We start from the raw sequence: 57,671 nt of genomic DNA on the forward strand, positions 1-57,671 counted from the left end.
TCAGAAGTGAAACGCCGTAGCGCCGATGGTAGTGTGGGGTCTCCCCATGCGAGAGTAGGGAACTGCCAGGCATCAAATAAAAGCGAAAGGCTCAGTCGAAAGACTGGGCCTTTTGTTTTATCTGTTGTCTGTCGGTGAGCGCTCTCCTGAGGAGGACAAATCCGCCGGGAGCGGATTTGAACGTTGCGCAGCAACGGCCCGGAGGGTGGCGGGCAGGACGCCCGCCATAAACTGCCAGGCATTAATTAAAGTGAAGAAGCCCATCCTGCCGGATGGGCTTTTTTGCGTCTGTGCGGGATGAAAACCGCCGGATGCGGCGTGCCGCCTTATCCGGCCTGCAGGGGCTGGGCTGAACGTATTTTGCAGGCCTGATAAGCGCAGCGCATCAGGCAACGCGGCGGTACATTGCCGGATTCGACGTAACAGCCTTAATCGACCAACAAAAGCACAATGTCTCGATCTACTACACGGATCTCTCCCTCGAACATATCTAAATCCTTTCTCTGCTAATTAAAATCGTGATCTTTACCGCACAATAAGATATAACAATTATATAACATTCTATTCACTAAAAAACACACAACCATCATTGATAAATTCACGCGATCGTTGGCAGGGGTACAATTCTAATGGCTGATAGTAGTGTAACTGAGAACGGGGCGCTGTCAGACGGCGATACCCGTCGTCGTATATGGGCGATTGTCGGAGCATCATCAGGGAATCTGGTCGAATGGTTTGATTTCTATATCTACTCTTTCTGCTCTCTTTATTTTGCTCATATCTTTTTTCCCTCCGGAAATACCACCACGCAACTCTTACAAACCGCCGGCGTTTTTGCCGCTGGCTTCTTGATGCGACCAATTGGAGGCTGGCTGTTTGGCCGTATCGCAGATAAGCACGGGCGTAAAAAGTCCATGTTGCTGTCCGTTTGCATGATGTGCATGGGATCGTTGGTGATCGCTTGTCTACCGGGATATGAAACTATCGGTACCTGGGCGCCTGCGCTATTACTGCTGGCCAGGCTATTCCAGGGGTTATCTGTCGGTGGTGAATACGGAACCAGCGCGACCTATATGAGTGAAGTCGCCGTTGAAGGTAAGAAAGGTTTTTATGCTTCATTCCAGTACGTAACGTTAATCGGCGGACAGTTACTGGCATTGCTGGTTGTGGTCATATTACAGCACACGTTAGAAGACTCAGCGCTCAGAGAATGGGGTTGGCGTATTCCATTTGCGTTGGGCGCCGTGCTGGCTATTGTTGCGCTATGGCTGCGTCGCCAACTGGATGAAACCTCGAAACAGGACGTTCGTGCTCTGAAAGAAGCGGGCTCTCTGAAAGGTCTGTGGCGTAATCGCAAAGCTTTTGTCATGGTGCTTGGTTTTACCGCCGCGGGTTCGTTGTGTTTTTACACGTTCACAACCTATATGCAGAAGTACCTGGTTAACACAGCCGGTATGCATGCCAACGTAGCCAGCGGGATTATGACGGCGGCACTGTGTGTGTTCATGCTGATACAACCGCTGTTCGGCGCCTTGTCTGATAAAATTGGCCGACGTACTTCAATGCTGTGTTTTGGCGCGTTGGCCGCGATTTTCACTGTTCCCATTCTGACAGCATTGCAAAGCGTAACATCCCCGTATATGGCGTTTGCTCTGGTGATGTGTGCTCTGTTAATCGTCAGTTTCTATACGTCAATTAGCGGTATTCTGAAGGCCGAAATGTTCCCGGCGCAGGTGCGCGCTCTGGGGGTTGGATTATCTTATGCGGTGGCCAATGCGTTGTTTGGCGGTTCAGCCGAATATGTCGCGTTGTCCCTGAAGTCTGTCGGTATGGAGACGACATTCTTCTGGTACGTCACTGCGCTGGCAGTCGTTGCGTTTTTAGTATCGCTAATGCTGCATGGGAAGGGGAAAGGTCTGCGCCTCTAGTAATGTGCCAGTTGCCAGACCGCATAGCCGGTAGATGCGCCTGCAACATCCCAGGCGAAGTCCTTCCAGCTCCAGCCGCTCCCAGCGGGACGGCTGTCCCATAGCTCTTTTGACGCACCCAGGCTGACTGAGAACATCAGGCCGATAGCCGCACTGCGATCGCGGCTGTTGCCCTGATGTTGGGCATATTCATTGCCGGCTGCGGCAAGCATGGCGGAGGCGATGAAGTGTTGAGCTTTGTCTTGCCCGCTCCACTGGTCGTTAGCCATATGGCTGCAGCCCGAAATGGCAAGGATACTGATAAGAATGAACAGGCGCACCGTTGCCTCCATATGAAAAACCCCGTCACTGGACGGGGTCTTGATTACAGAATACGGCTAATTAATCTGTCGATACGAATACGGCGCAGTCGACGGATGAGTTTACGCACTTTGACTGGATAGTCAGCAATGCTTTGCAGGTCGCGATAGTGCTTAACGACGGTAGTATGCGTACGGATAAGCTCCAGCTCTTTATCGCGCTGAGGGGTGAGCTCTTGCTTAGGATCGTGGATAAGGATGGCGTTTTCCAGATCCAGACGCCAGGCGCGAGGGTTAAGGTTGTTGCCGGTGAGCAGCATCCATTTATCATCAACCCACATACCTTTCAGATGATAGGTATTGTCATCATCTTTCCATAAGCGCACGACCAACTGGTCGGTATTCACGTAATACTGCAATCTGCTCAGAAAACGGCGCAGATTTATTTCATACAGATAAGGCAGCGCACCGATGATCTTGAATGGCTCATCTTCCGGGATGAAAAAGTCGTTGGCGGTTTTATCACCGACAATGATTTCAACCTTTTTCCCTTCACGCAGCAGTTGAATGATATTGCGCACCAGTATGGCTGGAAGGTTGAAATAAGGGGTACAGATTGTAAGCTTGTGCTCCGCGCAGGGCATAAGATGGAAAATGGTCTTATTTAAAAGACTGGATTTCCCAAGACCCACCAGAGGCGTAACCGAAAGCTGTTCGTTATCAGCATCACCCTGAAAATGGAATGACGCATCGCGCAGTTCCTGACGGTACAGGCGGATGTCGTTTTTAATTTCTGGGCTTTTAGGGCGGTTGATATCATCAAGACGGTTAACGCCGCGACCGTTCATCAGGTTTTGCGTCACCCAATCGAACATGATATCGGCCATTTGCGCGTTGCGAATCAACTGATAACGGTCATAGCGATATTTATCATGCTGATGTAGGTAAACATCGTTCAGACTGGCCCCGCTGTACAGGACGCTGTCATCAATGATAAAGCCTTTGAAATGCAGGACGCCAAGCGCTTCACGGGTGTTAATCGGAACGCCATAGACAGGAATATCGATACCAGGGTTTTCTTGCGCCATTCGGCAATACCAGTCAGCATTGGTATTGGATGCCGCAGCCCCAATACGACCGCGCTGGGCTCGGTGCCAGTCGACAAGCACCCGGACATCCAGTTCAGGACGCTGCCGTTTTGCCGCATAGAGAGCGTCAAGTATGCCTTTACCACCGTCATCCTGTTCCAGGTACAGCGCAATAATGCAGATCCGTCGCGTCGCGCTGGCTATTTTTTCCAGCAGAGTCTCCCTGAAATTAGCGGGAGCATAAAAGAAATCTACATCATCAACTGACTGAGAAATCTTGGGTAGTTGGGCAAGGTGTTGTTGATGTTTATTACGCTTAAATTTTGACAACATCACAGTGCATTTCTTCTCTGTTCATTGAAGGGTCCTCTGTGCTATGCAGACGACATAAGCGGGCAATGATACCACCAGTACCCATTAATGTGGTCAACATTTCCAGTACCTTACTCACGATTCCTCACATTGGGCCAGATTAAGCGTTAGCCCAACAATTCCCTCTTCGAGCTGGACGTCAACAACAAACCCGAGTTTTCGGGCCAGGGCGACCATCCCACGATTGTTCGGCATCGTAATACCATTCAAACGTATAAGTCCGTGATCTCGAGTATAGGCAATTAATTTTTCCATCAATCGGCGACCCAGTCCAAGCCCTTTGAGATCGGAACGAACCAGTACGGCAAACTCAGCGTCTACGTTATCAGGATCCGAGATCGCTCGCGTTACGCCGAGGATCTCTTCGTGATTATCTTTACAACGCACCGCAACAAAGGCCATTTCCCGATCGTAGTCGATCTGCGTCATATTGGCTAAATCTTCGTGGGTAAATTCGTTGATCTCACTGAAATAGCGATAATAAAGATCTTCTTTTGTCACCTGAGAAATGAACTGCTGAAGATGAGGTTCATCCTCCGGCAAAATGGGGCGGAACAGACAGCGCTCGCCGTTCTTCAACTCCACCCACTCTTCAAGCTGATGAGGGTAGGGGCGTACAGCCAGTCTGCTTTCGTTATCGCCCGTGAAAGGAGCAATATCCAGCGTAACGTCCAGCGCGGTAAATTCTCCGGCGGAGGCCAGCAGCGGATGAATATCCAGACGCTGAATTTCCGGACAGTCGACGATCAGGTTGGAGACCTGCACCAGAAGCTGGCTCAACCCGGCGATATCCAAAGGGCGCAGTGCACTGCGCGCGCGGATCTTTTTATTTTTGATCCCCTGGATCACCAGATAACGCGCCAGATTCATGTTCAATGGCGGCAATGCCACCACGGCTTGATCTTCCGGTCGCCACTCAACACCACCTTCACCCAGCATAATCAACGGGCCAAATACCGGGTCGTGTTCAACGACGACGCGAAGTTCCTGAGCACCAGCGCGATTCGCCATACTTTGTACTAATAAACCGTGAATGCGTGCCTGCGGCCAGGCCATTTTTACCCGATCGAAAATTGCATTGGCAGCCTGCTGCACTTCTGTTGCTGTACGCAGGTAGAGCATTACCCCTTGAACTTCCGACTTATGCGGGATATCAGGAGAACGCAGCTTGAGCGCCACCGGGTAGCCGATTTGCTCCGCGATGTGTACCGCTTCCGCGCTGTCGCTGGCGATCCACGTTGGCAGCGTGTGTAAGCCATAAGCCTGTAAAATCGGCTGCACTTCGTGGGTATCAAGCGATGTGGCTCCTTCAGCAATCGCCCGCTGTAACAGATTATGCGCTTCGGCGGTGTTGGAGGTCAGGCTGTCAGGCAGCGCAGGCGTTTCTCGTAGCTGCTTCTGGTTTCGCCGATACTCCACCATATGCATAAATGCGGTGATGGTACCTTCCGGCGTGCGGTAGGTGGGCAGTCCGGCTTCACTAAACAGTCTGCGGGCTTCCTGAGAGGAAAACTCTCCGCACCAGTTGGTCAGTAACGAGACGAATTTTCCTCGGGGGTGATGCTTTACCGCTTCAATCAATGCCTGTGCGCTTTCGGTTCCGGGAGCGGCTGCGCTGGGGGAATGAATCACCATCAACGCGTCGAAATCCTGGCTGGCAAGCAAAATATCCAGCGTCTTAACGTAGTGTTCGCTGCTGGCGTCATCACGCAGATCCAGCGGGTTGGCGATATCAACATGTTCAGGCAAGGCATCGCGTAATTTCTGGCAGGTGTCTTCACTCAACGTCGCCAACTTGCCATTTTTTGACCACAGTTCATCTAATGCCAGTGCGGCAGGCGCGGCCCCATTGCTGATGATCATCAGCCTGTCGCCACGCAGCGGGCGCATGTGGCTCAGGGTTTCGACCGCCGAGAACAGCTCGTGGGTGTCTTGTACGCGTAGTAAACCGGCGCGCTGAATAGCGGCGTCCCACGCGGGGTCCATCCCGGCGCTGGTATGCAGTAAACGCTGCGCCGCTGGACTACGACCGCTCTTAATCACCAGAATAGGTTTATTGCGCGAGGCGCTGCGGGCGGCGGAAACAAAGCGTCGGGCATCACTTAAATGCTCGAGATACAGCAATATCGCGCTGGTTTTGCTGTCGCGCGCCAGGTAATCCAGCAACTCATCAACGTCAATATCCAGGCTATCACCCAGCGCGATAAAGTAAGAAAAGCCCATTTCTCTCTGCTGTGCCCAGTCGAGAATGGTGTTGGATACGGCGGCGGATTGAGAGATAAAAGCCAGCTTGCCGCGCTTAATCGGAACGGGGGAAAAGCTGGCGTTAAGTCCTTGCCAGGGCGCGAGAAGTCCCAGGCTGTTGGGGCCCAGCAAACGTATGTTGTAGCGTGATGCGCAGGCCAGTAGCTCTGCGTGCTGCGCCGCGGGAGCTGAGAGAATAATGCAGGTTTTACAGCCTTTCTCGCCAAGCGCTTCGAGTAACGCCAGGTTACGGCTGGCATTGGTGCACAACACGGCGAGATCCGGGCTAAAAGGCAGGCTGTTGATATTGGGCCACGCCAGTACGCCCAACACCGCTTTCCATGCGGGCGTCACCGGTAAAACAGGTCCATTGAAACCGCCGGCAAGCAGGTTACGCATCATCAGGTAACCCGCGCGATTAGGCTTCATTGACGCCCCAATCACCGCAATGGATTTCGGTCGCAGTAGTGCTTCCAGGCCACGCTGACTCATATCGGCTTCCTTAATGACACCAGTGACCGAATGATTTTAAACGTTTTCTGATGAATCTGCTGTGACGCTTCCCTGATGTTGAGTTTTTCCTGCCAGGTAGCGGGTTTTAAAGCGAGTGAAATGATCGCTTAACCCTTCAGCGGCTTGCGTATCTCCCGCCAGATCCAACAAGGCGATGGCCACTTCGGCAGTGCAATATTGCCCTTCAGCGTGAACGCCACGCAGGTGGTAAGCAGAAAGGCGTGATAAATCAACGGAGATCACTGGCAGGTTATCGAGGTACGGGCTTTTGCGGAACATTTTACGCGCCTCAGGCCAGGTGCCGTCGAGCATGATAAACAATGGGGGCTTACCGGCTGGTGGCGTGAAAATCACTTCACGCTCTTCACCCGCATAGGAGGCCGGGAATACAACCATCGGCTGGTAATCCGGATTTTTCACCAGTTCCAGCAGCGCCTGCGGCGGCTCGGTGCGTGACCACTGAAAAGCCGTGGTATCGGGCAGAATATCAGCAATCAAACGCCCCGTGTTGCTGGGCTTCATCGGCTCGGTATCAAACATCACCAGACAAAAGCGACTTTTTGCCTCAGAGGGCATTAGCGTTGCGCACAAGCAGAGCTTCAGCGGCAGCAGGCAGCGCTGACAGCGGCGAATGCGATTACCTCGGGCAAGGAAAGGGCGCGTGGCGCGCGCAAGGCGCTCAGCGCGTAACAGAAGAACAGCGTTATCGGTCATGGGGAAACACGTTGAAAAACGCTATTGTCGCAGAGGCGAAAACGGGGCACAAGATGCGCCCCGTAGAGATTATAATGATTCGTTAAGCCAGCTATCAAACGGGGCTTTTGGTACAGCGCCGTTAAGCATGTCGACGATTTCACCTTTTCTGAAGATCATGATGGTCGGAATGCTGCGGATACCGAAACGGGCGCTGAGTTCACGCTCGGCTTCCGTATTCACTTTAACAAAACGCACTTTACCGCTACGCTCTTCCGCGACATCTTCAAAAATCGGGGCGAAGTTACGACATGGACCACACCAGGGGGCCCAAAAATCAACCACCACCGGGAGATCGTCTTTTAACAGTTTATCCAGTGTTTCACCGGTCGCATTGATCACCTCCCCATCAAACAGGTCGTGACCACAGCGTCCGCATTTAGCCGCTTCCTGGACACGATCGTCGGGGATACGGTTGATAGCCTGGCAGCTGGTACAAACGGTATTCATAACTAACCTCTGGATGAGTGGAGTGGACTTCACGGCAGTAACGCCAGTATGTTTCTATTATGTTACATATTATCGGGGAGTCTGTTCTAAACAACAATGCGTTTTATTCAATGAGTACAATAGTCCTTAGCTTTTAAATGAAATAATGGCTAACGACGTGCACATCGGGTAATCTGCGCGCTTCGCGCAGAGCAGGTGGAGAAAAACATGAGCGACGAACTGAAGAACAAAAACGGCAAGGTCAAAGTGATGTACGTCCGCAGTGACGATGACTCGGATAAACGCACCCAAAATCCACGTACTGGCAAAGGCGGTGGTCGCCCCGGTACTTCCCGAGCCGAAGGCGGTCGTCGCCCTGCCCGTGATGACCGAAAGGGTCCGAACAGCGAACGCGGTCGTGAACGTGGTCGTGACCGCGATGTAGAACGTGACCGCAGACGTGAAGATTCACCGTGGCGTACCGTGTCCCGCGCACCGAATGATGACGCAGCGGATAAAGCCGATCACGGCGGTATTAGCGGTAAGAGCTTTATCGATCCTGAAGTATTACGCCGTCAGCGCGCGGAAGAAACCCGCGTTTACGGTGAGAATGCCTGCCAGGCTCTGTTCCAGAGTCGCCCGGACGCCATCGTTCGCGCCTGGTTTGTTCAGAGCGTAACCCCGCGCTTTAAAGAAGCATTACGCTGGATGGCGGCAAACCGCAAAGCCTATCACGTGGTTGACGAAGCCGAGCTGGCGAAAGCCTCTGGCACCGAACACCATGGCGGCGTCTGTTTCCTGATCAAAAAACGTAACGGTACTACCGTTAAGCAATGGGTCGGTCAGGCAGGGGCGCAGGATTGCGTGCTGGCACTGGAAGATATCGCTAACCCCCATAACCTGGGCGGCATGATGCGTAGCTGCGCGCACTTCGGTGTGAAAGGCGTAGTGGTTCAGGATGCGGCGCTGCTGGAATCAGGTGCGGCCATCCGTACAGCTGAAGGCGGAGCTGAGCACGTTCAGCCGATTACCGGCGACAGCATTGTTGATGTGCTGGACGACTTCCGCCAGGCGGGTTACACGGTTGTGATGACCTCAAGCGGGAAAGGCAAACCGCTGTTTACTACCACCCTGCCGGAAAAAATGGTGCTGGTATTAGGGCGTGAGCGTGAAGCTCTGCCAGAAGCAGCATGCTCAGCCGACGATTTGTGCATAGCGATTGACGGCACTGGCAAGGTAGAAACGCTCAACGTTTCTGTGGCAACAGGCGTGCTGCTCGCGGAGTGGTGGCGTCAGAACAAAGCCTGATAATAAAAATGCCAGCGAATCGCTGGCATTTTTTTACTCGCTTTCTACGGGTAATATCGGCATCCAGTCAATTGGCTTTTCACCTCGTTGTTCCAGCCATTCATTCGCCAGTACAAAGTGATTGCAGCCAAAGAAACCGCGATGCGCAGAGAGCGGTGATGGGTGGGGCGCTTTCAACACATGGTGACGCTGCGTATCAATAATCGCGCCTTTCTTCTGTGCGTGAGAACCCCAGAGCAGGAAAACCACGCCTTCCCGATGTTGGTTAATCAGACTGATGACTTTATCGGTAAATGTTTCCCACCCAAGGCTGGCGTGAGAATGTGCCTGACCGGCGCGGACGGTGAGTACGGTGTTGAGTAACAGTACCCCCTGACGTGCCCAGCTTTCCAGGTATCCGTGTGTTGGGCGCGTGAAGCCTGGAATCGTTGCCTCCAGCTCTTTGTACATGTTCAGCAATGAGGGTGGAGTGGCAATGCCGGGGCGGACAGAGAACGCGAGACCGTGTGCCTGGCCTGGACCGTGGTAAGGATCCTGACCCAGGATGACAACTTTCACGTCACCAAGCTCGGTAAAGCGAAAAGCGTTAAACACATCTTTTTGCGGCGGATAAATTGTCATTCCTGACTGACGCTCGCCGGCAACAGTATGCAGTGTGTTAACAAAATAAGGCTGCTGTTTCTCTTCAGCCAGCACATCGTGCCAGGTTAATTCGGTGGCCATCTCGCTCTCCTGCGAATTTTCAATCCCCCTAGCTTAACTGCTTCTTTCGGCGTCGCAAAATTCTGTACGTTTCTCAATGGTCTACCCCTTAAAGATAGTTGAAAATTTATGTAAAAAGTTTAGCTGCGCATATGGCGTAAGTTGATGTAAAACAATAAAATCCACCTATCACCACTTTTCATGTGTGGTTTTTATTGATTTAAATCAAAGATTCAAGGGTGTGTGAGGGGTATATATACACTCAAGCAACAATGGTTTTACCAATTGGCCGGATGACGGCCAACCGAGATCAAATAATTTTGCCGGGGAGGCATCAAATGATTACAGGTATCCAGATTACTAAAGCTGCAAACGACGACCTGCTGAACTCTTTCTGGCTGCTGGACAGCGAAAAAGGCGAAGCACGCTGCATCGTTGCGAAAGCAGGTTTCAATGCTGATGAAGTCGTTGCAGTCAGCAAACTGGGCGAAATCGAATACCGTGAAGTACCGGTAGACGTACAGCCGGAAGTCCGCGTGGAAGGTGGTCAGCACCTGAACGTGAACGTTCTGCGTCGCGAAACGCTGGAAGATGCAGTTAAGCATCCGGAAAAATATCCGCAGCTGACCATCCGTGTTTCTGGTTATGCAGTGCGTTTCAACTCTCTGACCCCAGAACAGCAGCGCGACGTTATTGCTCGTACCTTTACTGAGAGCCTGTAAGGCTCACGGGGAATAACCCCGTTTAGCAGAGAATCAAAAAGCGGAAGATGCCAGTGCGTCTTCCGCTTTTTTGCATCTGTTAGTAAAAGATCCTCACCGCGCAATACACCAACAACAGCGCCAGAATGATATTCAACTGTCGACCGTAACGGCGAAAAACGCGCTGAAAAAGATGGCCCGCCAGCGCCCAGCAGGCATTCCCGAAGGTGCCTATCAGCGCTAACAGAATACTCACCCCAATCAGCCAGTGGGCGTCCTGAGTGTACGGTAATACAAACGTGGATAACGCGGTAATGCCGTACAAAATGATTTTCACGTTAACAAACTGCAAGCCAAAACTTGCCCAGAAGCTAATCGGCTCTGACTGCAATCTATCGTTCGAGGTCGGGCTGGTAGCGATCTTCAGCGCCAGCCACAGGATATAAGCGGCCCCAGCCCAACTAAGCCAGTGGATGATGGCTGGATCCATGACCGCCAGTGAAAATGAAATCCCGGCGCACATCATCATGACGATTAAAAAGCCCAGACTCATTCCGGCCAGTACGTGTGTACTCTGACGAAAACCGTGTGACGTCGCGGCACTGAGCGCAAGGATGTTGTTTGGTCCGGGGGTTAGCGCGGTAATCAATGTATAGGTCCAGAATGCACTTAAAAGCATGGGGGTCACTTGTTATCTCCTCTGTTTTGATAGACAGTACCCGAGGCAAAACATTAAAAAAAATGAATGTTTTTGCATTCTGAATTCGATATTTTCGATGGGTTGGTGCGGATGGATTTACGTCGGTTTATAACGCTAAAAACGGTGGTGGAAGAGGGCTCATTTCTGCGGGCATCACAAAAACTGTGCTGTACGCAATCAACGGTTACCTTTCATATTCAACAGCTTGAGCAAGAGCTTTCGGTGCAGTTGTTTGAAAAAATTGGTCGCCGGATGTGTCTCACCAGTGAGGGAAAACGGCTGATGCCGCATATCCATGACCTGACGCGCGTGATGGCATCGATTCGACAGTCGGCACATCAGGATGCGCAGCCGAGCGGCGATCTACGTGTCGCAACAGGCGAAACGCTGCTGGCGTATAAAATGCCGCAGGTTTTACAGCGATTTAAACAACGTGCGCCTCATGTGCGGTTGTCTTTACAGTCGCTCAATTGTTATGTCATTCGCGATGCGTTGCTCAGTGATGATGTTGATCTGGGGGTGTTTTATCGGGTGGGTAATGACGATGCCCTGGAGTTGATACCGCTTGGCGATCAGTCACTGGCATTAGTTGCTTCGCCACTGCTTCAGCACGTTGATTTTACTCAGCATAACCAGCACATTCCCTGCAGTTTTATCATTAATGAGCCGCAATGTATTTTCAGACAACGCTTCGAGGGGCTACTGCGTAAACGACAGATTACGCTGGAAAATACCATTGAGTTATGGAGCATTGAAAGCATTAAGCAGTGCGTATCGGCAAATCTTGGGATCAGCTTTTTGCCGCATTTTGCCGTCGAGAAGGAGTTACGTTCAGGGGAGTTGATTGAATTACCGTTCAGTGAACAACCTGAGTTAATTACGGCATTGTGTGGTTATCATGCCGGAAAAGTCGTTAGCCCGGCGATGCGGGTGTTTCTTGAGTGTATTGAAGAGAGTTTTGCATCACGTGAAAAAATGCCGGGCTAAATGGCCCGGCATTCGGTTTACTCTTTGTCGGACTGCTGGGTAGCAGCTCCGCTCGGCTTACGACGTTTGCCGATATTTTTGGCGTCACGGTGACGTTTTTTCACCCGCGGCTTCTCTTTCTCTTTCGCCTTTTTCTCAGCGCGCTTCGCCAGCACTTTCTTGGATGGCTTACCGTTAGATTTCTCACTTGGCGCGCGCGTGGTTGGACGCAGTTCGTCAATGACGCGAGCTTTCAGCGGTTCGTCAATATAGCGGCTCGCTTTGCCGAGCAGCAGGTGGTCGTGCGCTTCAACCAAAGAGATCGCAGTGCCTTTACGGCCAGCACGACCGGTACGGCCAATACGGTGCAGATAGGCATCGCCACTGCGCGGCATGTCGAAGTTAAACACGTGGCTGACGTCCGGAATATCAATCCCGCGAGCGGCGACGTCGGTTGCTACCAGCACGTTCACGCGGCCATCGGTCAGGCGTTTGATCGCTTCGTTACGTTTGTTCTGCACCATCTCGCCTTCGAGATAGCAGTTATTAATGCCAGCCTGGCGCAGCCAGCCTGCCAGTTCGTGCACACGCTCGCGTTTGCGTACGAAAACAATTGAGCGGGTCGCCTCTGGCTGTTTTAACAGGTGAATCAGCATGGCAGTTTTGTGCTCGATGTCATCGGCACGGTAGTAAAACTGATGGATCTTCTTGCGTTCACGGGTGGACGGATCCGCTGAGACTTCGACCGGGTCTTCCAACAGACGCTCGGCAAAATCCTTAATCGCATCGCCTTCCAGCGTGGCGGAAAACAGCATGGTTTGCTTACGCCAGCGTGTTTCACCGGCGATATGCTCGATGTCCTGGGCAAAGCCCATGTCCAGCATACGGTCTGCTTCATCGAGAATTAGCGTTTCAACCGCATGGCAGTCGAAGTTTTCTTCTTTAATGTATTGCAGCAGACGACCCGTGGTGGCGACCACGATGTCCTGGTTTTCGCTAAAGACTTCCATGTGGTTCATGTAAGCCACGCCGCCGGTAATCGTAGCGATATCCAGATGCGTATTCTTCGCCAGCTCACGAGCGTGTTCGGCAACCTGCATCGCCAGTTCGCGCGTTGGTGTCAGGATTAAAATGCGCGGCGGACCAGATTTCTTGCGCGGGAAGTCGAGCAGGTGCTGCAACGCTGGCAGCAAATATGCCGCCGTTTTACCGGTGCCTGTCGGCGCAGAACCGAGTACATCACGGCCATCGAGCGCAGGCGGAATGGCGGCAGCCTGAATGGCGGTCGGGCGAGTGAAACCTTTTTCCTGGAGGGCATCCAGAAGGCTTTCATCGAGTTCAAGTTCGGAAAAAGTCGTTACAGTCATGTTCTACCTCTGAGTGGGGCGCTGATTATAGACGTTACGGCTGCAATCTTCATCTGTTTGTATGGATATACCTTCTCAGGTATTGTTTTTATCCTATGTTATCGTTTTTTTTCCAGGAAGGTTGTTCTTCATGCCCCAGTCTACATCCGTACTGAGACGTAATGGATTTACTTTTAAGCAGTTTTTTGTGGCACACGATCGCTGTGCAATGAAAGTCGGAACAGACGGCATTTTATTGGGAGCCTGGGCCCCCGTTGCGGGCGTAAAAAGGATCCTGGATATTGGTACCGGGAGCGGCCTGTTGGCGCTGATGCTGGCCCAGCGCACTGATGAAAACGTCATCATTGACGCCGTGGAGCTTGATGTCGACGCCGCGCAGCAGGCGCAGGAGAACATCGCGCAATCTCCGTGGATGCATCGCGTGAGTGTTCATACAGAAGATGCGCAACAGTGGATACCGCGTCAGACCGTGCGTTTTGATTTGATAATCAGCAATCCTCCCTATTATGAGCAGGGCGTGGAATGCGCTACACCGCAGCGTGAGCAAGCGCGTTATACCACCTCGCTCGATCACCAGGCGTTGCTTACGCTGGCGGCGGACAGCATTACGGAAGAAGGATTTTTTTGTGTAGTGCTGCCGGAACAGATTGGGAACGCGTTTACCCAGCAGGCATTAAGTATGGGCTGGCATCTGCGATTACGTACGGATGTAGCAGAAACGGAAGCCCGGCTACCGCATCGGGTGTTGCTGGCATTCTCCCCGCAGGCCGGGGAGTGCTTTAGCGACAGGCTGGTGATTCGTGGGCCAGACCAACGTTACTCTGAAGGTTATACGGCGCTGACCCAGGCGTTTTACCTGTTTATGTGATGACTTAGCGGCGAGAGAATAGACGGGCCCGACTCAGGAAGCTGTTCTGGGTAATCCAGCGTGTAGTGCAGGCCCCGACTCTCTTTGCGCATCATTGCGCAGCGGACAATCAGCTCCGCAACTTGCACCAGGTTACGCAGTTCCAGCAAATTGTTCGACACGCGGAAATGGGCGTAATACTCGTCGATTTCCTGTTGCAGCATGGTGATACGGCGCAGAGCGCGCTCCAGGCGCTTGGTCGTACGCACAATACCGACGTAATCCCACATAAACAGCCGCAGCTCATGCCAGTTATGCTGGATAACAACCAACTCATCCGGATTTTCTACCCGGCTTTCATCCCAGCCCGGGAGCGTGCTAACGCCGCGAGCATAAGGCATGCGCCTGTCGATATCTTCAGCCGCGGACCAGCCATAAACCAGACACTCCAGCAATGAGTTCGATGCCATCCGGTTGGCGCCATGCAGGCCGGTGTAACTCACTTCGCCGATCGCATACAGCCCGTCGACATCGGTACGGCCAAAGTCATCCACCATCACACCGCCGCAGGTATAGTGCGCGGCAGGCACGATGGGAACCGGCTCTTTGGTTAAATCAATGCCCAGTCCCAGCAACTTTTCATAAATCATCGGGAAATGCTGACGAACAAATTCTTCCGGCTTATGGCTGATATCGAGGAACATGCAATCTGCACCAAGGCGCTTCATTTCATGATCAATGGCGCGGGCGACAATATCGCGGGGAGCCAGTTCGCCACGTTCGTCAAAATCGGGCATAAAGCGTGAACCGTCCGGGCGCTTCAGGTGCGCGCCTTCGCCGCGCAGCGCTTCGGTCAGCAGAAAATTGCGTGCCTGCGGATGATACAGCGCAGTCGGGTGAAACTGGTTAAACTCCAGGTTGGCGACGCGGCATCCTGCGCGCCAGGCCATTGCAATCCCGTCACCCGAGGAAATATCCGGATTGGTAGTGTATTGATACACCTTTGATGCGCCGCCGGTGGCCAACACTACCGACTTCGCATGGCAGGTTTCGACGGCTTCTTTATTACGATTCCAGATCCATGCGCCGACAACCCGACGCGTTCCCGGCAGACCGATTTTATCGGAGACAATCAGGTCGACGGCGTTGCTACGCTCAAGAACCCGGATATTGGGGTGATTTTGTGCCTGGCTGACGAGGGTGGTTTCGACTTCTTTGCCGGTAGCATCCGCCGCGTGCAGGATGCGTCGATGGCTGTGACCGCCTTCACGGGTCAGGTGATAGCTCTCTTCGCCGTTAGGCTGAACCTGTGTATCGAATAAGACGCCCTGATCGATAAGCCATTGAACGCAGGTGCGGGCATTGCTGGCGACAAATTCAACCGCATGGCGATCGCACAGACCGGCCCCGGCAATCAGCGTATCTTCAACGTGGGAGTCGATACTGTCGGTTTCATCGAAAACCGCGGCAATACCCCCCTGGGCATAAAATGTCGAGCCTTCGCTGACAGGCCCTTTGCTCAGGACAATAACCTGATGTTTTTCAGCCAGGCGCAGCGCCAGTGAGAGTCCGGCAGCCCCGCTGCCAATGATCAGCACGTCACAGGATAATTCAGGAGTCGTATTCATGATGTTTGTTTAATTTACTAAACAGTGTTTGGTCACCATAGCACCACATTGCGCGATACTGCACGTTTTATTTTTAAATGTGTTGCAATGACTAAACATGAAAGAAAAGCATGACGAGGACGAAATAGGCAAAAATATTTTGTGAAGCAGGCCGTTAGCATCAGATTATGTGATGAAATAAAGTGCCCGTTGGGTTACTCTGCAAGCGGTGAAATGGGCATTTCTGTACAGATAGTGCGTTGATCGGGTTATGTAGACTTATAATGAGAGATAAGACCTGTCTACAACATGACAAACAAAAAACAATGCGTAACGGAACTTTACGAAACTTGAGCACTCTAAGCATTTGCTTGCTCATAGTGAAGCTGATGGAGTGGCGTTTCGAAAGCGCGTGGAAATTTGGTTTGGGGAGACTTTACCTCGGATGAGCGAGCAGTTAACGGACCAGGTCCTGGTAGAACGGGTCCAGAAGGGAGATCAGAAAGCCTTTAACCTACTGGTAGTGCGCTATCAGCATAAGGTGGCGAGTCTGGTTTCTCGCTATGTACCGTCGGGTGATGTACCCGATGTAGTACAAGAAGCATTTATCAAAGCCTATCGTGCGCTGGACTCGTTCCGGGGAGATAGTGCTTTTTATACCTGGCTGTATCGTATTGCAGTCAATACAGCGAAGAATTACCTGGTCGCTCAGGGGCGTCGTCCACCTTCCAGTGACATTGATGCGATTGAAGCAGAAAATTACGAAAGTGGCGGTGCGCTGAAAGAAATTTCGAACCCTGAGAACTTAATGTTGTCAGAAGAGCTGAGACAGATAGTTTTCCGAACTATTGAGTCCCTCCCGGAAGATTTACGCATGGCAATAACCTTGCGGGAGCTGGATGGCCTGAGCTATGAAGAGATAGCCGCTATCATGGATTGTCCGGTAGGTACGGTGCGTTCACGTATCTTCCGAGCGAGGGAAGCTATTGATAATAAAGTTCAACCGCTTATCAGGCGTTGACGATAGCGGGATACTGGAAAAGGTATTAGGCATGCAGAAAGAGAAACTTTCCGCTTTAATGGATGGCGAAACGCTGGATACTGAGTTACTCAAAGAGCTAACTCACGACCCGGAAATGCAAAAAACCTGGGAGAGTTATCACCTGATTCGCGATTCCATGCGAGGTGATACCGCCGACGTTCTCCATTTCGATATTTCCGCCCGCGTAATGGCCGCCATCCAGGATGAGCCAGTACGTCAGACGGCGCCATTGATTCCTGAGGCCCAGCCAGCACCGCACCAGTGGCAGAAAATGCCATTCTGGAAGAAAATGCGTCCGTGGGCCGCGCAGCTTACCCAAATGGGTGTGGCCGCGTGCGTATCACTTGCAGTTATCGTTGGCGTCCAGCACTATAATGGGCAATCTGAAACGTCCCAGCAGCCCGAAACGCCGGTGTTTAATACATTACCGATGATGGGTAAAGCCAGTCCGGTTAGCTTGGGTGTACCTTCTGACGCGACGGCCAGCGGCGGTCAACAACAGCAGGTACAGGAGCAGCGTCGTCGTATTAATGCCATGTTGCAGGATTACGAATTGCAACGTCGACTGCACTCTGAACAGCTTCAGTTTGAGCAGGCGCAAACACAGCAAGCCGCTGTTCAGGTGCCAGGAATTCAAACTTTAGGAACGCAATCGCAGTAATGAAGCAACTTTGGTTTGCCATGTCACTTGTGGCTGGTAGCCTGTTCTTCTCTGTAAACGCCTCGGCCAATCCTGCGTCCGGGGCGTTGTTGCAGCAGATGAATCTGGCCAGCCAGTCGCTAACCTATGAGCTGTCATTTGTCAGCATCAATAAGCAGGGTGTTGAATCCCTACGTTATCGTCATGCCCGCCAGGATAACCGTCCACTCGCGCAACTATTACAAATGGATGGACCGCGCCGGGAAGTGGTGCAACGCGGCAACGAAATTAGCTATTTTGAGCCTGGTCTCGAACCGTTCACGCTGAACGGCGATTATATCGTTGATTCTCTGCCATCCCTGATTTACACCGATTTCAAACGCCTTGCTCCCTACTATGATTTTATCTCAGTAGGCCGCACCCGTATTGCCGATCGGCTCTGTGACGTGATCCGCGTTGTGGCGCGTGACGGCACCCGTTACAGCTATATCGTTTGGATGGACACGGAGACCAAACTGCCAATGCGTGTCGATCTCCTCGATCGTGATGGCGAAACGCTGGAACAGTTCCGTGTGATCTCTTTTACCGTGAATAACGGTGTTAGCGACAGCATGCAGACACTAGCAAAAGCGAATTTACCACCGTTGCTGTCGGTTCCTGCGGGCGAGAAAACCAACTTCAACTGGAGTCCGTCGTGGTTGCCACAAGGTTTCAGTGAGGTCTCAAGCAGTCGACGTCCGCTGCCGACGATGGATAACATGCCGATTGAATCACGCCTTTATTCTGATGGCCTGTTTAGTTTCTCCGTGAACGTAAACCGTGCGACGCAGAACAGTGCCGATCAACTGCTGCGTACTGGCCGCAGAACGGTCAGCACCAGCGTGCGTGATAACGCGGAGATTACGATTGTGGGCGAGCTTCCACCGCAAACGGCGAAGCGTATCGCGGACAATATCAAGTTCAGGGCAGCACAATGATTAAAGAGTGGGCGACGGTCGTCTCCTGGCAAAATGGTCTGGCGACGGTCAGCTGCGATGTTAAAGCATCATGTAGCAGCTGTGCTTCCCGGGCCGGATGCGGGAGCCGCGTGCTGAACAAACTGGGGCCACAGACCACACACACCATCGTGGTGCCCTGCGACGAACCCTTGACCCCTGGTCAAAAAGTTGAACTGGGCATTGCCGAAGGTAGCCTGCTGGGATCGGCGATGCTGGTCTACATGTCTCCGTTGGCAGGACTGTTTCTTTTCGCTGCGCTGTTCCAGGTGCTGTTTGGTTCCGATCTTGCCGCATTAAGCGGCGCAGTGCTGGGGGGCGTGGGCGGATTCCTGATTGCTCGTGGATACTCTCGTAAGCTTGCTGAACGCGAAGCCTGGCAGCCGGTCATTCTGAACGTTGCTCTCCCACCCGATCTTATTCGCGTCGAAACCCAGCAGTGATATCTTTGCCTGATGGCGTTGCGCTTATCAGGTCTACAGCGTGCTCAGATGCAAGCGTAGGCCGGATAAGGCGTTTATGACGCCATCCGGCAAAAGTTTCACCGACTTTGCAAGGTTGTTTCCAGTTCCCGCTATCCTTGCTCTATGAACGTTTCCTCGCCTCAGCGTTGTAGTGTAGAATGCGGCGTTTCACTTAAACAGACGTTAAGCTCAGATCAGCGACTTCTCAGAGCCTGCTCCGGCGGGCGTAAGGCACAATAATTACACTATATGAAGAACATACGTAACTTTTCAATCATAGCTCACATCGACCACGGTAAATCGACGCTGTCTGACCGTATTATCCAGATCTGCGGTGGCCTGTCTGACCGTGAAATGGAAGCGCAGGTTCTCGACTCGATGGATCTTGAGCGTGAGCGCGGTATTACTATCAAAGCGCAGAGCGTGACGCTCGATTTCAAAGCATCTGATGGTGAAACCTATCAGCTTAACTTTATCGACACCCCGGGCCACGTTGACTTCTCGTATGAAGTTTCCCGCTCGCTTGCTGCCTGTGAAGGCGCATTGCTGGTGGTTGATGCCGGACAGGGCGTTGAAGCGCAGACCCTGGCTAACTGCTATACCGCCATGGAAATGGATCTGGAAGTAGTACCGGTACTGAACAAAATTGACCTGCCAGCCGCCGATCCTGAACGCGTAGCGGAAGAGATCGAAGATATCGTCGGTATTGATGCGACGGATGCCGTTCGCTGCTCGGCGAAAACCGGCGTTGGCGTCACTGACGTTCTTGAACGTCTGGTACGCGACATTCCGCCGCCGGAAGGCGATCCAGAAGGCCCCTTACAGGCGCTGATTATCGACTCCTGGTTCGATAACTACCTTGGCGTGGTGTCACTGGTGCGTATTAAAAACGGCACCATGCGTAAAGGCGATAAAATTAAAGTGATGAGCACCGGTCAGGTCTATAACGCCGACCGTCTGGGTATCTTCACGCCAAAACAAGTTGACCGTACCGAGCTGAAATGCGGCGAGGTAGGTTGGTTGGTTTGTGCGATTAAAGACATCCTCGGCGCACCGGTTGGTGATACCCTGACGCAGGCGCGTAACCCGGCAGACAAACCGCTGCCAGGCTTTAAAAAAGTGAAGCCGCAGGTTTACGCCGGTCTGTTCCCGGTGAGCTCTGACGACTATGAAAACTTCCGTGACGCGCTTGGCAAGCTGAGCCTGAACGACGCCTCCCTGTTCTACGAGCCGGAAAGCTCTACCGCGCTAGGCTTCGGCTTCCGTTGTGGCTTCCTTGGTCTGCTGCACATGGAGATCATTCAGGAACGTCTGGAGCGTGAATACGATCTGGATCTGATCACCACCGCGCCGACCGTAGTCTACGAAGTTGAAACCACGGCGAAAGAGACTATCTACGTCGATAGTCCGTCCAAGCTGCCGCCGCTGAACAACATCTACGAACTGCGTGAGCCGATCGCTGAGTGTCACATGCTGCTGCCGCAGGCTTACCTTGGCAATGTCATCACCCTGTGTATCGAGAAGCGTGGCGTCCAGACCAATATGGTTTACCACGGTAATCAGGTGGCGCTGACGTATGAGATTCCGATGGCGGAAGTCGTACTCGATTTCTTTGACCGTCTGAAGTCGACCTCTCGCGGCTACGCGTCGCTGGACTATAACTTCAAACGCTTCCAGGCGTCTGACATGGTGCGTGTTGATGTCCTTATCAACAACGAACGTGTCGATGCGCTGGCGCTGATTACCCACCGCGACAACTCCCAGAGCCGTGGCCGTGAACTGGTTGAGAAGATGAAAGATCTGATCCCTCGCCAGCAGTTTGATATCGCGATCCAGGCGGCCATTGGTACGCACATCATCGCGCGTTCAACGGTTAAGCAGCTGCGTAAAAACGTTCTGGCGAAATGCTACGGTGGCGATATCAGCCGTAAGAAAAAGCTGCTGCAAAAACAGAAAGAGGGTAAAAAGCGCATGAAGCAGATCGGTAACGTCGAACTGCCGCAGGAAGCGTTCCTCGCCATTCTGCATGTCGGTAAAGACAGCAAATAATCTTAAGGAGTTGGCATGGCGAACATGTTTGCCCTGATTCTGGTGATTGCCACACTGGTGACGGGCATTTTATGGTGCGTAGATAAATTCATCTTCGCGCCAAAGCGCCGGGAGCGTCAGGCAGCAGCGCAAGCTGCTGCAGGTGATTCACTGGATAAAGCTACGCTGAAAAAAGTGGCACCTAAGCCAGGCTGGCTGGAAACCGGGGCGTCCGTTTTCCCGGTACTGGCGATTGTGCTGGTGGTGCGTTCATTTATCTATGAACCATTCCAGATCCCGTCAGGTTCGATGATGCCGACGCTGCTTATCGGTGACTTTATCCTGGTGGAGAAATTCGCCTACGGGATTAAAGATCCGATTTACCAGAAAACGTTGATCGAAACCGGTCATCCGAAACGCGGTGATATTGTGGTGTTTAAATACCCGGAAGACCCGCGTCTGGACTACATTAAACGTGCTGTCGGTTTACCGGGAGACAAAGTAACGTACGATCCAGTGGCGAAAGAGGTGACTATTCAGCCAGGATGCCGTTCCGGTCAGGCGTGTGAAAACGCGTTGCCGGTAACGTACTCTGATGTTCAGCCAAGTGATTTTGTACAGACCTTTGCTCGTCGTAACGGCGGTGAAGCGACCAGCGGCTTCTTTGAAGTTCCGCTGAACGAAACGAAAGAGAACGGTATTCGCCTTTCTGAGCGTAAAGAAACGCTGGGTGAGGTTACGCACCGCATTCTGACCGTGCCGATTGCGCAGGATCAGGTGGGGATGTATTACCGTCAACCTGGTCAGCCGTTGGCAACCTGGATCGTTCCGCCGGGACACTACTTCATGATGGGTGATAACCGTGATAACAGCGCGGACAGCCGTTACTGGGGATTTGTACCGGAAGCGAATCTGGTTGGTAAAGCGACCGCTATCTGGATGAGTTTCGATAAGCAAGAAGGTGAATGGCCGACCGGTGTGCGTTTAAGCCGTATTGGTGGCATTCACTAATCACCGATAATTGTTCACGTTGTCGTCATTACGGCGGCAGCGTGAATTATTTCTCGGATAAATTCCCGCAGACTAACGACATCCCTTGTCGTTGTGTATAGAATATTCCCCCGAAGTTTTAGGTTGGCACCGACAGGTTGCCACGGCACACGAAACAGCGTTGGTTTGTATACAAAAGCATGCAGGCGAAGCCGGATGGCTCAGCGAAGTGCGTATATCAGGTCTGTTTCGTGTGCTGAATTGTTGACGCATTCATTTATTGGTATCGCATGAACCCCATCGTAATTAATCGGCTTCAACGGAAGCTGGGCTACACTTTTAATCATCAGGAGCTGTTGCAGCAGGCATTAACTCACCGGAGCGCCAGCAGCAAACATAACGAGCGTTTAGAATTTTTAGGCGACTCTATTTTGAGCTTTGTTATCGCTAATGCGCTGTATCACCGTTTCCCGCGTGTGGATGAAGGTGATATGAGCCGCATGCGCGCGACGCTGGTTCGCGGCAATACGCTGGCAGAATTAGCCCGTGAGTTTGACCTCGGTGAATGTTTACGTTTGGGGCCTGGTGAGCTGAAAAGCGGCGGCTTCCGTCGTGAATCAATCCTGGCGGATACCGTTGAAGCTTTGATCGGCGGCGTCTTCCTCGACAGCGATATTCAAACCGTTGAGCAATTGATCCTGAACTGGTATCAAACTCGTCTGGATGAAATTAGCCCAGGCGACAAACAAAAAGATCCGAAAACGCGCCTGCAGGAATATTTGCAGGGTCGCCACCTGCCTCTGCCGTCTTATTTGGTGGTGCAGGTCCGTGGTGAAGCGCACGATCAAGAATTTACTATCCACTGCCAGGTCAGCGGCCTGAGTGAACCGGTGGTTGGCACAGGTTCGAGCCGTCGTAAGGCTGAGCAGGCTGCCGCCGAACAGGCGTTGAAAAAACTGGAGCTGGAATGAGCGAAGAGAAAACCTACTGCGGATTTATTGCTATCGTCGGTCGCCCGAACGTCGGCAAATCCACCCTGTTGAATAATCTGCTTGGGCAGAAGATTTCTATTACCTCACGTAAGGCTCAGACAACACGTCACCGTATTGTTGGCATCCATACCGAAGGCGCGTATCAGGCGATTTATGTTGATACCCCGGGTCTGCATATGGAAGAAAAACGGGCTATTAACCGCCTGATGAACAAAGCGGCGAGCAGCTCGATCGGTGATGTTGAACTGGTTATTTTCGTTGTCGAAGGCACCCGCTGGACGCCGGACGACGAAATGGTGCTCAACAAGCTGCGTGATGGCAAAGCCCCGGTTATTCTGGCCGTCAACAAAGTCGACAACGTTCAGGAAAAAGCCGATCTGCTGCCGCACCTGCAGTTCCTGGCAAGCCAGATGAACTTCCTTGATATCGTACCGATTTCTGCCGAAACCGGCTTGAATGTCGATACCGTTGCGGGCATCGTGCGTAAGCATTTGCCGGAAGCTATTCATCACTTCCCGGAAGATTACATCACCGACCGTTCTCAGCGCTTTATGGCCTCTGAAATCATACGTGAAAAGCTGATGCGTTTTCTGGGGGCTGAACTGCCGTACTCCGTTACCGTGGAGATTGAGCGTTTTATCTCTAACGAACGCGGCGGCTACGACATTAACGGCCTGATCCTCGTCGAACGTGAAGGGCAGAAGAAGATGGTTATTGGCAACAAAGGGGCCAAGATTAAAACCATCGGCATCGAAGCGCGTAAAGACATGCAGGAGATGTTCGAAGCGCCCGTTCACCTCGAACTGTGGGTGAAAGTGAAATCCGGCTGGGCCGATGACGAACGCGCGCTGCGTAGCCTCGGTTACGGCGACGACGTCTAAACACATCTTCTGAAACACGGCGAGTATATGGAAGGATGGCAACGCGCTTTTGTCCTGCATAGTCGCCCCTGGAGCGAAACCAGTCTCGTGCTGGATGTCTTCACGGAAGAGTCGGGCCGCGTGCGCCTGGTGGCTAAAGGCGCACGTTCCAAACGCTCCAATCTTAAAGGCGCACTCCAGCCTTTTACCCCGTTGTTGCTTCGCTTTGGTGGACGTGGCGAGGTCAAAACCTTGCGCAGCGCCGAAGCCGTTTCTCTGGCACTCCCCCTTAGCGGAATCACGCTGTACAGCGGCTTGTATATTAACGAGCTTATCTCGCGCGTACTCGAATACGAAACCCGCTTTTCTGCACTCTTTTTCGATTACCTGAACTGTATTCAGGCGCTGGCTGGCGCCACGGGTTCGCCAGAACCTGCGTTGCGTCGCTTTGAGCTGGCCTTACTTGGTCATCTGGGGTATGGCGTCGATTTTACCCACTGTGCAGGCAGCGGCGAGCCGGTAGACGACACCATGACCTATCGCTACCGGGAAGAAAAAGGGTTTATCGCCAGCGTAGTGATTGATAACGCCACCTTTACCGGACGCCATCTAAAAGCACTCGAATCGCGGGAATTTCCGGATGCTGATACGCTTCGCGCCGCGAAACGCTTTACCCGCATGGCGTTAAAGCCGTATCTTGGTGGTAAGCCCTTAAAGAGCCGCGAATTATTCCGGCAGTTTATGCCGAAGCGAAAATAAAAAACGAGGATTGTCATGGCCGAATTACTGTTAGGCGTCAACATTGACCACATTGCCACTTTACGTAATGCACGCGGTACCGCATATCCGGACCCGGTTCAGGCAGCGTTTATCGTTGAACAGGCGGGCGCAGACGGTATTACCGTACACCTGCGTGAAGACCGTCGCCATATCACCGACCGTGACGTACGTATTCTGCGCCAGACGCTGGATACGCGCATGAATCTGGAAATGGCCGTCACCGAAGAGATGCTGTCGATTGCCGTTGAGACTAAGCCGCATTTTTGCTGCCTGGTGCCGGAAAAACGTCAGGAAGTTACCACTGAAGGTGGGCTGGACGTCGCCGGACAGCGTGACAAGATGCGCGATGCCTGCAAACGTCTGGCGGACGCAGGCATTCTGGTTTCGCTGTTTATCGATGCCGATGAAGAGCAGATTAAGGCCGCTGCGGAAGTTGGCGCACCGTTTATTGAAATTCACACCGGCTGTTACGCCGATGCGAAAACCGACGCAGAACAGGCCAGCGAACTGGCGCGTATCGCCAAAGCGGCGACTTTTGCTGCAAGCCTTGGCCTGAAGGTGAATGCGGGTCACGGTCTGACGTATCACAACGTTAAAGCTATCGCGCGGATCCCGGAAATGCACGAGCTGAATATTGGCCATGCCATTATCGGACGTGCGGTGATGAGCGGCCTGAAAGAGGCCGTAGTCGAAATGAAGCGCCTGATGCTGGAAGCGCGTGGCTAATGGCGATTCTGGGATTAGGTACGGATATCGTGGAGATTGCCCGCATCGAAGCGGTGATCTCCCGTTCCGGCGACCGCCTGGCAAGACGTGTGCTCAGCGACAACGAATGGGCAATCTGGGAAACGCATCAGCAGCCGGTGCGTTTTCTGGCGAAGCGTTTTGCAGTCAAAGAGGCGGCAGCAAAAGCCTTTGGCACGGGTATTCGCAATGGGCTGGCGTTTAATCAGTTTGAAGTCTTTAACGACGAACTCGGTAAGCCGCGTCTGCGATTATGGGGAGAGGCGTTAAAACTGGCGGAAAAACTCGGCGTTGCGCACATGCATGTGACGCTGGCCGATGAGCGTCACTACGCCTGCGCCACGGTGATTATCGAAAGTTAGATTCAGGACGTTGCCGGATGGCGACGCGTAGCGTCTTATCCGGCCTACGGGTTATGCGTTTGTTGCAGGGGCAGGGTAGGAGCTTCATCGCCAGATGGCGACGCGGCTAAAGTTTATCGGCGTGGTGCATCAGCACAAACTTATCCCACAGCTGCTCTTCTGTTTCGACATGCGCCGGATCTTTCAAAATAGTATTGGGGATCGGGCACACCTTCTGGCAGGTTGGCGTGTCGTAATGGCCTACGCATTCCGTACACTTGTCGCTGTTAATCTCGTAAATGCTATCACCCATCGAAATCGCCTCATTCGGGCATTCGGGCTCGCACATATCGCAATTGATACACTTTTTAGTGATTAACAGGGCCATCAGGAAACTCTCAAAACATCACAAATCGGGCGGGCATTATACGCGCATTCTTTGCTCAGACCAGTTTTTTTACCAGGGCCTCACTGTGGCGAATACGTTCCGGGGCATGCTCCAGATCCTGCTGCACCAGCGCCATAAACAGTAAATCAGTGAGCATCATTTGCGCATGGGTGGAGGAAATCGCTGCGCTGCGCGTGGCCTGCTCCTCGGCAATGGTGTACAGACAATGACTTGCCCGTTGCTGCAGGGCGTTCGGTGTGAATCCGGTGATGGCGAGGATTTTCGCGCCGGTGCGCAACGTTTCATCCGCAGCCAGGTTGAGCTCTCGACGCTCTCCGGTATACGAAATGGCCAGCAGTAGATCGTTAGGCGAAAGCGCCTGCACCGTCGCCAGTAGGGCGTGCATATCGCGTTCCACCACCGCGTTAAAACCAATCTTCAGCAGCTTCCAGGCAAAATTCTGTGCCACCAGACCCGATGCGCCAATCCCGGTCACGATAATGCGGCGGGCTGAACGCAGCATCGTGACGCTCTCCATCAGTTTCTCTTCGCTGTTGACGTCCAGCGTCGCATGCATCGCCGCCACGTTCTCTTTAATCAGTTTCTCGCCTACCATTCGCATCGGGTCGTCACCGCGAATCTGATTATGTACCGGAATGGAATGGGGATTGGGATTGCTGGCCAATGCTTCGCTAATCGCCAGTTTGAGTGCCGGGAATCCTTTAAAGCCCATCTTTTGCGCGAATTTCACCACGCTGGACTGGCTGACGCCCGCTTCAAAGGCCAGCTGTTGTGAACTGAGATGACGCGCAGCATCCGGTTGAGCAAGAAGATAATCCGCAAGCTTTTTATCGCTTTGCGCGAGATCCGGATAACGCTGACGAATGCGAATTAAACAGTTCATGCTTTCTCCTGGCGAAAATGTGATGGCGATTACAAAACAAAATATCACTCGCCTTAGTGAATATAATATTCCATTATGACAGATTATTATGAATTAAAAATTCCTAAGGAACAAAAAATGAATCTCGGTGCGTTAGTTTCAGAAACCCGCAATCCTCAGACCATGGATCTGGATGCGCTCTCCACTCTGGAGTTGGTTCATCGTTTTAATCAACAGGATACGCTGGTAGCTGAAGCAGTAAAAGCAACTCTTCCTGAAGTTGCGCGCGCGGTTGATGCGGCAGCTGACGCGCTAAAAGCCGGTGGACGCATTATTTACATGGGAGCAGGTACCAGTGGGCGTCTTGGGGTGCTGGACGCGTCTGAATGCCCGCCAACCTTCGGCGTTCCGCACGGTCTGGTGGTTGGGCTGATTGCCGGGGGACCGGGCGCGTTGCTTAAGGCCGTAGAAGGCGCAGAAGATAACCCGCAGCTAGGTGAAGACGATCTGCGTACGCTCAATCTTACCGCACAGGATCTGGTGGTGGGGCTGGCTGCTTCTGGTCGTACGCCGTATGTCATTGGTGGGTTGAAATATGCGCGTTCGGTGGGCTGTACGACGGCGGCTATTTCATGCAATCCGGATTCCCCTATCGCGCATGAAGCGGACATTGCCATTTCTCCGGTGGTGGGGCCAGAGGCGCTGACCGGGTCAACACGACTGAAATCCGGCACCGCGCAAAAGCTGGTGCTCAATATGATCTCCACCGGCGCGATGGTGAAATTTGGCAAGGTGTACCAGAACCTGATGGTGGATATGCAGGCAACCAACGTCAAACTGGTCGATCGGGCGTGCCGTATGGTGGTTGAAGCCACCGGCATTGCGCGTGCTCAAGCTGAAACGCTGCTGAAGCAGACGGATTATGATGTTAAGCCGGCTATTTTAATGGCGCTCACCGGCCTGGATGCTGCTGCCGCCCGCGAAAAACTTGCCGCTCACCAGGGTTTTTTACGCGCGGCGTTAGAACACTAAGAGGTGTATATGGATAAGACGGCGTTGCTGGCCAGCGACATCCTGCTGGGCGTTGGCGGAGAGAACAATATTCTGCGTCTGGAAAACTGTATGACCCGTGTCAGGGTGGAAGTTCAGGATGACGGGCAGATCGATATTCCCCGCCTCAGGCAACTGCCCGGCGTTAGCGGCTACGTGAAGCAGGGCGCACAGCACCAGATTATTGTCGGTCCCGGTAAAGCAGCCAAAGTGGTGGATGCCATGCGTTCCCTGATTGCCGATGGCGGCGAGCGAGCAGGTGCCAATGATATTGAGCGCACCAAGTCAGAGGCCAAAGCGAAGTACAAAGCGCCGATGAGCGATGCGCTGCGTAAGCTGGCGAACGTCTTTATCCCTCTTATTCCGGCGTTTATCGCCTCCGGTTTGATTACCGGCATTATTAACATCCTTAAGCGCCCGGATATCGTGGGGGATTTTGCGACCCACTATCCAAATATGCTGGGGTTGATGGGCATATTTGGCAGCGCTGTATTTGCCATTATGAATATTCTGGTCGGGGTGAATACCGCCAAAGTTTTCGGTGGCTCCCTGGCAATGGGCGGGGTGATGGCGGGGATCCTCTCCAGCCCTCAGCTGGCGCAAATTACCCTGTTTGGCGAAGCGTTGCAGCCGGGGCGCGGTGGGGTGATCGCGGTATTGCTGGTGGTTGCGCTGATGTGCTGGATCGAACGTAAATTCCGCGCGCTGTTGCCAGAATCACTGGAGCTTATCCTTAACCCGCTGCTGACCACCATTATTACCGGCGTAATCGCGATTGTGGCGCTGCAACCGCTTGGCGGATGGATTTCTGAATCTATCGCTCACGGCGCATCCTGGGCTATCGATCGCGGCGGTTTTCTGGTCGGTGCCGTGCTGGCGGGAACCTTCCTGCCGTTGGTACTCACCGGGCTTCATCAGGGATTGGTGCCCATCCATGTTGAACTGGTTCAGGCGCACGGTTATAACGCGCTCTTTCCGATCCTGGCGATGGCGGGCGTTGGGCAAATAGGTGCTGCGATTGCGGTTTTGATGAAAACTCGCAATGCGCGGCTAAAGAAAGTGATCAAAGGGGCGCTACCGGTCGGACTGCTGGGGATTGGCGAGCCGCTGATTTTTGGCGTAACGCTGCCGTTGGGTAAGCCGTTTATCGGTGCCTGTCTTGGCGGCGCGGTAGGTGGGGCGCTGATTAGCTACTGGAAGGTGGCGACGGTCATCACCTTTGGCATCTCCGGATTACCGCTGGCACTGACGATTGTTGCCGGAAAAGTGATGTTCTATCTGTTAGGCTATCTGGTAGCAGTTATCGCCGGGTTCTTGTTTACCTGGCTATTGGGATTCACTGATCCAGAGGAATAAGGTTTGACCAATCACCAGCGCCGCGTTGTCTTTTTTGATTTGGATGGCACGTTACACCAGCAGGATATGTTCGGTAGTTTTATTCGTTATCTGCTGCGTCGCCAGCCGCTGAACGCGTTGCTTGTGCTGCCTCTGTTACCGGTGATTGCGCTGGCGTTGCTGATAAAAGGACGTGCCGCCCGCTGGCCAATGAGCCTGCTGTTATGGGGATGCACTTTTGGCCGCAGCGAGGCGCGTCTGAAAGCGCATCAGGCCGACTTTGTGCGCTGGTTTCGCAGTAACGTGACGGCGTTTCCGCTCGTGCAGCAGCGGCTGACAACCTACCTGTTAAGCTCTGACGCTGATATCTGGCTTATTACCGGCTCTCCACAGTCACTGGTCGAGCAGGTTTACTTTGATACTCCATGGCTACCGCGAGTCAATCTGATTGCCAGCAAAATGGCGCGGGGATACGGCGGCTGGGTACTGACTCTGCGCTGTCTGGGCCATGAGAAAGTGACACAACTGGAACGCCACATTGGCGCGCCGCTACAGCTTTACAGTGGCTATAGTGACAGTAATCAGGACAATCCGCTGCTCTCTTTTTGCCAGCATCGCTGGCGCGTCACGCCGCGCGGAGAGCTTCAGCAACTCGAATAGCCAACGCACATGCAATTTGAAGTATGACGTGTATAATGCGCCCGCTTTGATTACTGGAGTTACCCCTTTGTCAGATGTTGAATTTAGCCACGAATACTGGATGCGTCATGCTTTAACGCTGGCTAAGCGCGCCTGGGATGAGCGTGAAGTCCCGGTGGGTGCGGTATTGGTACATAACAACCGAGTGATTGGCGAAGGCTGGAACCGCCCGATAGGTCATCATGATCCGACTGCTCATGCTGAGATTATGGCGCTGCGTCAGGGCGGCCTGGTGCTGCAAAACTACCGCCTGTTAGATGCCACGCTGTACGTCACTCTGGAACCGTGCGTGATGTGCGCTGGCGCGATGGTGCACAGCCGTATCGGTCGGGTCGTTTTTGGCGCGCGCGATGCGAAAACCGGGGCTGCCGGGTCATTAATGGATGTGCTGCATCACCCTGGAATGAATCATCGGGTTGAAGTGACCGAAGGGGTACTGCGGGATGAATGCGCCACGCTGCTCAGTGATTTCTTCCGCATGCGCCGGCAGGAAATTAAGGCCCTGAAAAAATCCGCTAATCAGTAACTCTCAGCCTGATGGTGCTGCGCTTATCAGGCTACCAGGACTACTTTCCCTCTTTTTTCTGCGGTGAAAACAGCAGGGAAGGCGAGTGCGACAGGTAGTTTGACGACGTCTGAGACAGAAACGCCGAAAGCGGGAATTCATCTTTACCTATTAGCTCTGCGGGCGTCACCGCCGGGTAATCCTGCGCCAGTTGCTGCGTTTCTAGCGCCTGTTTTTCTTTCTCTTGCAGATATCCCACCAGGCTAATCTGGTATTTACGGATGTTTTCCACATAGGCGTAGGCTTCGTGGCCACGCGCATAACCATAGGTCAACTTATTGTAATACGGCTTTTGGCTAAGCAGTGGTAGTCGCTGTTTTACGTCGGACCAACTGTTCGGATTGCCTTTGGTTTTCACCGTCAGCGCCCGTGCATCCAGCATGTGCGCATAACCCATATTGTAGGCTGCAAGCGCAAACCAGATGCGTTCTCCTTCGGGGACGGTATCCGGTACTTTGCTCATCATGTCCTGCAAATATCGCGCGCCGCCGCTGATGCTTTGTTCGGCATCGGTACGGTCGGTCAGCCCAAGACTCTGAGCGGTATTTTTGGTCAGCATCATCAGCCCGCGTACGCCGGTTGGAGAGGTGGCCTGCGCATCCCAGTGTGACTCCTGATATGAGATAGCGGCCAGCAGTCGCCAGTCTATCTCTTGCGCATATTTCTCAAACAGCGGCTTGAGGTCCGGCAACACGCTGTCTACGGCGCGCAAAAAGGAGCGGGTATCGACATAGTCAAAATCATCGCCATGCCCGAGATATTTCTCTTCCAGCCGTGCCAGAGAACCGTCTTCATTCATGGTGTTGAAGAAATCCAGTAGGGCGGCAGACAGCGTGTTGTCATCGTCCAGCCGACTAAACCAGGTCACCGGTTGTTCGTCAGAGACGTCGAGCGCTACGGCCAGCTCAGGATGAACGCGTTGATATAAGCTGATGGCGACAGAATCGGCTATGGTGTAATCCAGCTTTCCGGCGATTACATCATCAAGCAGTTCGGTGGTGCCCTTTTTGTCATCGACTTTCCAGCTCAGATCGGGAAATTTTTTCTCTTTTAGCTGCTGGAGGTCGTTAACTACCACGTGCCCCGGGGCGATAGTCAGCTGGTTTTCGTTCACCGTGGCAAGCGTGCGCGGACGGTATTGCCCAACCCGGTACACCAGCTGTTGTGAAACCGAATAATAGGTCGGGCCGGGCTGGTAATTTTTAACCCGCTCGCTGTTATAGACCAGGCCTGCGGCTAACAGGTCGGCATTGCCGTTATCCAGGTCGTCAAAAAGCTGGCTGATGTTCTGGCGTACGGTAACTTTTAACTTCACGCCTAAGTAGTTGGCAAATTCCTGGGCCAGTTCATAATCCAGACCGAATTTTTTGCCGTTGAGGGTCGCGTAAGTTAATGGCGAATCAATGGTACTGACGCGCAGCTCTCCCCGCGACTGAATGGCGGCGATACGATTTTCGGCTTTACCGAACCAGGGGATAGATGGCCAAAGGGCCGCTGCCAACAACAGCGTCAATATGCCGATGAACAGATAATTAATCTTTAATTTTTTCAATTAGTTAATTCTCTGAACCGTACGTTGTCTCTGTCTGCTGTGGTGTTGATTAAGAAGTGAAGTCGTCATTAATGAACGGCATTTTGCTTAAACTTGCGTCAGTTGGCAACTTATTCAGAAATCTGACCGCATTTGATGATAAGTGACGGTCGTGATTTTATTTCGACGCAAACGGTTTCGTCGGCGCGGTAGATTCTTTATAATGACGCCCGTTTCCCCCACTTGGGCACACCGAAAGCTTAGAAGACGAGAGACTTATGATGGAAATTCTGCGTGGTTCACCTGCACTGTCTGCATTCCGTATTAACAAACTGCTGGCACGTTTTCAGGCTGCCAACCTCCAGGTCCACAACATTTACGCCGAGTACGTCCATTTTGCCGATCTGAATGCACCGTTAAATGAAGATGAGCACGTGCAGCTTGTACGACTGCTGAAATATGGTCCTGCTCTGCAAAGCCACGCCCCGGAAGGCAAACTGCTGCTGGTTACGCCTCGCCCTGGCACCATCTCCCCGTGGTCTTCTAAAGCGACTGATATTGCCCACAACTGCGGTCTGCACCAGATTAGCCGCCTGGAACGTGGCATTGCCTGGTATGTAGAGGCCTCTACGCTGACCGCTGAGCAATGGCAGATGGTGGCCGACGAACTGCACGACCGCATGATGGAAACGGTTTTCTCTGCGCTGAACGATGCCGAAAAACTGTTTGCCCATCACCAACCGGCGCCGGTCTCCAGCGTTGATCTACTGGGTGAGGGGCGTCAGGCGCTGATCGACGCTAACCTGCGTCTGGGTCTGGCGCTGGCGGAAGACGAAATTGACTATCTGCAGGATGCGTTCACCAAACTGGGACGTAACCCGAACGATATTGAACTATACATGTTTGCGCAGGCCAACTCTGAGCACTGCCGCCACAAGATTTTTAACGCCGACTGGGTTATCGATGGTAAACAGCAGCCGAAGTCGCTGTTCAAGATGATCAAGAATACCTTCGAAACCACGCCGGACCACGTGCTGTCTGCCTATAAAGACAACGCTGCGGTAATGGAAGGCTCTGAAGTGGGCCGCTATTTTGCCGACCACAAAACCGGCCGCTACGATTTCCATCAGGAACCAGCCCACATCCTGATGAAGGTTGAAACTCACAACCACCCGACGGCTATCTCTCCGTGGCCAGGTGCGGCAACCGGCTCCGGCGGCGAAATCCGCGATGAAGGCGCAACCGGTCGCGGTGCAAAACCGAAAGCCGGGCTGGTGGGTTTCTCCGTTTCCAACCTGCGTATTCCTGGCTTTGAACAGCCGTGGGAAGAAGACTTCGGTAAGCCGGACCGTATTGTTACCGCGCTTGATATCATGACCGAAGGTCCGCTGGGCGGCGCAGCGTTTAACAACGAATTTGGTCGTCCGGCGCTGACCGGCTACTTCCGTACCTATGAAGAAAAGGTCAACAGCCATAACGGCGAAGAGCTGCGCGGTTACCATAAACCGATCATGCTGGCAGGCGGGATCGGTAACATCCGTGCCGATCACGTGCAGAAGGGCGAGATCGTCGTTGGCGCCAAGCTGATCGTCCTCGGCGGCCCGGCGATGAACATCGGTCTTGGCGGTGGGGCAGCCTCCTCTATGGCTTCCGGCCAGTCTGATGCCGATCTTGATTTCGCTTCCGTACAGCGTGACAACCCGGAAATGGAACGTCGTTGCCAGGAAGTTATCGACCGTTGCTGGCAGATGGGTGATGCGAACCCGATTCTGTTTATCCATGACGTTGGCGCGGGTGGACTGTCTAACGCTATGCCGGAGCTGGTAAGCGATGGCGGTCGCGGCGGTAAGTTCCAGCTGCGCGATATCCTCAGCGACGAGCCGGGTATGAGTCCGCTGGAAATCTGGTGTAACGAATCCCAGGAACGCTACGTGCTGGCGGTTGCTGCCGATCAATTGCCGCTGTTTGACGAACTGTGTAAGCGCGAGCGCGCGCCGTATGCGGTGATTGGTGAAGCTACCGAAGAACAGCATCTGACCTTGAGCGACAGCCACTTCGACAACCAGCCGATCGACATGCCGCTCGATGTGCTGCTGGGTAAAACACCGAAAATGACCCGCGATGTGCAGACGCTGAAAGCCAAAGGCGATGCCCTGAATCGTGACGAAATCTCGATTGCAGATGCGGTTAACCGCGTGCTGCATCTGCCGACTGTCGCGGAGAAAACGTTCCTCGTGACCATCGGTGACCGTACCGTTACCGGCATGGTTGCGCGTGACCAGATGGTTGGTCCATGGCAGATCCCGGTCGCCAACTGCGCGGTCACTACCGCAAGCCTCGATAGCTACTACGGCGAAGCGATGTCTATCGGCGAGCGCGCGCCGGTTGCGCTACTGGACTTCTCTGCCTCTGCGCGTTTGGCTGTCGGTGAAGCGCTGACCAACATTGCGGCAACGCAGATTGGCGACATCAAACGTATTAAGCTGTCGGCAAACTGGATGGCGGCTGCGGGTCACCCTGGTGAAGATGCTGGCCTGTACGAAGCAGTAAAAGCCGTCGGGGAAGAGCTATGCCCGGCGCTCGGCCTGACCATTCCAGTGGGCAAAGACTCTATGTCGATGAAAACCCGCTGGCAGGAAGGTAACGAGCAGCGTGAAATGACCTCGCCACTGTCGCTGGTGATCACCGCCTTTGCCCGCGTGGAAGATGTGCGCCACACCATTACCCCGCAGCTCTCTACTGAAGACAACGCCCTGCTGCTGATTGACCTCGGTCTTGGTCACAATGCGCTGGGCGCTACGTCGCTGGCGCAGGTTTACCGTCAACTGGGTGATAAGCCTGCCGACGTGCGTAACGTTGAGCAACTGAAAGGCTTCTACGATGCGATTCAGGCGCTGGTCGCTGCGCGTAAGCTGCTGGCCTATCATGACCGTTCTGACGGCGGTCTGCTGGTTACGCTGGCGGAAATGGCCTTCGCCGGTCACTGCGGTATTGACGCTGATATCCACTCTCTGGGTGAAGATCGTCTGGCGGCGCTGTTTAACGAAGAACTGGGCGCGGTGATTCAGGTTCGTGCTGCTGAATGTGAGGCGGTGGAAGCGATTCTGGCTGCCCACGGCCTGGCAGACTGCGTACACTTCCTCGGTAAAGCCGTTGAAGGCGACCGCTTCAACCTGACCGCTAACGACCAGCCGGTGTTTAGCGAAAGCCGTACTACCCTGCGTATGTGGTGGGCGGAAACCACCTGGCAGATGCAGCGTCTGCGTGACAACCCGGAATGTGCCGATCAGGAACACGACGCTAAAACTAACGATGCGGACCCTGGTCTCAACGTTAAACTGTCGTTTGATATCAACGAAGATGTTGCCGCTCCGTACATCGCCACCGGTGCGCGTCCCAAAGTGGCCGTACTGCGTGAGCAGGGTGTGAACTCCCACGTTGAGATGGCAGCCGCCTTCCACCGTGCGGGTTTCGACGCCATCGATGTGCACATGAGCGACCTGCTGGGCGGACGTATCGGCCTGGGTAATTTCCAGGCGCTGGTGGCCTGCGGCGGTTTCTCTTACGGCGATGTGCTTGGCGCTGGGGAAGGTTGGGCGAAGTCGATTCTGTTCAACAACCGCGTCCGTGATGAGTTCGAAACCTTCTTCCATCGCCCGCAAACGCTGGCTCTCGGCGTGTGTAACGGTTGTCAGATGATGTCTAACCTGCGTGAGCTGATCCCGGGAAGTGACCTGTGGCCGCGCTTTGTGCGTAACCACTCTGACCGCTTTGAAGCCCGCTTCAGCTTGGTCGAAGTGACGCAAAGCCCGTCTTTGCTGCTTGCCGATATGGTGGGGTCGATGATGCCGATTGCCGTTTCTCACGGTGAAGGTCGTGTGGAAGTGCGTGACGGTGCGCATCTGGCTCAGCTTGAGAGCAAAGGTCTGGTGGCGCTGCGCTATGTTGATAACTTCGGTAAGGTGACCGAGACTTATCCGGCTAACCCGAACGGTTCGCCGAACGGTATTACTGCAGTGACCACTGAAAATGGTCGCGTCACCATTATGATGCCGCACCCGGAACGTGTGTTCCGTACCGTGAGCAACTCCTGGCACCCGGAAAACTGGGGCGAGGATAGCCCGTGGATGCGTATTTTCCGCAACGCGCGTAAACAGCTCGGTTAATTCGCGCAATAGTCATCAAGCCCCTCTTCGCGAGGGGCTTTTTTTGTCTGCCGGATGGAACCCGCCTGATGACGCTACGCTTATCAGGCCTACAGGGAAAATGCGGTTGTAGGCCGGATAAGGCGTTCACGCCGCCATCCGGCAATAAACTCAGCGCTTGCACCTAAAAGTAAAGTGTCGGGAAATGCCGACATGGACAGGGTTGTGGTGTCGTCAAAAAGAGACGTTTAATTATTTGATTTAATAGGGATTTGCTTTTAAGTGCTGCAAGTGTTGCTTATTGGCGACAGAGAGATCAAAAAACAGCCAGAATTGTTATTTGTAAAAATAATAATATTTTTCATACTTATCATTGTGTTAATAAAGTGTTTTGAATATTGGCACAGATGCTGCATAATATTAACCAGTGGCTCATTCACCTTCTTATGTCAGCCCCTTCGGGACGTGCTACATAAACTTCGAATGACGCACAACAAGGTGCCTGCCGTCCAACATCTGATATTAGCATTGCTCATATCAACCTCCGGGCGAAACGTCGAGTTAGGCACCGCCTTATTCCATAACAAAGCCGGGTTAATCCCGGCTTTGTTGTATCTGGCGTTCCCCTCAGTTAGCATCAATCTATTCCTGTCCATTGAGAGTAACGCCTTGAAGCGCTGGTCAGTTTTTCCCCGATCTTTACGTCAATTGGTGACGTTGGCCTTCTTGCTTATCCTGCTGCCGTTGTTAGTTCTGGCCTGGCAGGCATGGCAAAGTCTGAATGCCCTGAGCGCGCAGGCTGCGCTGACCAACCGCACCACGCTGATTGATGCCAGACGCAGCGAGGCGATGACCAACGTCGCGCTGGAGATGGAGCGCAGCTATCGGCAATACTGCGTGCTTGATGACCCAACATTGGCCAGGGTCTACCAAAGCCAGCGTAAACGCTACAGCGACATGCTGGATGCGCATGCGGGGGTGTTGCCGGATACCAAGCTCTACCAGGCGTTGCGTCAGGATCTTAACGATCTCGCGCAGTTGCAGTGTAAAAACAGTGGTCCTGACAGTGTGTCGGCTGCACGACTGGAAGCATTCGCCAATGCCAATACCGAGATGGTGCAAGCGACGCGTACCGTGATCTTTTCTCGTGGGCAGCAGTTACAGCAGGAAATAGCCGAACGTGGGCAGTTTTTTGGCTGGCAGGCACTGGTGCTGTTTCTCGTCAGCCTGGCGATGGTCTTGCTGTTTACCCGCATGATTATCGGTCCGGTGAAGGGCATTGAACGGATGATCAACTGTCTGGGAGAAGGGCGCTCGCTGGGGGATAGCGTATTATTTACCGGGCCACGGGAATTGAGATCCGTGGGGCAGCGTATCATCTGGTTAAGCGAACGCCTCTCCTGGCTTGAGTCGCAACGGCATCAGTTTTTACGCCATCTTTCCCATGAGCTGAAAACACCGCTGGCGAGCATGCGCGAAGGTACCGAATTGTTGGCCGATCAGGTGGTTGGCCCGTTAACAGCGGAGCAAAAAGAGGTGGTCGGTATTCTGGATGACAGCAGCCGCAACCTGCAAAAGCTGATTGAACAACTCCTTGATTACAACCGCAAGCTGGCTGATGACGAGGTGGAACTTGAAAGTGTGGAAATCACGCCGCTGGTGGAAAGCGTTGTTTCTGCGCATAGCCTGCCCGCTCGCGCCAAAATGATACATACTGATGTTGCGCTTGCGGTGAACACCTGCCTGGCAGAACCGATGCTGTTGATGAGCGTGCTGGACAATCTTTATTCCAATGCGGTGCACTATGGTGCTGAATCCGGTAACATTTGGATCCGCAGCAGTTTGCATGGCTCAACGGTATACATCGATGTAATGAATACCGGCACACCGATTCCAGAAGCAGAACAGACCATGATCTTCGAGCCTTTTTTCCAGGGGAGTCATCAGCGAAAAGGGGCGGTAAAAGGAAGCGGGTTGGGGCTAAGCATTGCCAGAGATTGCATCCGCCGTATGCGGGGCAAGCTGTATCTGGTTGATGACCATGCGCAAAACGTTTGTTTTCGCATAGAACTGCCGCTAGCTGCTGCGAAAAATCACTAAAATAAACCTAAGTCTGGTGAGTATGCCATACGTTGTTGTCCGAATGCTTAAACGACATTTTCTTCGTCGCGTCATCCTCGCAAGCCTGCCGTGCCTGGCGCTGGTTGGTTGTGTCCCGAACGCGGTGAATCATATTATCGGCGATCCTTCGCAGGAGAAAATTCCGCCTAATCAACTGGCAGACTACCTTGCAACCGACTGTACGGATATCTGGTCGCTGTCTGGCCAGTCCACAGAAACCAATCCGTTGTACTGGCTGAGGGCGATGGATTGTGCCAATCGCCTGATGCCGGTGCAGGCGCGTAGTGAAGCCAGCACCCTGATGACAGATACCTGGCAGGGCGCTTTCAGGCGTGGGATCCTGCTCGATAATGCCAACATTACGCCGCCTGAAAGGCGGGAGGCTGTTACGCGCCTCGATGCGTTAAGCCCGCAAATTCCGCCGCAGGTACGCCCGCTGTATCAGGTCTGGCGCAGCAGCCAAACGTTGCAGTTGCAGCTTGCCGAAGAGCGTATGCGCTACAGTAAACTCCAGCAGGCGTCCGACAGCGATCTCGATACGCTGCGCCAACAGCAACAGCATTTGCAGTCCCAGCTCGATCTCACGACCCGCAAGCTGGAGAATCTGACCGATATTGAGCGCCAGCTTTCCACGCGCAAACCTGGCGGTAACTACAATCCTGATGCGCTGCACGGGAACGATAAACTCACTACGCCTGATAACGAAGAAGGTGCAGCGCCGTCTGCCGATGAGGTTACGCCATGATAAGCCGTAAACCCGCGCATCTGCTGCTGGTGGATGACGATCCGGGCCTGTTGAAATTACTAGGAATGCGACTGACCAGCGAAGGCTACAGCGTCGTGACCGCGGAAAGTGGGCAGGAAGGGTTACGGGTGCTGAACCGTGAAAAAGTGGATCTGGTTATTAGCGATCTGCGCATGGATGAAATGGATGGCATGCAGCTGTTTACTGAAATCCAGAAAGTACAACCTGGAATGCCGGTGATTATCCTGACCGCTCACGGCTCCATCCCGGACGCTGTTGCGGCGACCCAGCAAGGGGTGTTCAGTTTCCTCACTAAACCAGTCGACAAGGACGCGTTATATCACGCGATTGACGGGGCGCTGGAACAGTCTGCGCCCGCCACCGATGACAGCTGGCGCGAATCTATCGTTACCCGCAGCCCGCTGATGCTACGCCTGCTGGAACAGGCGCGGATGGTGGCGCAATCGGACGTTAGCGTCTTGATTAACGGCCAAAGCGGAACCGGGAAAGAAGTTTTCGCTCAGGCTATTCACAACGCCAGCCCACGCAGCCAAAAACCTTTCATTGCCATTAACTGCGGTGCGTTGCCGGAACAACTGCTGGAATCAGAACTGTTTGGTCATGCACGGGGGGCTTTTACCGGTGCGGTGAGCAATCGTGAAGGGCTGTTTCAGGCCGCGGAAGGCGGCACGCTGTTTCTCGATGAGATTGGCGATATGCCTGCGCCGTTACAGGTGAAACTGCTGCGCGTATTGCAGGAACGAAAAGTCAGACCGTTGGGCAGTAACCGCGATATCGACATTGATGTGCGGATCGTTTCTGCGACCCACCGCGATTTACCCAAAGCGATGGCTCGGGGCGAATTTCGCGAGGATTTGTACTATCGCCTCAACGTGGTGAGCCTGAAGATCCCGGCGCTGGCCGAGCGTACGGAAGATATTCCGCTGCTGGCGAACCATCTGCTGCGCCAGTCCGCTGAACGTCACAAACCGTTCGTACGCGCCTTTTCAACCGATGCCATGAAGCGGTTAATGACCGCCAGCTGGCCGGGCAACGTGCGTCAGCTGGTCAACGTGATTGAGCAGTGCGTGGCGTTGACCTCTTCGCCGGTGATCAGCGACGCGCTGGTGGAGCAGGCGCTGGAAGGGGAAAACACCGCGCTGCCGACCTTTGTTGAGGCGCGTAACCAGTTTGAGCTCAACTATCTGCGTAAGCTGCTGCAAATCACCAAGGGCAATGTGACCCATGCGGCAAGAATGGCGGGGCGCAACCGCACCGAATTCTATAAATTGCTTTCTCGGCACGAGCTGGATGCAAACGATTTCAAAGAATAAATCTGCGGATTATGTTAGCTTTATTTGATCAAAAGACAGGCGACCTTTTCAAGGAATAGCATGAAAAAGATTGATGCGATTATTAAACCCTTCAAGCTGGACGACGTCCGCGAAGCGCTGGCAGAAGTCGGCATTACCGGTATGACTGTGACAGAAGTGAAAGGGTTTGGCCGTCAGAAAGGCCATACCGAGCTGTACCGTGGTGCGGAATATATGGTGGATTTTCTGCCGAAGGTAAAAATTGAAATTGTGGTTACCGACGACATCGTCGATACCTGCGTCGACACCATTATCCGTACTGCCCAGACCGGCAAGATCGGCGACGGTAAGATTTTTGTCTTCGACGTGGCACGCGTTATTCGTATTCGTACCGGTGAAGAAGACGACGCGGCAATCTAAGCCGCGCCGTTAATTTGTAGGCCTGATAAACGTAGCGCATCAGGTAGAGTGATTGCCGGATGGCGGCGTAAACGCCTTATCCGGCCTACTCGCGTAACACATTACAAGACTTTGTGCGGACCGAAGCATTCGTAATGAATGTTCTCGTTTTTCACGCCCAGACCGACCAGCTGCTTCGCGGCGAACTGCATGAAACCAACCGGACCGCACAGATAAAACTGCATCGCCGGATCGCTAATTGCGCTTTCCAGTTTGTTCAAATCCATCAGACCTACGCTATCAAACGCACCTTTCGCGCGATCGGCTTCGGTTGGCTCACGATACCAGGTGTGTGCGCTAAAGCGTGGCAGCGTTTTGCCGAGTTCATTGACTTCATCAGCAAAGGCATGGACATCGCCATTTTCTGCCGCGTGGAACCAGTTAACCTGCGCCGTATGCTTCGCTTTCGCCAGCGTATCCAGCATTGCCAGCATTGGGGTTTGTCCCACGCCCGCGGAGATCAGAGATACCGGGGTGTCGGTCGCGACGTCCATAAAGAAATCGCCCGCAGGTGCGGCCAGGTGAACAACGTCGCCAACATTCGCATGGTTGTGCAGCCAGGTTGAAACCTGACCACCGTCTTCACGCTTAACCGCAATACGGTAGCCTTTGCCATCGGGTTTACGGGTCAGTGAGTACTGACGAATTTCCTGATGCGGGAAACCTTCCGGCTTTAACCAGACGCCCAGGTATTGCCCCGGATGATATTCAGCCACTGCGCCACCATCGACAGGTTCAAATTCAAAGCTGGTGATAAGTGCACTGCGTGGGGTTTTTGCCACGATGCGGAAAGGACGGGTACCTTCCCAGCCGCCATTTTTATTGGCATTTTCGCTGTAGATTTGCGCTTCACGGTTGATGAAAACGTTCGCCAGCACGCCGTATGCTTTGCCCCACGCATCCAGAACTTCCTGGCCTGGGCTGAACATTTCGTCCAGCGTTGCCAGTAAATGGCCACCCACGATGTTGTACTGTTCGGGTTTAATCTGGAAGCTGGTATGCTTCTGTGCGATTTTCTCAACAGCCGGCAACAGTGCCGCCAGATTTTCGATATTGCTGGCATACGCGGCAATAGCATTAAACAGCGCTTCACGCTGATCGCCATTACGCTGATTACTCATGTTGAAGATTTCTTTCAGCTCTGGGTTATGCGTAAACATGCGGTCGTAGAAATGGGCGGTCAGCTTCGGGCCTGTTTCAACCAGCAGGGGAATGGTGGCTTTCACTGTAGCGATGGTTTGTGCGTCAAGCATACGGTCTTCCTTTATCTGAGACTTTAATGATGTATGTCAAATACATCTTATAAAAAATACCCCTGCATTGTAAATGGTTCTTTGTAACTTTGCGTTGTAAAGGTTACATCGTGAAAAATCTGCATCACAAACCTGAAAAGAAATCCGTTGAAATTCAGCAGACCTTTGTTCTCCAAAGCCTTGCGTACCGCGAAGGTAATCGTTTGCGTAAAATCCTTTGTCAAGACCTGTTATCGAAGAATGATTCGGTTATACTGTTGGCCGAAGTCCTAGGGACTGCCTTTTTAGGCCGAAATTCTATTGTTAGCTGAGTCAGGAGATGCGGATGTTAAAGCGTGAAATGAACATTGCCGATTATGATGCCGAACTGTGGCAGGCTATGGAGCAGGAAAAAGTACGTCAGGAAGAGCACATCGAACTGATCGCCTCCGAAAACTACACCAGCCCGCGTGTTATGCAGGCGCAGGGTTCTCAGCTGACCAACAAATACGCTGAAGGTTATCCGGGCAAGCGCTACTACGGCGGTTGCGAGTACGTTGATATCGTTGAGCAACTGGCTATCGATCGTGCAAAAGAGCTGTTTGGCGCTGACTACGCCAACGTACAGCCGCACTCTGGTTCTCAGGCTAACTTCGCTGTTTATACCGCTCTGCTGCAACCGGGCGATACCGTTCTGGGTATGAACCTGGCACAAGGCGGCCACCTGACTCACGGCTCCCCGGTTAACTTCTCCGGCAAACTGTACAACATCATCCCTTACGGTATTGATGAGTCCGGCAAAATTGACTACGAAGACATGGCGAAGCAGGCCAAAGAGCACAAACCGAAGATGATCATCGGTGGCTTCTCTGCTTACTCCGGCGTTGTTGACTGGGCAAAAATGCGCGAAATCGCCGACAGCATCGGTGCATACCTGTTCGTCGATATGGCGCACGTTGCGGGTCTGATTGCCGCGGGCGTTTATCCGAACCCGGTTCCACACGCACACGTTGTGACCACCACTACCCACAAAACCCTGGCGGGTCCGCGCGGTGGCCTGATCCTGGCGAAAGGCGGTGACGAAGAGCTGTACAAAAAACTGAACTCCGCTGTGTTCCCAAGCGCGCAGGGCGGCCCGCTGATGCACGTGATCGCGGCGAAAGCTGTGGCGCTGAAAGAAGCGATGGAGCCTGAGTTCAAGGTTTACCAACAGCAGGTTGCCAAAAACGCCAAAGCGATGGTGGAAGTGTTCCTGAACCGTGGCTACAAAGTGGTTTCTGGCGGTACTGAAAACCACCTGTTCCTGCTGGATCTGGTTGATAAAAACCTGACCGGTAAAGAAGCTGACGCCGCGCTGGGCCGTGCTAACATCACTGTTAACAAAAACAGCGTACCGAACGATCCGAAGAGCCCGTTTGTGACTTCCGGTATCCGTATCGGTTCTCCGGCTGTGACTCGCCGTGGCTTTAAAGAAGCTGAAGTGAAAGAGCTGGCTGGCTGGATGTGTGACGTTCTGGACAACATCAATGACGAAGCTGTTATCGAGCGCGTCAAAGGTAAAGTGCTCGATATCTGTGCACGTTTCCCGGTTTACGCGTAAGTAATACGGATTGCCAGATGGTGGTGTAAACATCTTATCCGGCCTACAGGTAACTCACATGTAGGCCAGATAAACGAAGTGCCATCCGGCAGTTATATTGACTTAAGCAAGATTGTTTCATCGATTAAAGCCGCCACTGGCGGCTTTTTCTTTGCCTGAATCCATTTTCTCAATAAACGTATTTCTCGGCCCTGATTCAACGTTACTGCGCCGACAATCACGTCATCCTGTAGGTTAAACCATATTGCTCTCTGCGCATCTGAATTGCCGCGTATGAGCCAGCTGTCTCCCTGCATTTCGCCAATAAACTGCAAATTATCGCGATATTGATCGGTCCAGAACCAGCCCGGCGTTGCTGCTGGCTGCGGTTGATTGAGCATCGCGGCGGCGGCAACCTGTGCCTGAAAATTGGCGTTTTCCCAGCTTTCGACGCGTACTAACGAACCGTCAGCCTGGCGCGTTATCGCTACGTCACCGGCGGCGAAAATCGCGGGATCGGAGGTGGTGCAGGCGGTATCAACGATAATGCCGTTCGCCGTCTCCAGCCCCGCTTCGCGGGCCAGCATATCGTTCGCCACGATACCGATGCCATAGATCACCGCATCAGCGGTGAGAGTTTCGCCGTTTTGTAGCGTGAGCGAGAGACACTCTCCTGCTTCGACATGCTCAATAGAACTGTTAAGCAGTACTCGCACGCCCGCAAGTTGGTGGCGGGCTAGCAGATAGTCGCGCACCGGAGCAGGCGCGTTGCGGCCCATGACCGTTGGCGCCAGCTCCACCACCGTCACCTGACAGCCACGTTGAGTCGCGCTGGCCGCCAGTTCCAGACCAATGGTGCCCGCACCGACAATGACAATCGACTTGCCCGGCAATAAATTGTCGCGCAGGCGCTCGGCATCGCCCGCGTGGCGCAGGGTGAAGCAACGATCGCCCAGCTTATCCAGTTGCGGAAGGGGGCGTGCCGCAGCGCCCGTCGCAATCAGTAGCCGATCCCATGGATAACTCTGCCCATTAGCCAGCACCAACTGATGCGTTTGGCGGCCGAGCGTCCGCACAGTAACCCCCAGATGCAGCTGTACGTTGTGTTCCCGCCACCAGTCAGCGGGGAGTATCGGCTGAAGTTGCGGATTGTCGTCCAGTAGCATCGCTTTGGAGAGCGGTGGGCGTTCATAGGGCAGATGTTGCTCATCGGAAAACAGGTGTAATTCGCCGTCAAATCCTTGTTGGCGCAGTGCAGCGGCAGCCATAGCTGCCGACTGACCGCCGCCGACGATAGCGATAGTTTTTGGGTTCATAACGCCTCCTCAGAGATCCAGTCCGGCGGCGACGTGACGAATACCGCGAATACCCAGACCGGCGTCGGCATTGATCATCACGCCGCTCAATGTGCGGTTGTTACGCTTTGACGCCAGCATCACATACGGGCCGGTAAAATCCGCCGGCTCCGGGAAAAACTGTAGTGGCAAAATAGCGGCGATTTTTTCCGGCGTAAGCGACTGCATAATCGATGTATCGTTTTGTCCCAGCGCCTGCGGGCCGCGTAGATCTGTCGCCATACCGCATGGACCGACACCGTTAACACGAACCTTTGGTGCCAGCTCGTATGCCAGCTGGCGAATCAGCCCGGTAGCCGCATGTTTGCTGGCGGTATACAGCGGGCCACCGCCGCCGGGATACCACGACGCATTGGACAGGGTAAAGATGATGCTGCCTTCGCTGGCGATAAGTGCAGGGGCACAGGCTTTTGCGCCCAGCAGATAGCCCAGCACGTTGACGTTAAACAGCTCATGAAAGCCGCTCTCCAGCGCATCCGCAGGCGTATTGACCAACGAGGCGTTGTGATCCCATATCCCCGCATTTCCGATAAAACAGTCCAGCGTACCGTAATGCGTCAGGATTTGATCTACCGCGCGCTGATAGTCGGCGTAGCAGGTGACGTTGCCTTCGATTGCCAGCACATGTTCGCCAAAGCGCTGACGCAGGCTGGCAACTTTAGCTGGCGACAGCTCCAGCGTGGCGACCCGCGCACCTTCCTCGATGAAACGCTCGACCAGCGCCAGGCCAAGACCGGAGCCGCCGCCGGTGATAAAGACCACGTTATCGCGTAAATCGCTCATCTTGCGTCCTCTGGAATATCAACAAACACATCGCTACCGTCCACATATACTGCGTAGGTGGTTAGCGGATCGGTGGCGGGTAGACACAACGCCTTGCCGGTTCTCAGGCAAAAACTGGCGGCATGCAGCGGGCATTCCACCGTAGCGTCGTCTTCCAGATAGCCTTCCGACATCGAGGCGTTACCGTGGCTACAGCGATCGTTAATGGCATAGAACTCGCCGCCAACGTTGAACAGCGCGATGACGGGCGAAGTATCAAGCCGGAGCGCTTCACCCTCCGGCAAATCCCCTACGGGGCAGGCATAAACACGACTCATCAGAACAGTACACTCAGGTTATGGGAGGTGATCACCGCTTGATCCAGCACGATCTCACGCTCCAGTAAGCGCCACTCATCGCCCGGCAAACGGCGCACTTTGTCTATGCGCATGCCGACGTAAAAGGTTTCATCGCGCTCTTTTTGCGCGCGATACAGCAGATAATTAAGGCGCACGGCAAAGACGTCGGGAACTCCAGTTTCACTGACCTGGCAGTTGCTGATCAGGTGCCGGGTACGCGACGGTGGCTCTTCCGCCCAGGCCATGCCGGTTTCCAGGCGCGCGATACGACGTTCGAGCTGGTCTTTGTTGTCGTTGAAAATCCAGGTGGTCGGCGGCTGCACGCCTTTGCGACGATCGCGCGTCTGGGCATTGACCGTCGTACGCATGGCGTAGCGAATGTCTTCATCCAGTTGTGCCAGCCAGTCACGAAACTTCCAGTCATCCAGCAGGCTGGCTTCATGGTAGAGAAACTGTGTAATGCGATGGTGTAGTTCCTGAGAAACTAAGGTGCTCATTTCATCACCTCCTGCTGGTAAGCTGCGGTTTTCTCCTGCACTTCCTGCCAGCTTTCGCTGCTGAGCAAATCGGCCCAGCGCTGATACATGCCGCGCGCGGCGGTTTCCGAAAAGATGTAGTTGGTGATCCCCGGAATGCCGTCTTCACGACGTTTTTCCTGGCCAAGCCCCATTTCCAGACACAACCTGGTGTTGCGTGCGCGATGACCCTTCAACAGTTTTTGTATTTCACACCAGTTTTCCGAGTCGTCCTGCTCCAGGAATCCGGCGGGGCCAAAAGCCCGCGTTGCGCTGTTTTCAAACGCGGCTTTCACTTCATCAGAGGCGGCTTTATCGGTAATACAGAATGCCCACACTTCAACTTGATCCGGCCCGCGCGGATGCCAGACCCTTAAGGTGGCAGTACCGTTGAGCCAGGAAAGCGTTGGGAAAATGTTGTTGTGACCGGCCAGACGCAGGGCGCGAACTTTACCCAGACGCTGCTCGGCTTCCGCGTAGGTGTCACGGTAGTAGCTGGAGACTTCGCCGTCGACCCAGACATTGGCATCAGGATTTTCGGTAAAGAAAAATCCGCTACCGTGCCCATCCTGACCGAACTGTAGTGCGTCTTTGGCGGTTTCCCACACCGGGCGGGCGGTTTGTCCGTCTCCCAGGCGTTTATCGCTGCCGTCGTCTTTTGCCCCCAGCACCTGCACGGCCGAGGCATGGCTGAACAGCGCGTGATACTGGTCGCTGGCAAACTGTTCGGCGGGGAATTTCCAGTTACAATCGATGGTCCACTTTTGTACGCCACCGACGATTTCGGTGCCGCCTTCACGACGATCCAGCACACCGTCGAGATACCAGGCGATGTCGCCGAGATAATCGCGCAGCGCAGGCGCGGAGGTATCCCAGTTGCCGAAAATCAGTCCCTTGTAGCTCTCTACGCCAGGAACTTCGTTCAGCCCCCAGTGCGATTTGCACAGCCCTTGCGGGTAGGCGCGCGGTTCCAGCGGGACGTCGATCAGCTCGCCGTTAATGCCGTACGACCAGCCGTGATACGGGCAGGTGAAGGCGCGGGTATTACCGCAGTCGGCGTAGCTGACGCGCATTGCGCGGTGGCGACACTGGTTGAGAAACGCTTTGATGCTGCCGTCTTTCTGGCGAACCACCACAACTGCATCCTCGCCCATGTAGGTGTTAAAAAAATCACCGGGTTTGGGGATTTGGCTTTCGTGGGCGAGAAATAACCAGCAGCGTCCGAAGATGCGTTCCAGCTCCAGTTGGTAAATTTCAGGGTCGGTATAAATTCGTGGGGTTACGCGACCGTTTTGCGTATCGATCAGTTGGTAGATGTCTAAATTTGAGGGTGTGGTCATATTTTTTAATCCTGAAAGCTAAGATGTATTGACCTTCTTTTTTTGTACCCTAAGGATGTTGCTGTTTAGTTATCAATCTGTGAAATAGTAAATTTCTACCAGTTGAGACATTTTTTCGATAACAAGGAGAAGGGCATGGAACTGAGGCACTTACGCTATTTCGTAGCGGTGGCGCAGGCGCTGAATTTCACCCGAGCGGCAGAAAAGCTGCATACCTCTCAGCCGTCGTTAAGCAGCCAGATCCGCGATCTGGAAACGTGCGTGGGCGTTCCATTGTTGGTGCGGGATAAACGAAAAGTTGCGCTGACGGCGGCGGGAGAGTGCTTTTTACAAGATGCGCTGGCGATCCTCGAACAGGCGGAAAACGCCAAAGTTCGTGCCCGTAAAACGGTGCAGGAAGATAATCATTTCGCCATCGGTTTTGTCCCTTCCGCAGAGGTAAATCTGCTGCCGAAGGTGCTGCCTTTGTTTCGTTTAAAACAGCCTGATACGCACATTGAGCTGGTGAGTCTGATCACCACTGAACAGGAAGAGAAGATCCTGAGTGGAGAGCTGGATGTGGGCTTAATGCGCCACCCGGTGTACAGCCCGGATCTCGATTATCTGGAGCTGATTCATGAGCCGTTAGTAGTGGTTTTACCGGTGAATCATCCGTTAGCTAATGAGCAAGCAATCTCCGCAGAACAACTACACGGCGTGAATTTTGTCAGTACCGATCCGGCCTACTCCGGCGCGTTAGCGATGATTGTCAAAAACTGGTTTCAGCAACAAAAAAGCCAGCCCAACATTGTGCAGGTGGCAACCAACATTCTGGTGACCATGAACCTGGTCGGCATGGGGCTGGGGGTGACTTTGATACCCGGTTATATGAATAATTTTAATACCGGACAGGTGGTTTTCCGTCCTATTGTTGGCGATGTTCCGACCATTGCGCTGTTGATGGCGTGGAAAAAAGGCGAGCTAAAGCCCGCCCTGCAGCATTTTATCGAACTGGCTCAGCGCCAGCCGATGTTGTGAGCCATTATTTCACGAGAACGGTGATGGTTGCGGTACCGCTAAATTTCCCCGGCGCGGGCGTGCCGCCGAGCATATTAATCGGCCAGGCTTCCAGGTTGATTACTCCCTTGCCGGAAGGATCGATATTGATCAATCCATTTGTGAACGGGACATTGACATGGGTCCCGTCGATACGGGCCATTCTCACACCGATGTCCGGGACGTTATTGGCTTCCTGGCGGCGGGCGACTAACGTGTACTGCTCAATCACATCATCAGCATCAATCCTCATTTCCATGCTATTTTTGATGGTTGAGGTATCACCGCAGTCATAGTGAATGTCAAAATTGACCGGTGTATAGCCGTCCGGCATCTGGTCCTTGGTGGTGAAACGGTTGGCGTTGATAAAACCGAGATCGACCTGAATCATGTCGCCCTGGTTGATTTTACAATCCTGGGGCACGGTGATGCTCCCCTGGATGCGCAGTTCGGCGATATCTTCCATGCTGCTCACCGATGGTGGGGTGGACGAACTGGTCCATCCGGCCTGTACTGAGGCGACCAGGGTGTCTGGAATTACCAGTTCCCCCAGGAAGGGTTTGGTGACGTACAGCGTAAAACGGGTGCTCGCGCCAATGGTTACCGGCGCGGCGCGGATCTCCGCTGGGTCAGCCGTGCACACGCTACCTTTGCTGCTGCTGGGGCTGTAAGAGCCACTTTCCTGGATAGGTTTAGTGTTCAGCGGCGTGACCGCCGTCTTCCCAGGAATGTCATCAACTTCAGTTTTAATATCCAGATTATCATTCAACTGGTAAAAGCCGCTGAGTTTACCGTTTTTAGATAGCGCGCTGGTGACCGTATAGTACAACGCCACTTTGTTACCCGCGCTACAGCTGCAATCGATTTGATAAGCATTGCCTGAGAGCGGCGTTGGCAGTTCCAGCGAAGTTCCCGCAACGTTCTGTGCTTGCGTCCAGTCGCTGGCTATATTGACGTTAAAGCTTCCCGTCGCGGAGCAGGCCCCGTTCACCGCGTAGACCGGGGTGATAGGTAGCGCCAGTAGCACGGCGGTAATCCCATTTTTCATCCACAGACTCTTTATTGACATAGCGCGTTCCCATTTTGTATTGCGGTGTTGCGAGCAGAATCTTCCGGCAGGCTGAAGGTAAACTGGCACTGTTGATCTGGCTGATTACCCCAGCGTACGGATCAGATCTGCGGCTGGCTGTTTACACCAGTGATATACAGCACGCCACCTTCATCGACGATGCTCTGCTGCGTCTGACTGCTGGCGATGGCGCCGAAGGGCAGTGCTTTTCCGCGCGCATCGGTGAGTTTCAGCAGTACGCGGTAGCCGGTCCGGGCAATAAAGTGTGCCGTTACGGCGGCACCGCGATTAGGCACTACGGTGCGCACCGTTTCGGTGACGTCGACGTTATCCGGCATCATTGTGGTATCGAGAGAGATGGCGTTTTCCTGATACGCGGTCAGATAGGGGATCACGGCATAGCCAAAATAGTCGGTGGCGATGCCGGGGTAATTTTTCACCCGGATCCCTGCCGCGCCGTTGGCGTCAATCAGCGCAAAGGCATTGCCCAGCGACTGCGACAGGGTCACGCCGTGACGATGGGCGACAATACCACCAGAGAGACCGTAGCTCAGTTGGCGGTTATCGCTGCTGTAGTCGTAACCGGCATTCACGGTGCCGTAGGCAGAACGGTAGCTGCCGTACAGACTGCTGCTGCCCGGATCGCCGCCTTCGCTTTGCCGTTGTTTCAGGTTATAAGTCAGCCGACGGTCTTCCAGCAGCGAGCCATTGATGCCCACTTCGTGCTGAGTAGCGCGATCGCGCTGGTCAGTGGTGCGCCAGGTTGCCTGCGCATGCGACAGCCAGCGATCCAACGGTACGCTCAGGCTGAGCGACAGCGTACGGTCGTTGTCGCTGTCATGTGAGTCGGTAAACTGGCCGCTGAGGTTATAGCTCACGCCCCACAGATTGCCGTTCAGGCCAATGGACAGGTTTTTATCCTGCTGCTCGCGATCCCAGTACTCCTGCTGCGAGCCAGAGGCGTAGAAACTGATACCAGAAAACAACGTCTGGCTGACAGTGAACTGAGCTTCATTGCGCAGGTGATCGCCGCCGTTGATACCCTTCTGGTTGGCGTCGGAGAAGTTGAAATAACCGCTGCTGGTGTAGCGGTAGTAGCTTAGCGACACGCTGGTGCCGCTTTCCGGTAGGTCTTTGATGTACTGGGTGCGCCAGCTGTAGCCATGATAGCTTTCATCGTTATCAAGCTGAGTGTCCGCGCGGCTGACGTCCATCGATACTGCTCCCAGAACGCCAAGCGTAGAGCCGAGGCCCAGCGCCAGCGCTCGGTAGTCCTGCGAGGCGTTCAGGCCGCCGTAAAGCGTGAACGCGTTGTTCAGACCATAGCTGGCGGTGCTTTCAAGGAACTCCGGCTCGTGGCTGTCCTGCGAGCTGGCAGCGCGAAAGCGCCCCGCGGTGACGCTGTATTTTAGATAACCCGGTCTTTGCATCTGCGGCAGCGCGGAGAACGGCTGGACGAAATGACGTATGCTGCCGTCGGCTTCTTCGATAGTGACGTCTAAGTCGCCGCTGAACGCCGAAGGGTAGAGATCGTTGATTTCAAAAGCCCCCGCCGGAACGTTGCTTTGATACAGGATGTAGCCGTTTTGCCGTACCGTAACGATAGCGCTGGAGTTGGCGATGCCGCGAATGGTCGGCGCAAAACCGCGCTGGCTGTTGGGTAGCATGGTTTCATCAGAGTACAGCCGCACGCCGGTAAACTGATAGCTGGAGAACACCGTGCCTTCGGTGGCGCTCTCGCCTATCACCAGCTGCGATTTCAGGCTTTTGATATCCCGTTGTAGCCAGCTATTAATGCTATCCCAACGCGTGTCATTATCGCTGTGCGCCCAGGTCGAGTAATTGCGTAGTCGCCAGGGGCCGATGTTGGCGCCATTTTGCATATTCAGATACTGGCGCCGATCGCTGTCGTTGTCGTACTGGTTTTGCGAACCGCTAAAGTTGTAGTTGGTGAACAAAACCGGCATCCCGTCGTCCCAACGAGCAGGATCTACATAGCCGCGGGCGTCACGGTAAAGGGCAATCTGCGGCACGCTGAGATTCAGTCGGCTGTGGTTGATATCAAACTGTGAGATGCTGCCGGGAATCGCCTGCGTCAGGTCGGCAACCGTCGTGGCGTTGTCCTGCTCCGCCAACTGTGGATAGTTGTCGATTTTAAAGCCCAGTTCACGCAATTGCCCGAGGGTGAACTGAGGAATCAACTGGTGTTCTTTACCTGCAACGAACGGCAGCTTACGCTGGCCGGTTTTCTTGTTGTTAATATAAATATCAACAATATATTCGCCGGGAAGCTGGGCGTTATTCTGCGAAAATACCGCCAGATCCACCGCCTGTTGGCCGCTTTTCTCCGTTTCCAGAAGGGTTGGGGCAAAGTAGAAGTCACCGGCCCAGGCATGGCCGGAGGCCAGGCATCCGCTGGCGATTGCGCAGTGCAACCAGAAGGCAAGTGGCTTCACGGTTGATAAATTCGGCGTTCTTTGCGTCATATCGCTTGTCATTCCCTGAGAGCTATCATCGTGAGGCGCGGCTTATTGCAGCGTCTGGGTTTCTGTTTTGGTGGTACCGCCATAGTCGTTGATCGCGGCCCACTGCACCGTTTTCCCTGCGGCGGCGGGGACCGCCAGCCGTTTATGCTCGCCGGGAGCGATGTAATCGATTTTATTCGTGAGATCGGTTTTCCCTAGCGCAAGACCGGCGAATACGACGTGATAAGCCGATGGGTTATATATATCTAACTCATTATTGCTATATTTATATTCAAGAGATTTATAAGCGTCGTAAGGCTTGCCGACTAAATTTGTCGGGCGATAAAATAGTTTTATTCGTGTTTTAAATACCAGCGTTAGCGTATTATTATTCGCATCGGTGGTTTGGTTTTTGGCAGGAATAGCGCGCACATTAATAAAGAACAACGATTCTTTATCGTTAGCAATGTTTTCAGATGATTTTATAATTCGTAATGATGAATCGTTATCAGCATCGAGGCGAAAAAGCGGCGGCGTAATAATAAAGGGGCCTCGTGCGGTTCCCTGTGCATTGTCGACCCACGACTGCAATAAATAAGGCAGACCTTCACTGCGGTTAGCCACCGGCAGCGCGGCCTCTTTTTTCCCGGCATCGTAGATGACACGGGTTCTCTGTAGCACAATACCGCCAGCGAGGCTTTGGCTGACCCAACTGCCCAGCACCAATGCCAAAGCGAGCGCGGTGTTTTTTTTCATCGCTGTAATCCTTAACCTGATGTCAAAAAACGTCTCTTTCCATCTCAGCGGGAAGAAGGGATGGAAAGAGACGGTATACGGGATTAGCGGTAGTCGATGGTGACGTCAACGCTGGCGTTGGCTTCTCCTGGGGAGATCTCTTTAGAATCTACAGTGGAGACGTAATAGGCTTGTAGCCCTACGATAGTGGTGCCATCGGCTTCCGGGGCAAAGCTGATTTTTGAATCAGCCGCGGGCAGCTTATTCAGCACCATCGTTGCGTTGTCGCTGGCTCTTGCGATACGGATGCCCACGCCGGTTGCGGCGGTATCCATGCTGCTAACGGCGACCAGATCGTCGTGATCGGCTACGGTGCCGCCAGCGCGCGTTTCCAGCCACAGTTGGAACGAGTTGTCCGTTGTGCCATCAACGTGCTCCCACGGGGTGGCTGGGCAGTTTTCCAACGGAATATTAACCGGAATCGCCGGGCTGGTATCACCGACAGTTTTAAACTGCGCGGCGGCGTAATGACCCAGTTCCACGTTGATGACGTCACCATCGGCGAATTCACAGGTGCTGGTTAGAATTTCACCCGTAAATTCAATTTTACCGTCCGTCGCCCATGCGCTTCCCGCAGAAAGCGCCAGCAAGCTAACCGCTATAGATTTTGCAATTTTGTTCATTAAAGACCCTCTTATTTGATAAACCTGTTAGCAATTAAATTAATGAAAAGACAAAGATCAAAATTAATTGCTGGGCAATGGTATTCGATATGCGCTGGCAGTCATATTAATAAGCGAGATTTTCAGATTATATTTATTAAAAATGAACGAGCTAACTGCTATTACATTTAAATAATTTTAAATTGGTGGGGAGTCAAAATATTGTAATCACGAATATTGGCTGTTAAGTGATATACTTGTGATGATATTAAGGCTTTTGTTATTCATCTGAGTATTTTTCGCAAAATCCATTCAATTCCTTGCATTACTGTTTATTCATCCCAGCATGTTCTCTGCTGTAAAATCATACAGATGTAAACGATTGCGGATGCGGATGACCAATCGTGTTGGTTAAAAGTGATGTTTGTCACAATTATTTCGTAAATGTGAACGGTAGTACTCTTCAGAATGTGGTTTGAGTCATTAGACTAGGGCTTCCAAAACAGGAGGACCCATGGCTTTGCATTCCACGCGCTGGCTGGCGCTCGGTTATTTCACCTATTTCTTTAGCTACGGTATCTTTCTGCCTTTCTGGAGCGTCTGGCTCGAAGGGTTAGGGCTGACGCCGGAAACCATCGGTTTACTGCTGGGCGCGGGGCTGATTGCCCGTTTTCTCGGTAGTTTGCTGATTGCGCCGCGTGTGAGCGATCCCTCCCGGCTGATCTCAGCGTTACGTATTCTGGCTCTGTTGACGCTGGTGTTTGCGCTGGCCTTCTGGGCGGGAACCAACGTGGCGTGGCTGATGGTGGTGATGATCGGCTTTAACCTGTTTTTCTCACCGCTGGTACCGCTGACCGACGCGCTGGCCAACACCTGGCAGAAACAAATCACCATGGATTACGGTCGGGTGCGACTATGGGGATCCGTGGCTTTTGTGATCGGCTCCGCGTTAACCGGCAAACTGGTGAGCCTGTTTGACTATCGGGTGATCCTGGTCCTGCTATCGCTTGGCGTCGCCTCGATGCTGCTGGGCATGATGATTCGCCCGAGCGTGCAGCCAGCGGGTGAAAACCGTCAGCAGGAGAGTGCGGGATGGCCCGCCTGGCGCGCGCTGATAACCCAGAGCTGGCGTTTTCTTGCTTGCGTGAGTCTGCTACAGGGGGCGCATGCTGCGTATTATGGTTTCAGCGCCATCTATTGGCAGTCTGCTGGATATTCCGCTTCGGCGGTGGGCTATTTATGGTCACTAGGTGTGGTGGCGGAGGTGATTATTTTCGCGCTTAGTCACAAGCTGTTCCGTCGCTTTAGCGCCCGCGATCTGCTGCTGCTTTCCGCCGTTTGCGGGGTGGCGCGTTGGGGATTGATGGGCTGGAGCACCGAGCTGCCGTGGCTGATCGTGGTGCAAATCCTCCATTGCGGAACCTTTACCGTCTGCCACCTGGCGGCAATGCGTTATATCGCGGCACGCCAGGGGAGCGAAGTTATTCGTTTGCAGGCGGTGTATTCCGCGATAGCGATGGGCGGCAGTATCGCCATCATGACCGTATTCGCGGGCTATCTGTACCAGAATCTGGGCAGCGGCGTGTTCTGGGTGATGGCGCTGGTGGCGCTCCCGGCAATCGTTCTGCGCCCGAAGGTGGTCGCGCAGCCTGCAACGTTATGATTCGAGAATTTTGCGGATCTGCTGCTGCTGATGCGGCGTAAGCGCCAGATCCGCATGAATCAACGGGGGTGAAAATAGCGGTAGTGGCGTGGTGTACGGCGTAATAATCAGCGTTACACCGCGCGGAGCACCCTCTTTTTGAAAGTCCTGCATCGGCATATGTTTTACGTTGAGCGGCAGCAGCGTCAGTTCGCGTAGCTGTTGCTCTATATGCACTTCAAGTTGTTCATTACTACCGGTCAGCAGGATTATCTGCTTTTCGTGTAAATCCTTCTCCTGCATCAGCCAGGCGCCGAAAATAACGGCCACCAGCCCGATCTCTTCTTCGGAAAATTGCACATCGTATTCGGCCTCGAAGCCGTGAATCGCCTCGCGGGTAGTACGAACCAGCCGGGGATAAAGGCGGCTGAACTCCTCCGGCAGCGTGTTATCAATGCCGATGGCAAACACGCTGCGGTTCAGTGCCTGAGCCAGGTGGATATACAACTGGTCATTCAGCCCTTGCTCATCGCTGAAGCGCACATTGCCATACTCGCGAAAACGTAGCACCAGCCGCGCAATAGCAAGACGCAGGCGGCGATCCTGATGGTGATTATCGCGAATCGGGTCGGGGATACGAAGCATTGAGAACAGCAACGCCATAAACAGCGATTCGCCCAGTGGTGCACTCTGCATGACGTGGCGCTGCCAGTGACGGCCAATTTCCTCTGCGAGCGGATATTCCGCGCAGGATTGCGCCCAGCGTTGCTGGAGTGGGTTAAACTCCGGGGTGATCCCCGCGTGGTGCTGTAGCAGGCAATACTGTAAATACAGACGCAGGAACTGGATGTCACGACACTCAAACGGTTTCTGCAAGCGCCGGGAACACAGATTAATGAGCGCATGCAGATTGGTGTCGTCATACAGCGTACGTGCGATCCCCCTTTGTTTAAGTTCCGCTTTTAACGCCGGGGTAAACTGCTGAGCGATAAAGGCAGGGCAAATCCGCAGGCCACGGCGCAGCCACTGCAACAGACACAGACGTTGATTTAGCGGGGTTCCTTCGATCGTATAGCCACCATTCTGCGCGGTGGCTATCGAGAGCCGGTGATAGCGCTGGATTTCGAGTCCTGCGCCAATAATATCTTCCTGAACCGTGGCATCATCGACGCCGTTGAGGCTGCTGAAGGTTTGTGTAGTCGCGAGTTGCCCCGGCAGGAAAAGCGTCAGCAGCACCTGGCAACGGCGCTGGGGAGCGGAAAGTACAGATGGTGGGGCAAGCGTTGACATCATCTGTAGGATCTCCCGTGAGTATGTTTGATAAGAATAGCTAAAGTTTGCTCATAGATTTGGAGAATGGAATGCTTTCCGCCAGGAATGCTGGAGAGCGTCACAGAATTTTTAACGTGCGGAACAGATAGCGGTAGTGGAACGCAGCGCGTTAATCCACTTTTTCACTGTTTTATCTTTTGGTTAGATATGCCAGAGATGTACTGCATGTCATGTTAAACATGATGGAGAATATTTTATTCCGCTATGGGGTTCCGTTCACCTGAACGGTGTCATTTCTCTAAAGCGCAGATACCCGTGAACGTGCAAGGGAGGCTCACCGCCGCCTCCCTTGCAACCCAGGCTCCCGGCGGGAAAATCGTCGCGATGCGATTCATTCGTCTTATGCCGTCTGCCTGTCGGGTCGGGGCCGAGCCTGCGTCCCTGCAGGCCATCCCCTCTGCCCGCATCCCTGCGGGCAGCCCCGGTCAGCCGTCAACGTCTCATCGATTTTCAGCCGGACCGGGGTCATCGCTTCAACGCTCTGACTTCCAGTTAAATCTGTTTTGCTGTTTAAACAAAAAACGCAGATGGTCAGGTGTGGGCTGGTCCGGCTGAAAATTGCCGACGTGTTTCCGTAAGGCCGGGAGAGCCAGCATGGATGCTGGCTCAGGGCGCGCTTTGCATGGACGCTACCTCGCGCCCGGCCCGGTAGCCT

General features: G+C 53.6%; 51 protein-coding genes, 1 rRNA gene and 1 pseudogene (1 of these 53 only partly in view). 30 read left to right on the forward strand and 23 right to left on the reverse strand.

What is annotated here, in order from left to right:
- Positions 1–71 (forward strand): 5S ribosomal RNA (gene rrf / locus IB222_RS05940); it begins 45 nt to the left of the window's first position.
- Positions 72–629: 558 nt separating this feature from the next.
- Entirely contained in the window at positions 630–1,928 is a 1,299-nt protein-coding gene (locus IB222_RS05945; RefSeq protein ID WP_149281474.1) for an MFS transporter, read from the forward strand.
- Here the strand turns inward: IB222_RS05945 and IB222_RS05950 are convergent.
- From IB222_RS05950 to trxC, 5 genes are all read right to left on the reverse strand, one after another.
- A complete protein-coding gene (locus IB222_RS05950; RefSeq protein WP_003835351.1) occupies positions 1,925–2,248 on the reverse strand; it encodes a YfiM family lipoprotein in 324 nt (107 codons plus the stop codon). The genes IB222_RS05945 and IB222_RS05950 overlap by 4 nt on opposite strands.
- A 44-nt stretch (positions 2,249–2,292) precedes the next feature.
- Positions 2,293–3,648: a CDP-diacylglycerol--serine O-phosphatidyltransferase gene (gene pssA / locus IB222_RS05955; protein WP_003835350.1), complete on the reverse strand. Its 1,356-nt coding sequence runs from the start codon at positions 3,646–3,648 to the stop codon at positions 2,293–2,295.
- 114 nt (positions 3,649–3,762) lie between these two features.
- On the reverse strand, positions 3,763–6,423 hold the full coding sequence (gene pat, locus IB222_RS05960; protein WP_003835349.1) for a protein lysine acetyltransferase: 2,661 nt from the start codon (positions 6,421–6,423) through the stop codon (positions 3,763–3,765).
- A 36-nt stretch (positions 6,424–6,459) separates the two neighbouring features.
- Positions 6,460–7,158, reverse strand: a complete 699-nt coding sequence (gene tapT / locus IB222_RS05965; RefSeq protein ID WP_149384804.1) for a tRNA-uridine aminocarboxypropyltransferase — start codon at positions 7,156–7,158, stop codon at positions 6,460–6,462.
- Positions 7,159–7,227: 69 nt separating this feature from the next.
- Positions 7,228–7,647, reverse strand: a complete 420-nt coding sequence (gene trxC, locus IB222_RS05970; RefSeq protein ID WP_003037559.1) for a thioredoxin TrxC — start codon at positions 7,645–7,647, stop codon at positions 7,228–7,230.
- A gap of 207 nt (positions 7,648–7,854) precedes the next feature.
- Here trxC and IB222_RS05975 point away from each other — a divergent pair, with 207 nt between their 5' ends.
- Complete coding sequence (locus tag IB222_RS05975; protein WP_003835345.1) at positions 7,855–8,934, forward strand: tRNA/rRNA methyltransferase; 1,080 nt, start codon at positions 7,855–7,857, stop codon at positions 8,932–8,934.
- A gap of 33 nt (positions 8,935–8,967) precedes the next feature.
- On the opposite strand, the gene ung is transcribed toward IB222_RS05975, so the two are convergent.
- Positions 8,968–9,657 (reverse strand): uracil-DNA glycosylase, encoded by a 690-nt coding sequence (gene ung / locus IB222_RS05980; protein WP_003835344.1) that lies wholly within the window; start codon positions 9,655–9,657, stop codon positions 8,968–8,970.
- Positions 9,658–9,974: 317 nt separating this feature from the next.
- Between ung and grcA the strand changes: the two genes are divergently transcribed.
- Positions 9,975–10,358: an autonomous glycyl radical cofactor GrcA gene (gene grcA, locus IB222_RS05985; protein WP_003037563.1), complete on the forward strand. Its 384-nt coding sequence runs from the start codon at positions 9,975–9,977 to the stop codon at positions 10,356–10,358.
- Positions 10,359–10,437: 79 nt separating this feature from the next.
- Here the strand turns inward: grcA and eamB are convergent, their stop codons facing one another.
- The gene (gene eamB / locus IB222_RS05990; protein WP_003835342.1) at positions 10,438–11,025 is read right to left on the reverse strand and encodes a cysteine/O-acetylserine transporter; all 588 of its coding nucleotides are present in this window, start codon (positions 11,023–11,025) and stop codon (positions 10,438–10,440) included.
- Positions 11,026–11,127: 102 nt separating this feature from the next.
- On the opposite strand from eamB, the gene IB222_RS05995 reads away from it, so the two are divergent.
- Complete coding sequence (locus tag IB222_RS05995) at positions 11,128–12,024, forward strand: LysR family transcriptional regulator (RefSeq protein ID WP_126319767.1); 897 nt, start codon at positions 11,128–11,130, stop codon at positions 12,022–12,024.
- 17 nt (positions 12,025–12,041) lie between these two features.
- On the opposite strand, the gene srmB is transcribed toward IB222_RS05995, so the two are convergent.
- Positions 12,042–13,370 (reverse strand): ATP-dependent RNA helicase SrmB, encoded by a 1,329-nt coding sequence (gene srmB / locus IB222_RS06000; protein ID WP_003835340.1) that lies wholly within the window; start codon positions 13,368–13,370, stop codon positions 12,042–12,044.
- A 130-nt stretch (positions 13,371–13,500) separates the two neighbouring features.
- On the opposite strand from srmB, the gene trmN reads away from it, so the two are divergent.
- Positions 13,501–14,238, forward strand: a complete 738-nt coding sequence (gene trmN / locus IB222_RS06005; RefSeq protein ID WP_003835339.1) for a tRNA(1)(Val) (adenine(37)-N(6))-methyltransferase TrmN — start codon at positions 13,501–13,503, stop codon at positions 14,236–14,238.
- Here the strand turns inward: trmN and nadB are convergent.
- On the reverse strand, positions 14,223–15,845 hold the full coding sequence (nadB, locus tag IB222_RS06010) for an L-aspartate oxidase (RefSeq protein ID WP_063941920.1): 1,623 nt from the start codon (positions 15,843–15,845) through the stop codon (positions 14,223–14,225). The two genes, trmN and nadB, sit on opposite strands and share 16 nt — an antisense overlap.
- A 263-nt stretch (positions 15,846–16,108) precedes the next feature.
- Between nadB and rseD the strand changes: the two genes are divergently transcribed.
- The 12 genes from rseD (at position 16,109) to acpS (ending at position 25,721) form a co-directional block, all read left to right on the forward strand.
- A complete protein-coding gene (gene rseD / locus IB222_RS06015) occupies positions 16,109–16,273 on the forward strand; it encodes a rpoE leader peptide RseD (protein WP_122973798.1) in 165 nt (54 codons plus the stop codon).
- Positions 16,270–16,845, forward strand: a complete 576-nt coding sequence (gene rpoE, locus IB222_RS06020; RefSeq protein WP_003037573.1) for an RNA polymerase sigma factor RpoE — start codon at positions 16,270–16,272, stop codon at positions 16,843–16,845. Before rseD ends, rpoE begins: the two co-directional genes overlap by 4 nt.
- Before the next feature lie 31 nt (positions 16,846–16,876).
- Entirely contained in the window at positions 16,877–17,527 is a 651-nt protein-coding gene (gene rseA, locus IB222_RS06025; RefSeq protein ID WP_008785497.1) for an anti-sigma-E factor RseA, read from the forward strand.
- Positions 17,527–18,483 (forward strand): sigma-E factor regulatory protein RseB, encoded by a 957-nt coding sequence (rseB, locus tag IB222_RS06030; protein ID WP_149384803.1) that lies wholly within the window; start codon positions 17,527–17,529, stop codon positions 18,481–18,483. Before rseA ends, rseB begins: the two co-directional genes overlap by 1 nt.
- The gene (rseC, locus tag IB222_RS06035) at positions 18,480–18,944 is read left to right on the forward strand and encodes a SoxR-reducing system protein RseC (RefSeq protein ID WP_003037576.1); all 465 of its coding nucleotides are present in this window, start codon (positions 18,480–18,482) and stop codon (positions 18,942–18,944) included. The genes rseB and rseC overlap by 4 nt, the downstream gene beginning before the upstream one ends.
- 270 nt (positions 18,945–19,214) lie before the next feature.
- Positions 19,215–21,014: a translation elongation factor 4 gene (gene lepA / locus IB222_RS06040; RefSeq protein WP_003037577.1), complete on the forward strand. Its 1,800-nt coding sequence runs from the start codon at positions 19,215–19,217 to the stop codon at positions 21,012–21,014.
- Positions 21,015–21,029: 15 nt separating this feature from the next.
- Positions 21,030–22,004 (forward strand): signal peptidase I, encoded by a 975-nt coding sequence (gene lepB / locus IB222_RS06045; protein WP_003835329.1) that lies wholly within the window; start codon positions 21,030–21,032, stop codon positions 22,002–22,004.
- A 269-nt stretch (positions 22,005–22,273) separates the two neighbouring features.
- Positions 22,274–22,954, forward strand: a complete 681-nt coding sequence (gene rnc, locus IB222_RS06050; protein WP_003037579.1) for a ribonuclease III — start codon at positions 22,274–22,276, stop codon at positions 22,952–22,954.
- Positions 22,951–23,856, forward strand: coding sequence for a GTPase Era (gene era / locus IB222_RS06055; RefSeq protein WP_003037581.1), 906 nt, complete (start codon positions 22,951–22,953; stop codon positions 23,854–23,856). Before rnc ends, era begins: the two co-directional genes overlap by 4 nt.
- Positions 23,857–23,883: 27 nt before the next feature.
- The gene (recO, locus tag IB222_RS06060; protein ID WP_008785495.1) at positions 23,884–24,594 is read left to right on the forward strand and encodes a DNA repair protein RecO; all 711 of its coding nucleotides are present in this window, start codon (positions 23,884–23,886) and stop codon (positions 24,592–24,594) included.
- 15 nt (positions 24,595–24,609) lie between these two features.
- Positions 24,610–25,341: a pyridoxine 5'-phosphate synthase gene (gene pdxJ, locus IB222_RS06065; protein ID WP_003835325.1), complete on the forward strand. Its 732-nt coding sequence runs from the start codon at positions 24,610–24,612 to the stop codon at positions 25,339–25,341.
- Positions 25,341–25,721, forward strand: a complete 381-nt coding sequence (gene acpS / locus IB222_RS06070) for a holo-ACP synthase (RefSeq protein WP_003037588.1) — start codon at positions 25,341–25,343, stop codon at positions 25,719–25,721. Before pdxJ ends, acpS begins: the two co-directional genes overlap by 1 nt.
- Positions 25,722–25,827: 106 nt before the next feature.
- Here the strand turns inward: acpS and IB222_RS06075 are convergent, their stop codons facing one another.
- On the reverse strand, positions 25,828–26,088 hold the full coding sequence (locus IB222_RS06075; protein WP_003037590.1) for a YfhL family 4Fe-4S dicluster ferredoxin: 261 nt from the start codon (positions 26,086–26,088) through the stop codon (positions 25,828–25,830).
- 55 nt (positions 26,089–26,143) lie between these two features.
- Positions 26,144–26,992, reverse strand: a complete 849-nt coding sequence (locus IB222_RS06080; RefSeq protein ID WP_003835318.1) for a MurR/RpiR family transcriptional regulator — start codon at positions 26,990–26,992, stop codon at positions 26,144–26,146.
- Positions 26,993–27,109: 117 nt separating this feature from the next.
- Here IB222_RS06080 and murQ point away from each other — a divergent pair, with 117 nt between their 5' ends.
- From murQ to tadA, 4 genes are all read left to right on the forward strand, one after another.
- Positions 27,110–28,003 carry an N-acetylmuramic acid 6-phosphate etherase gene (murQ, locus tag IB222_RS06085; protein WP_003835317.1) on the forward strand — a complete coding sequence of 298 codons (894 nt, stop codon included), beginning with the start codon at positions 27,110–27,112 and terminating at the stop codon, positions 28,001–28,003.
- 9 nt (positions 28,004–28,012) lie between these two features.
- Entirely contained in the window at positions 28,013–29,377 is a 1,365-nt protein-coding gene (locus tag IB222_RS06090; protein ID WP_125112747.1) for a PTS transporter subunit EIIC, read from the forward strand.
- A 3-nt stretch (positions 29,378–29,380) separates the two neighbouring features.
- Positions 29,381–30,016, forward strand: a complete 636-nt coding sequence (gene yfhb / locus IB222_RS06095) for a phosphatidylglycerophosphatase C (protein WP_048234700.1) — start codon at positions 29,381–29,383, stop codon at positions 30,014–30,016.
- A gap of 100 nt (positions 30,017–30,116) precedes the next feature.
- Entirely contained in the window at positions 30,117–30,581 is a 465-nt protein-coding gene (tadA, locus tag IB222_RS06100; protein ID WP_229235875.1) for a tRNA adenosine(34) deaminase TadA, read from the forward strand.
- 40 nt (positions 30,582–30,621) lie between these two features.
- On the opposite strand, the gene mltF is transcribed toward tadA, so the two are convergent.
- Positions 30,622–32,172 carry a membrane-bound lytic murein transglycosylase MltF gene (gene mltF / locus IB222_RS06105; protein ID WP_149384802.1) on the reverse strand — a complete coding sequence of 517 codons (1,551 nt, stop codon included), beginning with the start codon at positions 32,170–32,172 and terminating at the stop codon, positions 30,622–30,624.
- Positions 32,173–32,429: 257 nt separating this feature from the next.
- On the opposite strand from mltF, the gene purL reads away from it, so the two are divergent.
- The 5 genes from purL to glnB all read left to right on the forward strand — a co-directional run bounded on the left by purL (position 32,430) and on the right by glnB (position 40,895).
- A complete protein-coding gene (gene purL / locus IB222_RS06110) occupies positions 32,430–36,317 on the forward strand; it encodes a phosphoribosylformylglycinamidine synthase (protein ID WP_149384801.1) in 3,888 nt (1,295 codons plus the stop codon).
- A 648-nt stretch (positions 36,318–36,965) separates the two neighbouring features.
- Positions 36,966–38,396: a two component system sensor histidine kinase QseE/GlrK gene (gene qseE / locus IB222_RS06115; RefSeq protein ID WP_125112766.1), complete on the forward strand. Its 1,431-nt coding sequence runs from the start codon at positions 36,966–36,968 to the stop codon at positions 38,394–38,396.
- Positions 38,397–38,418: 22 nt separating this feature from the next.
- Positions 38,419–39,162 (forward strand): two-component system QseEF-associated lipoprotein QseG, encoded by a 744-nt coding sequence (gene qseG, locus IB222_RS06120; RefSeq protein ID WP_003835304.1) that lies wholly within the window; start codon positions 38,419–38,421, stop codon positions 39,160–39,162.
- Entirely contained in the window at positions 39,162–40,496 is a 1,335-nt protein-coding gene (gene glrR / locus IB222_RS06125; protein ID WP_304502732.1) for a two-component system response regulator GlrR, read from the forward strand. Before qseG ends, glrR begins: the two co-directional genes overlap by 1 nt.
- Before the next feature lie 60 nt (positions 40,497–40,556).
- Entirely contained in the window at positions 40,557–40,895 is a 339-nt protein-coding gene (glnB, locus tag IB222_RS06130) for a nitrogen regulatory protein P-II (RefSeq protein WP_002914032.1), read from the forward strand.
- A gap of 101 nt (positions 40,896–40,996) precedes the next feature.
- On the opposite strand, the gene hmpA is transcribed toward glnB, so the two are convergent.
- Positions 40,997–42,187, reverse strand: a complete 1,191-nt coding sequence (hmpA, locus tag IB222_RS06135; protein WP_003037624.1) for an NO-inducible flavohemoprotein — start codon at positions 42,185–42,187, stop codon at positions 40,997–40,999.
- A gap of 325 nt (positions 42,188–42,512) precedes the next feature.
- Between hmpA and glyA the strand changes: the two genes are divergently transcribed.
- Positions 42,513–43,766: a serine hydroxymethyltransferase gene (glyA, locus tag IB222_RS06140; RefSeq protein WP_003835277.1), complete on the forward strand. Its 1,254-nt coding sequence runs from the start codon at positions 42,513–42,515 to the stop codon at positions 43,764–43,766.
- A gap of 92 nt (positions 43,767–43,858) precedes the next feature.
- On the opposite strand, the gene hcaD is transcribed toward glyA, so the two are convergent.
- Genes hcaD through hcaE form a run of 5 tightly spaced genes read right to left on the reverse strand, consistent with a single transcriptional unit; the run spans position 43,859 to position 48,076 of the window.
- Positions 43,859–45,061, reverse strand: coding sequence for a phenylpropionate dioxygenase ferredoxin reductase subunit (gene hcaD, locus IB222_RS06145; RefSeq protein WP_149384800.1), 1,203 nt, complete (start codon positions 45,059–45,061; stop codon positions 43,859–43,861).
- 9 nt (positions 45,062–45,070) lie between these two features.
- Positions 45,071–45,883, reverse strand: a complete 813-nt coding sequence (hcaB, locus tag IB222_RS06150) for a 3-phenylpropionate-dihydrodiol/cinnamic acid-dihydrodiol dehydrogenase (protein ID WP_048215769.1) — start codon at positions 45,881–45,883, stop codon at positions 45,071–45,073.
- The gene (gene hcaC / locus IB222_RS06155; protein WP_003835270.1) at positions 45,880–46,200 is read right to left on the reverse strand and encodes a 3-phenylpropionate/cinnamic acid dioxygenase ferredoxin subunit; all 321 of its coding nucleotides are present in this window, start codon (positions 46,198–46,200) and stop codon (positions 45,880–45,882) included. The genes hcaB and hcaC overlap by 4 nt, the downstream gene beginning before the upstream one ends.
- Entirely contained in the window at positions 46,200–46,718 is a 519-nt protein-coding gene (gene hcaF / locus IB222_RS06160) for a 3-phenylpropionate/cinnamic acid dioxygenase subunit beta (RefSeq protein WP_149384799.1), read from the reverse strand. Before hcaF ends, hcaC begins: the two co-directional genes overlap by 1 nt.
- Positions 46,715–48,076, reverse strand: coding sequence for a 3-phenylpropionate/cinnamic acid dioxygenase subunit alpha (gene hcaE, locus IB222_RS06165; protein ID WP_063941929.1), 1,362 nt, complete (start codon positions 48,074–48,076; stop codon positions 46,715–46,717). Before hcaE ends, hcaF begins: the two co-directional genes overlap by 4 nt.
- 135 nt (positions 48,077–48,211) lie before the next feature.
- On the opposite strand from hcaE, the gene hcaR reads away from it, so the two are divergent.
- A complete protein-coding gene (gene hcaR, locus IB222_RS06170; protein ID WP_060683414.1) occupies positions 48,212–49,093 on the forward strand; it encodes a DNA-binding transcriptional regulator HcaR in 882 nt (293 codons plus the stop codon).
- A gap of 4 nt (positions 49,094–49,097) precedes the next feature.
- On the opposite strand, the gene IB222_RS06175 is transcribed toward hcaR, so the two are convergent.
- The 4 genes and pseudogenes from IB222_RS06175 to IB222_RS06190 form a co-directional block, all read right to left on the reverse strand.
- A complete protein-coding gene (locus IB222_RS06175) occupies positions 49,098–50,180 on the reverse strand; it encodes a fimbrial protein (RefSeq protein WP_149384798.1) in 1,083 nt (360 codons plus the stop codon).
- A pseudogene (locus IB222_RS06180) lies at positions 50,171–52,678 on the reverse strand (fimbria/pilus outer membrane usher protein). Before IB222_RS06180 ends, IB222_RS06175 begins: the two are co-directional and overlap by 10 nt.
- Before the next feature lie 30 nt (positions 52,679–52,708).
- Positions 52,709–53,401, reverse strand: a complete 693-nt coding sequence (locus IB222_RS06185) for a molecular chaperone (protein WP_003835261.1) — start codon at positions 53,399–53,401, stop codon at positions 52,709–52,711.
- An 83-nt stretch (positions 53,402–53,484) separates the two neighbouring features.
- Entirely contained in the window at positions 53,485–54,063 is a 579-nt protein-coding gene (locus IB222_RS06190; protein WP_003835260.1) for a fimbrial protein, read from the reverse strand.
- Between the two features lie 493 nt (positions 54,064–54,556).
- Between IB222_RS06190 and IB222_RS06195 the strand changes: the two genes are divergently transcribed.
- Positions 54,557–55,705, forward strand: a complete 1,149-nt coding sequence (locus IB222_RS06195; RefSeq protein ID WP_125112739.1) for a 3-phenylpropionate MFS transporter — start codon at positions 54,557–54,559, stop codon at positions 55,703–55,705.
- On the opposite strand, the gene csiE is transcribed toward IB222_RS06195, so the two are convergent.
- Positions 55,700–56,977: a stationary phase inducible protein CsiE gene (csiE, locus tag IB222_RS06200; RefSeq protein WP_149384797.1), complete on the reverse strand. Its 1,278-nt coding sequence runs from the start codon at positions 56,975–56,977 to the stop codon at positions 55,700–55,702. The two genes, IB222_RS06195 and csiE, sit on opposite strands and share 6 nt — an antisense overlap.
- Positions 56,978–57,671 lie beyond the last annotated feature (694 nt).

Origin of the sequence: Citrobacter sp. C13 (assembly GCF_014596815.2) — a bacterium.
GTDB lineage: Bacteria > Pseudomonadota > Gammaproteobacteria > Enterobacterales > Enterobacteriaceae > Citrobacter > Citrobacter portucalensis.

Bases quoted from the DNA above. Each gene is read 5' to 3' on its own strand.
- IB222_RS05945 (WP_149281474.1), top strand. From the start codon at position 630: ATGGCTGATAGTAGTGTAACTGAGAACGGGGCGCTGTCAGACGGCGAT.
- pssA (WP_003835350.1), bottom strand. From the start codon at position 3,648: ATGTTGTCAAAATTTAAGCGTAATAAACATCAACAACACCTTGCCCAA.
- pat (WP_003835349.1), bottom strand. From the start codon at position 6,423: ATGAGTCAGCGTGGCCTGGAAGCACTACTGCGACCGAAATCCATTGCG.
- tapT (WP_149384804.1), bottom strand. From the start codon at position 7,158: ATGACCGATAACGCTGTTCTTCTGTTACGCGCTGAGCGCCTTGCGCGC.
- trxC (WP_003037559.1), bottom strand. From the start codon at position 7,647: ATGAATACCGTTTGTACCAGCTGCCAGGCTATCAACCGTATCCCCGAC.
- IB222_RS05975 (WP_003835345.1), top strand. From the start codon at position 7,855: ATGAGCGACGAACTGAAGAACAAAAACGGCAAGGTCAAAGTGATGTAC.
- ung (WP_003835344.1), bottom strand. From the start codon at position 9,657: ATGGCCACCGAATTAACCTGGCACGATGTGCTGGCTGAAGAGAAACAG.
- grcA (WP_003037563.1), top strand. From the start codon at position 9,975: ATGATTACAGGTATCCAGATTACTAAAGCTGCAAACGACGACCTGCTG.
- IB222_RS05995 (WP_126319767.1), top strand. From the start codon at position 11,128: ATGGATTTACGTCGGTTTATAACGCTAAAAACGGTGGTGGAAGAGGGC.
- srmB (WP_003835340.1), bottom strand. From the start codon at position 13,370: ATGACTGTAACGACTTTTTCCGAACTTGAACTCGATGAAAGCCTTCTG.
- trmN (WP_003835339.1), top strand. From the start codon at position 13,501: ATGCCCCAGTCTACATCCGTACTGAGACGTAATGGATTTACTTTTAAG.
- nadB (WP_063941920.1), bottom strand. From the start codon at position 15,845: ATGAATACGACTCCTGAATTATCCTGTGACGTGCTGATCATTGGCAGC.
- rseD (WP_122973798.1), top strand. From the start codon at position 16,109: ATGAGAGATAAGACCTGTCTACAACATGACAAACAAAAAACAATGCGT.
- rpoE (WP_003037573.1), top strand. From the start codon at position 16,270: ATGAGCGAGCAGTTAACGGACCAGGTCCTGGTAGAACGGGTCCAGAAG.
- rseA (WP_008785497.1), top strand. From the start codon at position 16,877: ATGCAGAAAGAGAAACTTTCCGCTTTAATGGATGGCGAAACGCTGGAT.
- rseB (WP_149384803.1), top strand. From the start codon at position 17,527: ATGAAGCAACTTTGGTTTGCCATGTCACTTGTGGCTGGTAGCCTGTTC.
- rseC (WP_003037576.1), top strand. From the start codon at position 18,480: ATGATTAAAGAGTGGGCGACGGTCGTCTCCTGGCAAAATGGTCTGGCG.
- lepA (WP_003037577.1), top strand. From the start codon at position 19,215: ATGAAGAACATACGTAACTTTTCAATCATAGCTCACATCGACCACGGT.
- lepB (WP_003835329.1), top strand. From the start codon at position 21,030: ATGGCGAACATGTTTGCCCTGATTCTGGTGATTGCCACACTGGTGACG.
- rnc (WP_003037579.1), top strand. From the start codon at position 22,274: ATGAACCCCATCGTAATTAATCGGCTTCAACGGAAGCTGGGCTACACT.
- era (WP_003037581.1), top strand. From the start codon at position 22,951: ATGAGCGAAGAGAAAACCTACTGCGGATTTATTGCTATCGTCGGTCGC.
- recO (WP_008785495.1), top strand. From the start codon at position 23,884: ATGGAAGGATGGCAACGCGCTTTTGTCCTGCATAGTCGCCCCTGGAGC.
- pdxJ (WP_003835325.1), top strand. From the start codon at position 24,610: ATGGCCGAATTACTGTTAGGCGTCAACATTGACCACATTGCCACTTTA.
- acpS (WP_003037588.1), top strand. From the start codon at position 25,341: ATGGCGATTCTGGGATTAGGTACGGATATCGTGGAGATTGCCCGCATC.
- IB222_RS06075 (WP_003037590.1), bottom strand. From the start codon at position 26,088: ATGGCCCTGTTAATCACTAAAAAGTGTATCAATTGCGATATGTGCGAG.
- IB222_RS06080 (WP_003835318.1), bottom strand. From the start codon at position 26,992: ATGAACTGTTTAATTCGCATTCGTCAGCGTTATCCGGATCTCGCGCAA.
- murQ (WP_003835317.1), top strand. From the start codon at position 27,110: ATGAATCTCGGTGCGTTAGTTTCAGAAACCCGCAATCCTCAGACCATG.
- IB222_RS06090 (WP_125112747.1), top strand. From the start codon at position 28,013: ATGGATAAGACGGCGTTGCTGGCCAGCGACATCCTGCTGGGCGTTGGC.
- tadA (WP_229235875.1), top strand. From the start codon at position 30,117: ATGCGTCATGCTTTAACGCTGGCTAAGCGCGCCTGGGATGAGCGTGAA.
- purL (WP_149384801.1), top strand. From the start codon at position 32,430: ATGATGGAAATTCTGCGTGGTTCACCTGCACTGTCTGCATTCCGTATT.
- qseG (WP_003835304.1), top strand. From the start codon at position 38,419: ATGCCATACGTTGTTGTCCGAATGCTTAAACGACATTTTCTTCGTCGC.
- glnB (WP_002914032.1), top strand. From the start codon at position 40,557: ATGAAAAAGATTGATGCGATTATTAAACCCTTCAAGCTGGACGACGTC.
- hmpA (WP_003037624.1), bottom strand. From the start codon at position 42,187: ATGCTTGACGCACAAACCATCGCTACAGTGAAAGCCACCATTCCCCTG.
- glyA (WP_003835277.1), top strand. From the start codon at position 42,513: ATGTTAAAGCGTGAAATGAACATTGCCGATTATGATGCCGAACTGTGG.
- hcaD (WP_149384800.1), bottom strand. From the start codon at position 45,061: ATGAACCCAAAAACTATCGCTATCGTCGGCGGCGGTCAGTCGGCAGCT.
- hcaB (WP_048215769.1), bottom strand. From the start codon at position 45,883: ATGAGCGATTTACGCGATAACGTGGTCTTTATCACCGGCGGCGGCTCC.
- hcaC (WP_003835270.1), bottom strand. From the start codon at position 46,200: ATGAGTCGTGTTTATGCCTGCCCCGTAGGGGATTTGCCGGAGGGTGAA.
- hcaF (WP_149384799.1), bottom strand. From the start codon at position 46,718: ATGAGCACCTTAGTTTCTCAGGAACTACACCATCGCATTACACAGTTT.
- hcaE (WP_063941929.1), bottom strand. From the start codon at position 48,076: ATGACCACACCCTCAAATTTAGACATCTACCAACTGATCGATACGCAA.
- hcaR (WP_060683414.1), top strand. From the start codon at position 48,212: ATGGAACTGAGGCACTTACGCTATTTCGTAGCGGTGGCGCAGGCGCTG.
- IB222_RS06175 (WP_149384798.1), bottom strand. From the start codon at position 50,180: ATGTCAATAAAGAGTCTGTGGATGAAAAATGGGATTACCGCCGTGCTA.
- IB222_RS06185 (WP_003835261.1), bottom strand. From the start codon at position 53,401: ATGAAAAAAAACACCGCGCTCGCTTTGGCATTGGTGCTGGGCAGTTGG.
- IB222_RS06190 (WP_003835260.1), bottom strand. From the start codon at position 54,063: ATGAACAAAATTGCAAAATCTATAGCGGTTAGCTTGCTGGCGCTTTCT.
- IB222_RS06195 (WP_125112739.1), top strand. From the start codon at position 54,557: ATGGCTTTGCATTCCACGCGCTGGCTGGCGCTCGGTTATTTCACCTAT.
- csiE (WP_149384797.1), bottom strand. From the start codon at position 56,977: ATGATGTCAACGCTTGCCCCACCATCTGTACTTTCCGCTCCCCAGCGC.